This is a genomic window from Pedobacter sp. Bi27 (assembly GCF_918698255.1).
Classification (GTDB): domain Bacteria; phylum Bacteroidota; class Bacteroidia; order Sphingobacteriales; family Sphingobacteriaceae; genus Pedobacter.
Window position 1 is genome coordinate 980,415 of record NZ_CAKKMW010000002.1, and the last position, 57,671, is coordinate 1,038,085.

General features: G+C 38.6%; 57 protein-coding genes (2 of these 57 cut by a window edge). 29 read left to right on the forward strand and 28 right to left on the reverse strand.

All coding sequences use genetic code 11. The annotated features are described in order from the left end of the window. Together LQ227_RS09590 and pfkA are read left to right on the forward strand one after the other, a co-directional pair. Positions 1–1,677, forward strand: partial view of a protein-disulfide reductase DsbD gene (locus tag LQ227_RS09590; RefSeq protein ID WP_230143025.1) — the 3' portion only. It extends 18 nt beyond the left edge of the window; the window shows 1,677 of its 1,695 coding nt (coding positions 19–1,695); its start codon lies beyond the left edge, outside the window; it ends in the stop codon at positions 1,675–1,677. Further along, positions 1,670–2,653, forward strand: coding sequence for a 6-phosphofructokinase (gene pfkA, locus LQ227_RS09595; RefSeq protein WP_230149169.1), 984 nt, complete (start codon positions 1,670–1,672; stop codon positions 2,651–2,653). Before LQ227_RS09590 ends, pfkA begins: the two co-directional genes overlap by 8 nt. Positions 2,654–2,738: 85 nt before the next feature. Here pfkA and LQ227_RS09600 read toward each other — a convergent pair whose 3' ends face one another. After that, positions 2,739–3,062, reverse strand: coding sequence for a heavy metal-binding domain-containing protein (locus LQ227_RS09600; protein ID WP_029274899.1), 324 nt, complete (start codon positions 3,060–3,062; stop codon positions 2,739–2,741). Between the two features lie 174 nt (positions 3,063–3,236). Between LQ227_RS09600 and LQ227_RS09605 the strand changes: the two genes are divergently transcribed. Further along, positions 3,237–6,326 (forward strand): VIT domain-containing protein, encoded by a 3,090-nt coding sequence (locus LQ227_RS09605; protein ID WP_230149171.1) that lies wholly within the window; start codon positions 3,237–3,239, stop codon positions 6,324–6,326. Positions 6,327–6,494: 168 nt separating this feature from the next. On the opposite strand, the gene LQ227_RS09610 is transcribed toward LQ227_RS09605, so the two are convergent. Continuing rightward, positions 6,495–7,016 carry a 5'(3')-deoxyribonucleotidase gene (locus LQ227_RS09610; protein WP_230143029.1) on the reverse strand — a complete coding sequence of 174 codons (522 nt, stop codon included), beginning with the start codon at positions 7,014–7,016 and terminating at the stop codon, positions 6,495–6,497. Between the two features lie 144 nt (positions 7,017–7,160). On the opposite strand from LQ227_RS09610, the gene LQ227_RS09615 reads away from it, so the two are divergent. From LQ227_RS09615 to LQ227_RS09675, 13 genes are all read left to right on the forward strand, one after another. After that, on the forward strand, positions 7,161–7,733 hold the full coding sequence (locus LQ227_RS09615) for a 30S ribosomal protein S16 (RefSeq protein ID WP_029274896.1): 573 nt from the start codon (positions 7,161–7,163) through the stop codon (positions 7,731–7,733). 140 nt (positions 7,734–7,873) lie between these two features. Continuing rightward, the gene (rimM, locus tag LQ227_RS09620) at positions 7,874–8,401 is read left to right on the forward strand and encodes a ribosome maturation factor RimM (RefSeq protein WP_121285403.1); all 528 of its coding nucleotides are present in this window, start codon (positions 7,874–7,876) and stop codon (positions 8,399–8,401) included. Between the two features lie 130 nt (positions 8,402–8,531). Continuing rightward, positions 8,532–8,996, forward strand: coding sequence for a hypothetical protein (locus LQ227_RS09625; RefSeq protein WP_230143030.1), 465 nt, complete (start codon positions 8,532–8,534; stop codon positions 8,994–8,996). Continuing rightward, positions 8,986–9,186, forward strand: coding sequence for a helix-turn-helix transcriptional regulator (locus LQ227_RS09630; RefSeq protein ID WP_305800047.1), 201 nt, complete (start codon positions 8,986–8,988; stop codon positions 9,184–9,186). The genes LQ227_RS09625 and LQ227_RS09630 overlap by 11 nt, the downstream gene beginning before the upstream one ends. Positions 9,187–9,245: 59 nt before the next feature. Further along, the gene (locus LQ227_RS09635; protein WP_230143031.1) at positions 9,246–9,680 is read left to right on the forward strand and encodes a DUF4488 domain-containing protein; all 435 of its coding nucleotides are present in this window, start codon (positions 9,246–9,248) and stop codon (positions 9,678–9,680) included. 102 nt (positions 9,681–9,782) lie between these two features. Beyond that, the gene (trmD, locus tag LQ227_RS09640; RefSeq protein ID WP_230143032.1) at positions 9,783–10,457 is read left to right on the forward strand and encodes a tRNA (guanosine(37)-N1)-methyltransferase TrmD; all 675 of its coding nucleotides are present in this window, start codon (positions 9,783–9,785) and stop codon (positions 10,455–10,457) included. Positions 10,458–10,521: 64 nt separating this feature from the next. Next, complete coding sequence (locus LQ227_RS09645) at positions 10,522–11,157, forward strand: response regulator transcription factor (RefSeq protein ID WP_230149173.1); 636 nt, start codon at positions 10,522–10,524, stop codon at positions 11,155–11,157. Continuing rightward, positions 11,135–12,916, forward strand: a complete 1,782-nt coding sequence (locus tag LQ227_RS09650; protein WP_230143035.1) for a 7TM diverse intracellular signaling domain-containing protein — start codon at positions 11,135–11,137, stop codon at positions 12,914–12,916. The genes LQ227_RS09645 and LQ227_RS09650 overlap by 23 nt, the downstream gene beginning before the upstream one ends. A 121-nt stretch (positions 12,917–13,037) precedes the next feature. Beyond that, on the forward strand, positions 13,038–13,886 hold the full coding sequence (locus tag LQ227_RS09655) for a WG repeat-containing protein (protein WP_230143037.1): 849 nt from the start codon (positions 13,038–13,040) through the stop codon (positions 13,884–13,886). 11 nt (positions 13,887–13,897) lie between these two features. Next, a complete protein-coding gene (locus tag LQ227_RS09660; RefSeq protein ID WP_230143038.1) occupies positions 13,898–14,371 on the forward strand; it encodes a hypothetical protein in 474 nt (157 codons plus the stop codon). A gap of 39 nt (positions 14,372–14,410) precedes the next feature. Continuing rightward, entirely contained in the window at positions 14,411–14,899 is a 489-nt protein-coding gene (locus tag LQ227_RS09665; protein ID WP_230143039.1) for a hypothetical protein, read from the forward strand. A 232-nt stretch (positions 14,900–15,131) separates the two neighbouring features. Beyond that, positions 15,132–15,479 carry a 50S ribosomal protein L19 gene (rplS, locus tag LQ227_RS09670; protein WP_029274890.1) on the forward strand — a complete coding sequence of 116 codons (348 nt, stop codon included), beginning with the start codon at positions 15,132–15,134 and terminating at the stop codon, positions 15,477–15,479. 70 nt (positions 15,480–15,549) lie between these two features. After that, complete coding sequence (locus tag LQ227_RS09675; protein WP_230143041.1) at positions 15,550–16,725, forward strand: mechanosensitive ion channel family protein; 1,176 nt, start codon at positions 15,550–15,552, stop codon at positions 16,723–16,725. A 101-nt stretch (positions 16,726–16,826) separates the two neighbouring features. Here the strand turns inward: LQ227_RS09675 and LQ227_RS09680 are convergent, their stop codons facing one another. The 3 genes from LQ227_RS09680 to LQ227_RS09690 form a co-directional block, all read right to left on the reverse strand. Further along, positions 16,827–17,486 carry a phosphatidylserine decarboxylase family protein gene (locus LQ227_RS09680; RefSeq protein WP_230143043.1) on the reverse strand — a complete coding sequence of 220 codons (660 nt, stop codon included), beginning with the start codon at positions 17,484–17,486 and terminating at the stop codon, positions 16,827–16,829. Positions 17,487–17,541: 55 nt separating this feature from the next. Next, positions 17,542–18,084 (reverse strand): hypoxanthine phosphoribosyltransferase, encoded by a 543-nt coding sequence (gene hpt / locus LQ227_RS09685; protein WP_230143045.1) that lies wholly within the window; start codon positions 18,082–18,084, stop codon positions 17,542–17,544. 216 nt (positions 18,085–18,300) lie between these two features. Continuing rightward, on the reverse strand, positions 18,301–20,457 hold the full coding sequence (locus LQ227_RS09690; protein WP_230143047.1) for a transglycosylase domain-containing protein: 2,157 nt from the start codon (positions 20,455–20,457) through the stop codon (positions 18,301–18,303). 131 nt (positions 20,458–20,588) lie between these two features. Here LQ227_RS09690 and LQ227_RS09695 point away from each other — a divergent pair, with 131 nt between their 5' ends. The 3 genes from LQ227_RS09695 to LQ227_RS09705 are packed head-to-tail and all read left to right on the forward strand — an operon-like array spanning position 20,589 to position 22,634. After that, positions 20,589–21,665 (forward strand): Mrp/NBP35 family ATP-binding protein, encoded by a 1,077-nt coding sequence (locus LQ227_RS09695; RefSeq protein ID WP_230143049.1) that lies wholly within the window; start codon positions 20,589–20,591, stop codon positions 21,663–21,665. Positions 21,666–21,699: 34 nt separating this feature from the next. Continuing rightward, a complete protein-coding gene (locus LQ227_RS09700; protein ID WP_029274884.1) occupies positions 21,700–21,945 on the forward strand; it encodes a NifU family protein in 246 nt (81 codons plus the stop codon). A gap of 53 nt (positions 21,946–21,998) precedes the next feature. Further along, the gene (locus LQ227_RS09705; RefSeq protein WP_230143051.1) at positions 21,999–22,634 is read left to right on the forward strand and encodes a hypothetical protein; all 636 of its coding nucleotides are present in this window, start codon (positions 21,999–22,001) and stop codon (positions 22,632–22,634) included. 103 nt (positions 22,635–22,737) lie between these two features. Here LQ227_RS09705 and LQ227_RS09710 read toward each other — a convergent pair whose 3' ends face one another. From LQ227_RS09710 to LQ227_RS09730, 5 genes are all read right to left on the reverse strand, one after another. Next, on the reverse strand, positions 22,738–23,250 hold the full coding sequence (locus LQ227_RS09710; RefSeq protein ID WP_230143053.1) for a hypothetical protein: 513 nt from the start codon (positions 23,248–23,250) through the stop codon (positions 22,738–22,740). A gap of 4 nt (positions 23,251–23,254) precedes the next feature. Continuing rightward, positions 23,255–23,815, reverse strand: coding sequence for a peptide deformylase (gene def / locus LQ227_RS09715; RefSeq protein ID WP_029274882.1), 561 nt, complete (start codon positions 23,813–23,815; stop codon positions 23,255–23,257). Positions 23,816–24,002: 187 nt separating this feature from the next. Beyond that, positions 24,003–25,235: a pitrilysin family protein gene (locus LQ227_RS09720; protein ID WP_230143056.1), complete on the reverse strand. Its 1,233-nt coding sequence runs from the start codon at positions 25,233–25,235 to the stop codon at positions 24,003–24,005. Positions 25,236–25,261: 26 nt separating this feature from the next. Beyond that, positions 25,262–25,615 carry a hypothetical protein gene (locus tag LQ227_RS09725; RefSeq protein WP_230149175.1) on the reverse strand — a complete coding sequence of 118 codons (354 nt, stop codon included), beginning with the start codon at positions 25,613–25,615 and terminating at the stop codon, positions 25,262–25,264. A gap of 295 nt (positions 25,616–25,910) precedes the next feature. Continuing rightward, positions 25,911–28,061, reverse strand: a complete 2,151-nt coding sequence (locus LQ227_RS09730) for a S9 family peptidase (protein WP_230149177.1) — start codon at positions 28,059–28,061, stop codon at positions 25,911–25,913. A gap of 353 nt (positions 28,062–28,414) precedes the next feature. Here LQ227_RS09730 and proB point away from each other — a divergent pair, with 353 nt between their 5' ends. Beyond that, complete coding sequence (gene proB / locus LQ227_RS09735; RefSeq protein WP_230143059.1) at positions 28,415–29,494, forward strand: glutamate 5-kinase; 1,080 nt, start codon at positions 28,415–28,417, stop codon at positions 29,492–29,494. A gap of 113 nt (positions 29,495–29,607) precedes the next feature. Then, entirely contained in the window at positions 29,608–30,855 is a 1,248-nt protein-coding gene (locus LQ227_RS09740) for a glutamate-5-semialdehyde dehydrogenase (RefSeq protein WP_230143060.1), read from the forward strand. A 142-nt stretch (positions 30,856–30,997) separates the two neighbouring features. Here LQ227_RS09740 and LQ227_RS09745 read toward each other — a convergent pair whose 3' ends face one another. Both LQ227_RS09745 and LQ227_RS09750 read right to left on the reverse strand, forming a co-directional pair. After that, positions 30,998–32,380: an MBL fold metallo-hydrolase RNA specificity domain-containing protein gene (locus tag LQ227_RS09745; RefSeq protein WP_230143061.1), complete on the reverse strand. Its 1,383-nt coding sequence runs from the start codon at positions 32,378–32,380 to the stop codon at positions 30,998–31,000. A gap of 85 nt (positions 32,381–32,465) precedes the next feature. Next, the gene (locus tag LQ227_RS09750) at positions 32,466–32,813 is read right to left on the reverse strand and encodes a hypothetical protein (protein ID WP_230143062.1); all 348 of its coding nucleotides are present in this window, start codon (positions 32,811–32,813) and stop codon (positions 32,466–32,468) included. A 93-nt stretch (positions 32,814–32,906) separates the two neighbouring features. On the opposite strand from LQ227_RS09750, the gene LQ227_RS09755 reads away from it, so the two are divergent. Further along, a complete protein-coding gene (locus tag LQ227_RS09755; protein ID WP_230143063.1) occupies positions 32,907–33,158 on the forward strand; it encodes a hypothetical protein in 252 nt (83 codons plus the stop codon). Between the two features lie 53 nt (positions 33,159–33,211). Here LQ227_RS09755 and LQ227_RS09760 read toward each other — a convergent pair whose 3' ends face one another. The 6 genes from LQ227_RS09760 to LQ227_RS09785 form a co-directional block, all read right to left on the reverse strand. Next, complete coding sequence (locus LQ227_RS09760; protein ID WP_230143065.1) at positions 33,212–33,892, reverse strand: type 1 glutamine amidotransferase domain-containing protein; 681 nt, start codon at positions 33,890–33,892, stop codon at positions 33,212–33,214. 85 nt (positions 33,893–33,977) lie between these two features. Further along, positions 33,978–34,547, reverse strand: coding sequence for a Crp/Fnr family transcriptional regulator (locus LQ227_RS09765; protein ID WP_230143067.1), 570 nt, complete (start codon positions 34,545–34,547; stop codon positions 33,978–33,980). A gap of 115 nt (positions 34,548–34,662) precedes the next feature. Continuing rightward, complete coding sequence (locus LQ227_RS09770; protein ID WP_230143069.1) at positions 34,663–35,037, reverse strand: hypothetical protein; 375 nt, start codon at positions 35,035–35,037, stop codon at positions 34,663–34,665. 344 nt (positions 35,038–35,381) lie between these two features. Continuing rightward, positions 35,382–36,038: a vancomycin high temperature exclusion protein gene (locus tag LQ227_RS09775; RefSeq protein ID WP_230143070.1), complete on the reverse strand. Its 657-nt coding sequence runs from the start codon at positions 36,036–36,038 to the stop codon at positions 35,382–35,384. Beyond that, entirely contained in the window at positions 36,039–36,680 is a 642-nt protein-coding gene (locus LQ227_RS09780; protein WP_230143071.1) for a hypothetical protein, read from the reverse strand. 118 nt (positions 36,681–36,798) lie between these two features. Then, positions 36,799–38,337 (reverse strand): YifB family Mg chelatase-like AAA ATPase, encoded by a 1,539-nt coding sequence (locus LQ227_RS09785; protein WP_230143072.1) that lies wholly within the window; start codon positions 38,335–38,337, stop codon positions 36,799–36,801. Positions 38,338–38,441: 104 nt separating this feature from the next. Between LQ227_RS09785 and LQ227_RS09790 the strand changes: the two genes are divergently transcribed. Then, complete coding sequence (locus LQ227_RS09790) at positions 38,442–38,870, forward strand: energy transducer TonB (RefSeq protein ID WP_230143073.1); 429 nt, start codon at positions 38,442–38,444, stop codon at positions 38,868–38,870. Positions 38,871–39,110: 240 nt separating this feature from the next. Here the strand turns inward: LQ227_RS09790 and ffh are convergent, their stop codons facing one another. Then, positions 39,111–40,448 (reverse strand): signal recognition particle protein, encoded by a 1,338-nt coding sequence (ffh, locus tag LQ227_RS09795; protein WP_230143074.1) that lies wholly within the window; start codon positions 40,446–40,448, stop codon positions 39,111–39,113. A gap of 192 nt (positions 40,449–40,640) precedes the next feature. On the opposite strand from ffh, the gene LQ227_RS09800 reads away from it, so the two are divergent. After that, positions 40,641–43,064, forward strand: a complete 2,424-nt coding sequence (locus LQ227_RS09800; RefSeq protein ID WP_230149179.1) for a DUF5916 domain-containing protein — start codon at positions 40,641–40,643, stop codon at positions 43,062–43,064. Positions 43,065–43,128: 64 nt separating this feature from the next. On the opposite strand, the gene LQ227_RS09805 is transcribed toward LQ227_RS09800, so the two are convergent. After that, on the reverse strand, positions 43,129–44,118 hold the full coding sequence (locus LQ227_RS09805) for a helix-turn-helix transcriptional regulator (RefSeq protein ID WP_230143076.1): 990 nt from the start codon (positions 44,116–44,118) through the stop codon (positions 43,129–43,131). 96 nt (positions 44,119–44,214) lie between these two features. Between LQ227_RS09805 and LQ227_RS09810 the strand changes: the two genes are divergently transcribed. Beyond that, positions 44,215–44,946 (forward strand): hypothetical protein, encoded by a 732-nt coding sequence (locus tag LQ227_RS09810; RefSeq protein ID WP_230143078.1) that lies wholly within the window; start codon positions 44,215–44,217, stop codon positions 44,944–44,946. A 2-nt stretch (positions 44,947–44,948) separates the two neighbouring features. On the opposite strand, the gene LQ227_RS09815 is transcribed toward LQ227_RS09810, so the two are convergent. The 7 genes from LQ227_RS09815 to ruvX form a co-directional block, all read right to left on the reverse strand. Continuing rightward, entirely contained in the window at positions 44,949–45,953 is a 1,005-nt protein-coding gene (locus tag LQ227_RS09815) for a DUF3078 domain-containing protein (protein ID WP_230149181.1), read from the reverse strand. A 94-nt stretch (positions 45,954–46,047) separates the two neighbouring features. Further along, on the reverse strand, positions 46,048–46,326 hold the full coding sequence (locus LQ227_RS09820; protein ID WP_230149184.1) for a hypothetical protein: 279 nt from the start codon (positions 46,324–46,326) through the stop codon (positions 46,048–46,050). A gap of 41 nt (positions 46,327–46,367) precedes the next feature. Further along, positions 46,368–47,120: a hypothetical protein gene (locus LQ227_RS09825; protein ID WP_230143084.1), complete on the reverse strand. Its 753-nt coding sequence runs from the start codon at positions 47,118–47,120 to the stop codon at positions 46,368–46,370. Positions 47,121–47,168: 48 nt separating this feature from the next. Further along, entirely contained in the window at positions 47,169–48,011 is an 843-nt protein-coding gene (locus LQ227_RS09830) for a glucosaminidase domain-containing protein (protein ID WP_230149186.1), read from the reverse strand. An 84-nt stretch (positions 48,012–48,095) separates the two neighbouring features. After that, positions 48,096–48,770, reverse strand: a complete 675-nt coding sequence (locus LQ227_RS09835; protein WP_230149188.1) for a glucosaminidase domain-containing protein — start codon at positions 48,768–48,770, stop codon at positions 48,096–48,098. Between the two features lie 82 nt (positions 48,771–48,852). After that, positions 48,853–49,488, reverse strand: a complete 636-nt coding sequence (locus LQ227_RS09840; RefSeq protein WP_230149190.1) for an O-methyltransferase — start codon at positions 49,486–49,488, stop codon at positions 48,853–48,855. Positions 49,489–49,495: 7 nt separating this feature from the next. Beyond that, a complete protein-coding gene (gene ruvX / locus LQ227_RS09845; RefSeq protein ID WP_025141594.1) occupies positions 49,496–49,912 on the reverse strand; it encodes a Holliday junction resolvase RuvX in 417 nt (138 codons plus the stop codon). 591 nt (positions 49,913–50,503) lie between these two features. Between ruvX and LQ227_RS09850 the strand changes: the two genes are divergently transcribed. From LQ227_RS09850 to LQ227_RS09865, 4 genes are all read left to right on the forward strand, one after another. Further along, positions 50,504–51,652, forward strand: coding sequence for an ATP-binding protein (locus tag LQ227_RS09850; RefSeq protein WP_230143091.1), 1,149 nt, complete (start codon positions 50,504–50,506; stop codon positions 51,650–51,652). A 1-nt stretch (position 51,653) separates the two neighbouring features. Further along, on the forward strand, positions 51,654–53,174 hold the full coding sequence (gene ricT / locus LQ227_RS09855) for a regulatory iron-sulfur-containing complex subunit RicT (RefSeq protein WP_230149192.1): 1,521 nt from the start codon (positions 51,654–51,656) through the stop codon (positions 53,172–53,174). After that, entirely contained in the window at positions 53,143–53,634 is a 492-nt protein-coding gene (locus LQ227_RS09860; RefSeq protein WP_230149195.1) for a gliding motility lipoprotein GldH, read from the forward strand. Before ricT ends, LQ227_RS09860 begins: the two co-directional genes overlap by 32 nt. 155 nt (positions 53,635–53,789) lie before the next feature. After that, positions 53,790–56,648 (forward strand): TonB-dependent receptor, encoded by a 2,859-nt coding sequence (locus LQ227_RS09865; RefSeq protein WP_230149196.1) that lies wholly within the window; start codon positions 53,790–53,792, stop codon positions 56,646–56,648. Between the two features lie 227 nt (positions 56,649–56,875). Here LQ227_RS09865 and murF read toward each other — a convergent pair whose 3' ends face one another. Continuing rightward, a protein-coding gene (murF, locus tag LQ227_RS09870; protein ID WP_230149198.1) for a UDP-N-acetylmuramoyl-tripeptide--D-alanyl-D-alanine ligase crosses the window boundary here: on the reverse strand, positions 56,876–57,671 show its 3' portion. It continues 506 nt past the right edge of the window; the window shows 796 of its 1,302 coding nt (coding positions 507–1,302); its start codon lies off the right edge, out of view; its stop codon occupies positions 56,876–56,878.

A 57,671-nucleotide genomic window follows, 5' to 3' on the forward strand; every position in this document is an offset into this window, starting at 1 on the left:
TTGTTGTTAATGGCTACAATGTTTATTGCATTGCCTGCCGTTAAGAGTTATGCCCTGGTAACACAGGATACCGCAGCAACTGTTCCTCCCGATGATATTGTTTTTACCGAAGTAGGTTCTGCACAGGATAGTGCAGCCAATAGCCAAGTAAAAACGGAAAAAGATACCCTAAAAAAGGATACAGCCAAAGTAGAAAAAGCTGTCGTAGCTGGTAAGGATGCCCCGAAACAATCGCTTTGGGTAACCTTTGGTTTAGGCCTTTTGGCTGGGATAGCCGCTTTTTTTCTTCCATGTATTTTTCCCATGGTTCCGCTTACTGTAGGTTTTTTTACCAAAAGAGCCGAAAGCAGGGCAAAAGGAATCAGAAGTGCCATTATTTACGGCTTATCGATCATTGTAATTTATGTTGGTTTAGGAGTAATTATTACTTTGATCTGGGGCGCCAGTGCATTAAATGAAATATCTACCGATGGATTTTTTAATATTTTCATCTTTCTAATACTCATCGTTTTCGGCGTATCGTTTTTAGGTGCATTCGAAATCACCTTGCCAAGTTCCTTTGTAAATAAACTTGATGCTAAATCGGACGCTAAAGGTTTAAGCGGGATCTTTTTCATGGCAGCAACTTTAGCGGTTGTATCCTTCTCTTGCACGGGCCCACTGATCGGAACCTCGTTAGTTGCCATTAATACCGATTTATTAACACCGGTTGTGGTAATGTTTGGTTTCTCCTTATCGCTAGCGATAATTTTTACCATGTTTGCTATTTTCCCGAGTTTAATGACGGGATTGCCAAAATCTGGCGGATGGTTAAACTCTATTAAAGTTTTTCTTGGCTTTTTAGAACTGGGCTTATCTTTAAAATTCCTTTCAACAGCCGATTTGGCTTATCACTGGGGCATATTGGATAGAGAGATTTTCTTGGCCATTTGGATTGTACTCGCGTTAATCTTAGGCGTTTATTTATTGGGAAAAATCAAATTTTCTCACGATAGTGATCTTCCTTATGTTTCAGTGCCAAGGTTATTTATTGCAACCGCCACTTTCGTGTTTGCAATATATTTAATTCCGGGCTTATGGGGAGCTCCTTTAAAAGCCGTAAGTGCATTGGTACCTCCGCTTTCTACTCAGGATTTTGTGATCGGACAAGATAGCGGTGGTGGATCAAACCAAACCACAACAACCGGTCACACTAAACGTAAATATGCTGAATTCCTGCACATTCCGCATAATATTGATGGATTTTTTGATTACCAGGAAGCATTGGCTTATGCAAAGGAGGTAAAAAAACCGTTATTCCTTGATTTTACGGGCCATGGCTGTGTAAATTGCCGCGAAATGGAAGCAAGAGTTTGGTCTGACCCGAGCGTGCTTAAAAAATTGAAAGAAGACTATATTGTTGTGTCGCTTTATACTGATGATAAAACTGATCTGCCAGCTGCTGAACAATTTGATTCTAAAATTTTAGGTACAAGAGTGAATACGGTTGGTAAAAAATTTAAACATTTACAGGCCGAAAGATTTAATACCATTTCGCAACCATATTATGTACTTTTGGGTACTGATGAAAAAGAATTAGTTTCGCCTCCTATCGGAGTAGAATTTAATATAGATAAATATTTGCAATATCTGGACAATGGATTATCAGAATTTGCTAAGAAACAAACAAATGAATAAGATTAAGAATATTGGTGTTTTAACCTCTGGCGGAGATTCGCCAGGCATGAATGCCGCAATCAGGGCCGTAGTAAGGGCCTCAATTTATTATGATATTGAAGTAACCGGGTTTATCCGTGGGTACGAAGGGTTGATCAACAATGATTTTATCCCTATGGACCGCAAATCTGTAGCAAATATTATCCAGCGCGGAGGAACCATTTTAAAAACCGCACGCAGCGAAGCTTTTAAAACCGTTGAGGGCAGAAAAATAGCTTATAAAAGCCTAAAAGCCAACGGAATTGATGCCTTGGTTGTAATTGGTGGTGACGGAACATTTACAGGTGCAAATATTTTTTCAAAAGAGTTCGATTTCCCAATTGTTGGTTTGCCTGGCACTATTGATAACGATTTAGCCGGAACAGATTTTACCATTGGTTACGACTCTGCCATTAATACCGTTATCGATGCGGTGGATAGGATCAGAGATACAGCCGAATCGCACGACAGGCTTTTTATAGTGGAGGTAATGGGCCGCGACTCGGGCCTAATTGCTTTAAGAAGTGGAATTGGTGTGGGCGCCGAAGCCATTATGATTCCGGAAGCAAACATGAATGCAAACGACATTTTGCATAAACTGGAGCATAGCCGTAAAGATAAGGCCTCGAAAATTATTATCGTTGCTGAAGGTGATGATACCGGTGGCGCATTTAAGGTTGGCGAAATTCTGCAGGAAAAATACCCGCATTACGATACTAAAGTTTCTGTTTTAGGGCACATTCAGCGTGGTGGAAAACCAACCTGTATGGATCGTGTATTGGCCAGTAGATTAGGTGTTGCCGCTGTAGAGGGTTTAATTAATGGCGAAAGCGGGGTTATGGCTGGCCAGATTAACCGTGAAATTGTTTTTACGCCCTTTGATCATGCCATTAAACACATTAATGCAGAAAAAGTGAGCTCTAAATGGCTTAAATTAATCGATATACTTTCGTTTTAATCGAAAACAGGATATAAAAAGAAAAGTCTTTCCCGCACCGGAAAGACTTTCTTGTTTTTGCTTAGTTTTCGCAATAAGCAATTTCTTAATCTTCTAAAATTACAGCAGTACCATTGGCGCTCACCATTAACATGCTGCCGCCGCTGCCTACCGTTTCATAATCTAAATCTACACCAACAATTGCGTTTGCACCCAATGCGGCTGCGTACTGTTGCATTTCGTTAACTGCTGTATCTTTTCCCTCTCTTAAAACGCGTTCATAAGAACTCGATCTGCCCCCTACTATATCTGTTATGCCAGCAAATAAATCTTTAAAAATATTTGCGCCAATAATGGTTTCTCCGGTAACAAGACCTATATATTTTACAATTTTCCTGCCCTCAACTGAAGGCGTGGTGGTTACTAACATGGTTTCAGTTTTAATAATTAGAACAAATTTTTTTAGAAATGTTACATTTTTTTAGAAAAGCCCATTTTAGATTTTCCAAAAGGTATTTTACTTCTAAAACCAAAAAAGATGAGGCTCCGAAAATAAATTTATGTAATCGCTAATGCTTTTGCATCACTATTTAAAATTACAGTTATGAGACCATCTAAAACCTTACTCATCCTTCCCCTATTATTCACTATGTTTTTTGTTCAGGCACAAATGCCTGTTTTAAAGGTACAGCAAGCCGAAACCAGCGGGCAAAAAGATGCTGTTAAACTTAAAAAGTTAAATATTGATGTGCAGATTACCGGAAATATTGCTAAAACGGTAATGACAATGACCTTCCACAATAACAGTAACCGAATTTTAGAGGGCGAATTAACATTCCCCATGCCCGAAGGGGTAAGCATTAGCCGTTATGCTTTAGATATAAACGGAAAGATGCGTGAGGCTGTTCCGGTAGAAAAAGCGAAAGCAACTGAGGTTTTCGAAAGCATTGAGCGCCGTAGGATAGATCCGGGCTTGCTGGAGAAAGTTGAAGGAAATAATTTCCGTACCAGGATTTATCCCCTACCGGCAAATGGCAGCAGAACCATAATTGTAGGTTATGAAGAAGAGTTAAGTTTTAATAATAAGAATGTTTTACAATACCATTTGCCATTAGATTATAACCAGGCCATTGAAAAATTTTCGTTAAAAACTACCGTTTTCGAAAGTATCATCAAACCAGAACTGGGTGAACAGCCAGACGGCAGTTTTGATTTAAAAGCCAACGGAAATACCTATGTTGGCGAAATCAATAAAACCAACTATCAGCCTAAAAATGGTCTTACTATCAATCTTCCAAAAAGAAATGACCTGACTGAAGTGCAAATGCAAAAGGCATCAACAGGTTATTATTTTCTGGTTAATGTTTTTCCTAAAACTGAAAGCCGTCAAAAGCAGTGGGCTAACCAAATTGGTTTAATCTGGGATACATCTTTAAGTGGTCTTCAGCGTAACGCAGAGAAGGAAATAGAATTGCTGGATTTGATTATCAAACAAAAACAAAATTTAACCATACAGTTGGGTTTGGTTAATAATGGATTTAAGAAAGCAGGCACTTTTGTCATCTCGAACGGTAACTGGACACAGTTAAAAGATAAACTGAAGAATCTGGTGTATGATGGAGGAACAAATTTCAGCGCCATAAATTCTAAAAGCCTGCAGGCCGACGAATATATCTTATTTACTGATGGACTTTCGACATTCGGAAAAAATACAGTGAGCTTAAATAAACCGGTTCATTGTATCAACACAGCTTTTAAAGCTGATTATAGCACCTTGAAATTTATCAGCATGAAAACGGGTGGACAATTTGTTAACCTGAACTCCATTTCGGTAGGCGACGCTTTTAAACAATTAAATCAGCAGAGCCTTCAGTTTTTAGGGGTTAAAAATGGAGCAGATGTAAGGCAGACTTATCCTTCAATGAAAGTAAATGTAAACGGACATTTCTCTTTAGCCGGTATTATGAATGCGTTTAATACGGAATTTACGTTGCAGTTTGGTTTTGGAAATACTGTTGTTTCAGAACAGGTTGTTCGGTTAAATGCTACGGAGCATACTTTAAGCAGCATTGATGTTAGCCGTGTTTGGGCACAGAAGAAAATTGCTGAAATGGACATTCTGTATGAAGATAATAAGGATGATATTAGTGTTTTGAGCAAACAGTTTGGCATTGTTACCCGTAATACCAGCCTCATCGTGTTAGAAAATCTTGATGATTACCTGCGTTATGATATTGTGCCCCCTATTGAACTACAGCAGGCCTATAATGCGGTTTTGAAGCAACGCAGAACAGCTATTTTGGAACGTAAGCAAGATCTGATCAATGCTGCGGTAGCCATGACCAAAGAACTGAAAACCTGGTGGAATACAGACTTTTACTATAAAGAGCCAGAAAAGAAGAAAGAAAGATACCCTGATCCAGGCCAAAGAGATGTAAATGGAGATCCGACGGCTAATATTGTAATGGCTGAGCCTGTTGGGGAGGGACCTAGAAGAGAAGCCGCTGCACAACAGTTACGTGCAAGAAACAGAGCTGAGTCTGCAAGTCAGGTAAGAATGCCCGCGGCTGTTGCAAAACAAGATCAGGCAACAATTGCGAGTGAAGATAAAGCCCTCAATGAAGTTGTAGTTGTGGGATATGCTGCTCAACGAAAAACTTCTGTAACGGGATCAGTCACGACCATTAGAGGCAATGCTTCAAGCGCTCTCGCGGGTAGGGTTGCAGGTGTTCAAGTACAAAATGTAGATGCAATAAGGATGCCGCCACCAGTACAACAACCCGCAATTGTTATCCCCGAATTTAAAAGCGATAAGGATTATATGAAAAACCTGGTTGGAAAGCCGGACAGTGCTTATCAGGCTTATTTAAAAATGCGTTCAAGCTACATCAGCACGCCTATGTTTTATTTTGATGTGGCCAATTGGTTTTACCAGCAGAAAGATAGTGTTAGGGCGCTGACCATTTTAAGTAATATTGCAGATCTGGATTTGGAGAATGCCGATTTATATAAAACTTTAGCCTATAAATTAAAGCAGACCGGAAATTATAAAGATGAACTTTTTATAACCCAAAAAGTTTTGCAGTGGCGACCAATGGATGCGCAGAGTTACCGCGATTACGCTTTAGCACTGGCAGATAACGGGCAATACCAGGCTGCATTAGATCATTTATATAAGGTACTTACCCAAAGTTATAACAGTCAGATTGCTGATAGAGATCAAGGAATTGAGGAGATTGTGATATCGGAAATCAATAACCTGATTGCAAAACATGGCAATAGCTTAAGTGTCAAAGGGGTTGATAAAAGGTTAATCCAGCCTTTGCCAGTAGATGTGCGCGTGGTGCTCAACTGGAATAAGAACGATACCGATATCGACCTATGGTTAACCGATCCAACTGGTGAAAAAGGGTTTTATGGAAATTCGAGAACAAAAATAGGCGGCAGGATCAGCAACGATTTCACTTCGGGTTATGGCCCTGAACAATTTATGATCAAAAAAGCAATCAAGGGAAAATATAAAATCGAAGTTAACTATTACGGCGATAGTCAGATTAACATTAGCGGACCAACAACAGTAACAGCTGAGATTTATACCCGATACGCAACAGGTAAACAGCAGAGAAAAGTGATTGTATTGCCTATGGCGGCTGGAAGTAGTGGCGGAAACCTGGTAGGCGAATTTAATTTTTAGGAGAAGATGATTACACAGATTGAGGGATTACACAGATTGAGGGGCCTTACGAGTTAAGATCGTCATTTCGACTGTAGCACAGCGGAATGGAGAAATCTATAATTTATGTTTAAATAATTAGCTATTAGATTTCTCCACTGCGGTCGAAATGACGGACTTTGCTAGGGCCTATAGCAACAAACCCGCTACTTCCTCCCAGGTATTTACACGTTCATATTCTGTTACAAGCAAATTGTGGGGCGAAGAAAATAATAACGGACGGCCGGCAAAGTTCACGAAGTTTTTAATACGGTCGTCGATTATAATATCAACATTCACAATTTTATTTCCGCAGAACATCATGTGCTGCCAATCAATGAACGGAAAGTGTTCGATCATCCAATCGTACTTGTCAACCAATGAATTTCGGAACTCCATTGCCGCCGAAACAATATAAACATCATATTTCTCTTGTAAGGCCTTAATCACCCGTTGGCTATCTGCAATAACCTCAAGATCTCGGAAAAAACCGGGTTCATTTATATATTCGAACCATTTCTGGTTAACATCTTGCGGAACATGGTGGTAGATTTCGTTTCCGGCATCAATTTTTAAATCTAAAGGAACGTTAAAATCCCGGTTATATAGTTTAATAAATTTTCCAAGGGCATCGGCAATTACCTCGTCCATATCAATCGCAATTCTTTCCATTTGTATCTGCAGAATATTTCGGCGCAAATATCCTGAAAACAAAGAAATTAAACTATGTTTTTAATTTACAGTATTTTAGTTATCTTTGCAGCCCCGCAGCATGAAGCTCCGGGAACTATGTTGAATACATAAATACAAAAAGAAATGGCAACTAAAATCAGATTGCAAAGATTCGGTAAAAAAGGAAAACCTTTTTTCCACGTTGTGGTAGCAGATTCTCGCTCTCCACGTGATGGTAAATTTATTGAGCGTTTAGGTTCTTACAACCCAAACACCAATCCTGCAACCATCGAAATTAACTTCGAAAAAACTTTAGCTTGGGTTAACAGTGGTGCACAACCAACTGATACTGCTCGTGCTATCCTTTCTTACAAAGGTGTTTTGTACAAAAAACACTTAGAAGGTGGTGTTAAAAAAGGAGCTTTAACTCAAGAACAGGCAGATGAAAAATTTGCAGCTTGGTTAGATGCTAAAGCAGGTAAAATTTCTGGTAAATCAGAAGGTTTAGCTACTTCTAAAGCAGATGCGCGTAAAGCGGCATTAGCAGCAGAAGCTAAGAAAAAAGAAGATAAAGCAGCAGCTATCGCAGCTAAAAATGCACCAGTTGCAGAAGAAGTTGTTGAAGAAGAGGTTACTGAAGAAGCACCAGCTGTTGAAGCTGAAGCAACTGAAGAGGCTCCTGCAGCAGAAGCTACTAAAGAAGAAGGAGCAGAATAATTTTAATTATTTTGTCTCATAAAATAGCGTTCCGAATTTCGGAACGCTATTTTTTTAACTAAAAATGTCATCCTGAGGCACGAAGGATCTGTCCCATCATTAGTAGATCCTTCGTGCCTTAGGATGACAACTACAATTATATGAAACACGAAGAAGCATTTTATATTGGTTACGTTACTAAAACGAGGGGTTTAAAGGGAGAAGTTCAGGTATTTTTCGAATTTGATGAATACGAACAGCTCGAATTTGATGTGGTATTTGCCGATATGAACGGCAAGCTTGTTCCGTATTTTGTAGCTTCGGCAAAACTGCAGGCCAATAAAACAGGCTATTTTAATTTTGATGATGCTGATCATATTGATAAAGTGCAGCCGCTATTAAAAAAGAAATTATACCTGCCCCTATCGCAAATGCCCGAACGCGAAGAAGGAGAATTTTTCTATACCGATTTTAAAGGCTATTTAGCAATAGATGAAACCTTGGGCGAATTGGGCGAAATTTTGGAAGTAAACGAATATCCGCAACAATTTGTGGCTACTGTGATGTATAAAGAAACCGAAATCCTGTTTCCGCTAAATGAAGATTTTATTGTAGAATACGACGAAGATGAAAAAACATTAACCCTCGATTTACCTGAAGGGTTACTGGATATTTATCTGGAAAGCTAAAAAAATCAAAAATATTTTCTTGTTTTTTACCATTGTTAAGCCTGTTTTGTAAAATAAAACATTCTTTTAGTAAAAAATACTTGACATTAATATCAAGAATACTTTACATTTGGTAAAAAATATTTGATATATGAAAAATTCGCTTTTAATTCCAAGCAAGTACAAGGTAATTGGCTGGATAATTTTTTTAGGTTTTTGCATCTTGGGATTCTTCTGTTTAACTAAAGAATTTAGAATCCCTGGTTTTGAAATTTATTCATTAAAGAATATAAATGAAAACTCACCAATTACTTTCGCTGATTATAATTTAACCAATGAGTTTGCGATTTTAGGTATTACCATAGGATTACTAATGATAGTCTTTTCTAAAGAAAGAATTGATGACGAATATATTGCTGTACTTAGGCTAAAGAGTTTGCAGTGGGCCGTTTTGGTAAGTTATGTTATACTGTTAGCCATAAATTTTTGTTTTTACGGGCTTTCATTTTTGATGATTTTGGTGTATAATATATGGACAATACCCATAGTTTTTTTAGCAAAATTTAATTATAGTTTGCAGCGATTAAGAAAGGAAAGGTTTTCTGATGAAAAATAATATCCGTGTACAACGTGCCATTAAAAACATTACACAGGCAGAACTGGCAGACCTGATCCAGGTTTCGAGGCAAACGATAAATACCATCGAATCGGGGAAATATGTCCCATCAACCGTGTTGGCGCTAAAAATGGCCCGGGTTTTTGATAAGCCCGTTGAGGAAATATTTGAGCTGGAGGGCGGCGATTAACAGCTAATGTTTTTTAAGGAAAAATTGTTAATTTAGGTCTCATACTAACCAAAATTAACATGCTCAAAAGAATATCAAAAATTGCCGTAGTTTTCCTTACAGTGTTAACCACCTTTTCTTGTAAAACCGTACAACAGGCTAATTTAAAAGAAATCAAACCATTTGTTGGCATCTGGAACGACACTACCAACCCCGGGAGTAAGATCGTTTTTAAAGCGGATGGAAGTTTTTACAATATGACCAATGAAGGTGGTGTACAGATCATCACGCATAGTGGCACATTTAAAATTTTATCAAACAACATGTATGTGCTGAATATTTCGGATGCAAGGGCTGATGCTACTTACGATCTTAAAGGCAGGCAATATGCAAACTATTACACCTTAAGCAATGACAAAAAAACAATGAAAGTAAGCGGTGTTGTTGACGGACGGAACGGTAGAAAGCCCTTGCAATGGGCGAGCGATCTGATAAAGGTTAATACGCTGGATTAATATTTACCACAATGAGTTTCAATAATAGCCAAAATTGATACTGAGTATAGCAAAATTTGCCTTCAGACTAAAGACTTCAGACTAAAGGCTTACCTTTGCACCATGCGTTTCGATATTATAACAGTTTTGCCCGCTTTACTAGAAAGTCCGTTTGCCCATTCTATTTTGCAACGTGCACAAAAAAAAGGCATAGCCGAAATTGTTGTTCATAACCTGAGGGATTATGCAACCAACAAACAAAAAAGTGTAGACGATTACCAATATGGCGGAGGCAGCGGTATGGTAATGAGTATTGAGCCTTTTGCAGCCTGTATCGAAAAACTTCAGGCAGAAAGAGAATATGATGAAATTATTTTCATGAGTCCCGATGGTGTTACTTTAAACCAGAGCACGGCCAATGAATTATCCATTAAAAGGAATATCATTATTTTGTGTGGCCACTACAAAGGCATAGATCAGCGTATACGCGATATCTTTGTTACCAGGGAGATATCAGTTGGTGATTATGTTTTAAGCGGAGGAGAGCTGCCTGCTGCAATTGTAGTAGATGCTGTTGTGCGTTTAATCCCCGGTGTTTTAAACGATGAGACCTCTGCCCTATCTGATAGTTTTCAGGGAGAACTGCTTGATGCTCCTGTTTATACCCGCCCGGCAGACTGGCGTGGACATAAAGTGCCCGATGTTTTATTAAGCGGCCATGAAGCTAAGGTGAACGAATGGAGGCATGAGCAGGCATTGGAGCGGACTAAAACCCGCCGTCCTGACCTTTTGGAATAAAATTTCCTTGTAAATTATAAAGGTAAATTCTATTTTAGGAGAAACGCTTCTAGTTCCCGATAATATGCCCAAACAAATCGTTATTTGTGATGACCATCTACTTTTTTTAAACGGCATTTCCGAATTGCTTAAAAATACCGGGAACAACTATGGCATTTTTAAATTCAGCGATGCACATTCCTGCAGGAACCATTTCATGCATAACATTGCTGATGTTTTTATCTGTGATTTAAATATTAACCACTTTGATGGGTTCGTATTGATTGAAGAACTCAGATCCCAACTAAAAAACACCAAAATAATTGTTCTCACTGCTTATTACGAAGATTTTCTGATTCAAAAAGCAAAGAAACTAGGTGTGAATGCTTTCCTGAAAAAGGAAACACCTGCCGAAGAGCTTATCAGTATTATCGAATCAAATAAAGAAGCAACGTTTTATACCAATAAGAGTTATAAAAAAGGCGAGAGTGTGTATAGTGCCATTGATGGTTCAATTGTCAATAAATTCCGGATATCCAGACAGGAAAAAGAGATTATTAAATTAATCATTAAAGGATTAACCAGTAAGGAAATTGCTGAAGTCCTATTTATCAGCATAACAACCGTAACTACCCATCGGAAGAACATCCACCGGAAGTTGGAAATCAATAACAGCAGTTCGCTCATTAAATTTGCTCATGAGAATAATCTACTTGATTAGCTTTCTGCTATTCCCGCTACTCTCTTTTGCACAAATCGCAAACAAATCAATATCGGTAGTATCCAGTTACGCTGTAGACCAAAATTCATCGTGGACGAGCGGGATGCTCCAAAAACAAAAATTTCAGCCGTTTAAGCAGAATAGCAAGGTTAATATCGGCTACAACAAAGATGCGGCGGTATGGTGCAGATTTATTGTAAAAAATATAAACACTTCAGAAAGCACTAAAACATGGTTGTGTTTTAACAATAACCATATCGATAGCCTTAGCCTTTACGATGGTAGATTAATTAAAACCATTGGCGATAGAACGGTTGGCCAGAGTCCCTTTATTGAAACTCTGGCATTTGAGCTTAATCTGAAGCCAGGTGAAGAAAAATTACTTTGGGTACGGGTTAAAAAAGAGACTTCCTATTTAGATTTTTCTTATAGTTTGGAAGATCAGGCTTATTTAGAAAGCAAATCATCTCAAAAAACAGCACTGACATCTTTTTTTATCGGCATGGTGTTTTTGCTGCTCATGATCAATGGGATATTGTTTTTCATGACTAACAACAAGTTATATGGTTATTACATTGGCTATTCAATATTAACGGTGTTTTACACGGCAATCACAACCAATTTCGCCAAGCACGTTTTATTTCCCGGGTTTAGGTTTTTTAGCGAGGGCCGGGTTTACACTGGAGCACTTTGGTATATTGCCCTGAGTATTTTTCTTGGATATTTTTTAAAGTTAAAAGAAAACCAGCCCATTAAGCATAAGTTAATCATAGTGCTTGGCGGCATAAACTTTTTGTTGATTTTAATCTCTATTTCCTTATTGGTGTTTTACAAGGGCTTTGAATTTCGTTACTTTTTTGTGTTAGGCTACATCATATTCCTGGCTTCTATCGTCGTACTTTTTTGGGCGGCATTAACGCATCTAAAAATTGAAAAAACCCAGGCTATTTATGCGCTTCTTGCTTTTGCTCCACAGTTTGTATGGGGCGCTTGCTTAATTTTAAAGACCTTTGAAATTATTCCAAAATCGCTGGGAGATAATTGGATGTTGTTTATCGGTCTTTATGAAGTGTTTTTGTTCGGCTATGTTTTATCAAGAAATTACATCGATATTTTTTTGAAGAACAACGAGCTGATGCAACAGGTTATTTTCGAAAAAGAAAGTTCGTTGAGGGCTATTAATGAGGTTCAGCTACGTGAGCGGAGAAACATCGCTAACATTATTCACGATAATGTAGGGAGCAAGATTGCGCATATTATTCATCTCTTTGACATGAAGAATGCCGAGCTTGCCAAACAAACAATAAACGAACTGGCCGAAGATATCAGGGAAATATCTCATAAAATACTGCCGAAAGCACTTGATGAAGGTGCTTTGATATCTAGCTTACAAAGCCAGATCTCAAGCCTGAACGCCGGTTTAACTGATGCAAAAATTGAGCTTTTCTGTTATGATTTTCCTGATAAAATTGATGAAAAATGGATTTACGATTTATATCTTATCGCACTGGAAGTTATAAATAATGCCATTAAGCATGGTAACGCTGAGTTAATCACCATCGAACTTTATAAATATCCCAAAAATTACCATTTTCAATTTACGGATGATGGGCTCGGCTTTGATCTGCAGAAAACAAGCAGGGGCTTTGGGCTCGAAAATATCGAAAAGAGAGTAAATTACTACAAAGGTAATTTCGAAATCAGTAGTGTTAGAAACGAAGGCACTATTATTCAGATCAACATCCCGTCCAATCGCTAGTCTGTAACTTTTTTCCTGAATTCTGTATATGTAAATATACCCTTTATTGGGTATTTCTGCCCGGGTATCTTTAGCATACTTTAGCTTAATAAAAGCAATACACTCTTTAAATTAATGCAAAATGAAACAATTACTTACGGCAGTACTAAGTGTGCTGGCTATTGCGGGTTATGCGCAAGAATTAAGTCCAAAAAAGAACGAAAGTGGAAAATACGGATTTGTAGACAAGGCGGGAAAAGAAGTGATCCCTTTTAAATATGAAAAGGCCGGATACAGCTTCCACGAAGGATTAATTGCGGTTAAACTAGATGGGAAATATGGATTTATAGATGAAACAGGGAAGGTAGTTATCCCATTCAAATATGATGATGCCATTTACTTTAAAGATGGTTTTGCGCAGGTTGAGTTAAATGGGAAATCGGGTTATATCGATAAAAAAGGTAAGGAAATCACCGCCCTAAAATACGATGTTGCCTTTGATTTTTATGAAGGTATCGCCAAGGTGAGGCTAAATGAGCAGTATGGTTTTATTGACGCTACAGGTAGAGAAATTACGCCGTTAAAGTACGAAGATGGGAATAACTTTAAAAACGGTTATGCAAGTGTGAAACTAAAAAACAAATGGGGTTTTATCGATAAAACGGGCAAAGAATTTACAAAGTTTAAATACGACTATGCAAAAGATTTTAATGATGGGGTTGCTCCTGTTGAAAAGAATAAACTCTATGGCGCCATTGATAAAAACGGAAACGAAATCATCCCTTTCAAGTATAGGTTCATCGCTGATTTTGAGGGTGGTTTGGCTAAAGTTGGGCTTAATGGCAGAGAGGGTTTTATAAACACAACAGGTGAAGAAGTGATCCCGATTAAATACGATGCGGTTGGCAGTTTTGAAAATGGAGTAGCCAGGTTTAGATTAAACGGCAGATGGGGCGCAATGGATAAAACAGGTAAAGAAATTACACGATAAACAATATGGACATGAAAAAATTAACGGTATTATTTTTTTTGCTTTATGGATCTTTCGCCTTTGGCCAGGAGACTTACGAGAACAAGAAATTAGCGCTTATTAACGATGTTTTTTATAAAAGCACCAGGCAAAACATTAACTCCTTTATGAAGGATAAAGGTTTTGAAAAAGGGGATGTTGAAGAAGGAGAAGGCGATGTTAAAGAAATATTGGCCTTCGACTCCAAATTCGATATGATGGAGGTGTCTTACGCGAAAAATGATAAAATTTCGACTATAGTTTGCATTTTTTCAGGCGCAATTAATGTGGCATTTATCGACATGGAGCTAAAGAAGAAAGGATATACAGCTAAAATGGTTAAACAATCTATAGATGGACAGCCGGTTAATAAAAATATCTGGAGCAAATCTGGAACGAAGTACAATTTTGTTACTTATGCTGATGAGAAAGAAAAAATAGGCGTTTTAGGCTATGGTGTATATTAGAATGGTTGCTAAAACACTGGCCTGCTAACTGTAATAAAAATGAAACTTAAAGGCGCAGAAAAACAGTTCTGGTGGCATTTTGGACAGATTACCGAAGCTAAAAACATCCCTACAGAACTGCCTGGTTTTGCCAGCATTGATTCTTTGGTTGATGATGAGTATTTAGCCATGCTTTTGGCGAAAGTTTCGGTTATGGGCAGCATTTATTTAAAAGAAACGAGGGTGACAGATGAGGGGGTTAAATTGATCAGCAATGTTAAGCAGCTTAAAGATTTAACCCTGATGAAACATGAAAATATTACTAAAGCGTGTTTGCCTTATCTGAACAAACTGACCGATCTGGAATACCTCGATATCTGGAGGACGAAAATCCGCTTAGAAGATATAACGGTTTTAAAAGATTTAAAAAACCTTAAAGAACTGCATATATCGCCTCATGACGAAGGGGTGGAAGAAAGTTGGGACACCATTTTAGAAAAGATAATAAAAGCGGAAGAAACCTTGCCTAATTGTATTATTCACACTTGATATCTATCAATAGGTAAATATTTTACCTCAGAATATTTGAACTAAATTTCGCCATATATTCGCGAATAAGTGCCCTCTTGATCTTTTGGAACAGAAGCATTTAACACAATCGAATGTGGAATTCATAAAGAATGTGGAAAAAATTAAAATAGGTTTTTTTTTCTCAAAAAAAATCCCTAATATTGCAATCCGATTTTCACGGGATGAAATATCGATTTAATAGCTTAAAATCATGGATTTAGTAAAATTTGTTGAAGAGCAGGCCATCGCAAAAAAAGATTTTCCTGCGTTCAAGTCTGGCGATACAGTGAGCGTACACTATAAAATTCGCGAAGGTAATAAGGAACGTATCCAAATTTACCAAGGTGTTGTAATACAACGTAACAGTGCTGGTGCTAACGAAACTTTCACAGTTCGTAAAATGAGCAACGGTGTTGGTGTTGAGCGTATTTTCCCTTTTAGTTCTCCAAACATTGAGAAAGTAGAAGTGAATAGCTATGGTAAAGTTCGTAGAGCGAAATTGTTCTATTTACGTGCTTTAACTGGTAAAGCTGCTCGTATCAAATCTTTGAGAAAATAATACTCCTTATTATAAGATATAGCCTTCACGATTAATTTCGTGGAGGTTTTTTTGTTTGTACCTTTGTTAAATGTTAGATTCTGCTTTTTTCGACCAAGTGTTTTGGGGCAATACCGTAAAAGCCTATTTCCTTTTCGGAGGCATACTTTTTTTAGGCTTAGTTTTTAAAAACATTGTTTCTAAGCTGTTAAGCAGGTTGCTGTTTAAGCTTTTCAGAAACTTTTCAAATCAATCGCATAACGATGCTTTTGTTGCCTTATTGGTAAAACCCATTGAGGTTTTTATTCTGTTAACCACACTTTATCTATCCATCAACCAGTTAAAACACCCGCTGGAGGTAGCCGTATTCCATTACAGCAAATTAATTGGTAAGGTTAAAGAGTTAATACCTGTAACAATAGGTGATTGTATTGACCGGATATTTTTGTTTGGGATCATCCTGTCTGTTTTTTGGATTATTTTAAGGATAATCGACTTCATTAGCCATGTGCTTCTTTATAAAGCTTCGCTTACAGATAATAAGTCAGATGATCAATTGGTTCCTTTCTTGAAGGAGCTGTTTAAAACGATCGTAATCTTTATAGGTTTTTTCACCCTGCTGGGTTTTGTTTTCGAGGTTAATGTATTAACGCTGATTACCGGATTGGGTATTGGTGGTATCGCCATTGCTTTGGCGGCTAAAGAGAGCTTAGAGAACTTGATAGGCTCATTCACCATCTTTTTAGATAAGCCATTTACGGTTGGCGATCTGGTAAAGGTTGACGGTGTGGAAGGAACGGTTGAAAAAGTAGGTTTTAGGAGTACAAGGATCAGAACTTCTGAAAAAACGATGGCTACCATACCTAATAGGGGTATGATTGATGGTGTTTTAGAGAACCTTTCGCTCAGGAATTCGCGCAAGGTCTCTTTTATTATCGGGCTTACTTACGAAACCAATTCGGAGTCACTTAGAAAAATTATTACCGAGATAGAAAGTTACATCAATAATCATCAAGGTACCAGTGATGATGGAAATGCTTCCTTTAAGAGCTTTGGCGATTCGGGTTTAAATGTAGAGGTTAACTATTTCGTAACCGTATTAGATTATGCCGAATTCCTTAAAATCAGACAAGAGATCAATCTTGAAATTATGGATATCGTTATCCGTAATAAGTCGGATTTTGCCTACCCTACACAACGCTTAATCAGCGACAGGCCAGCTCCGGCAGGTAATAATGAAGAAGTAGGTAATGATGCTATGGATTAAATAATGGTTAGAAAAAAACTTGACTTCTTTTAAGACTCGTATAAAACAAAAAGCCCTCCCGATTTTATATCGGGAGGGCTTTTTTATATCTGCTATGTGGCTTAGCTTAAAGTAGCTAGTGTAGTAATGCCGCCTTTTACAACCTGGTTAAGTTCTACGTTCACTTTTGTGCCTATGGGTAAAAACACATCAACCCTTGAGCCGAATTTGATGAAACCAAATTGCTCAGCCTGTACTACCTGATCGCCTTCTTTAACATACCATACAATTCTGCGGGCTAAAGCACCAGCAATTTGACGGAACAATACAGGGGTGCCATTTTTATGCTCCACAACAGTTGTTGTACGTTCATTCTCTGTTGATGATTTTGGATTCCACGCAGCAAGGTATTTTCCTGGGTGATATTTGAAGAACTTTACCACTCCAGAAATTGGATTACGGTTAATGTGAACATTTACCGGCGACATAAAAATCGAAACCTGTAAACGTTTATCTTTAAAATATTCTCCTTCTTCTGTTTCTTCGATTACGACTACTTTGCCATCAGCTGGGCAGATAACCAGGTTTTCGCCCGAAGAAAAGCTGCGGCTCGGGTTACGGAAAAACTGTAGTACAATAATAAATAATGCAGCTGAAAAGATATAAATGAACCAGCGCAGCCAGGTTATATCGTGATATTTATAATCAACTACCGCATTGATTACGAAGATAAACAATATGCTTAAGGCAATGGTAGTGTAGCCTTCTTTATGTATGGTCATTGTTTTAGAAATTATTGGGCAAAGGTGCGAAAAATAAATTAATCCAATCTAAAAATTATGCCTCGGTTGCTCTGTAAATATCAGTCAGGTTTCTACCAAGGCCATTATAATCTAATCCGTAACCTACAACAAACTCGTTAGGTATTTCAAAACCAACGTATTCCAATTCTTCAATTTCATATTTTAAAGCACTTGGTTTAAGCAAAAGAGATGCTACTTTAATTGAAGCAGGTTTTTTTTCTTTTATTGTTTTTAAAATATGCGTTAAGGTTAAGCCTGTATCAACAATATCTTCCACAATGATAATATCTCTGCCTTCGATGTTATCAGGCAGTCCGATTAATTCTTTTACATTTCCCGAACTTGCTGTTCCTTCGTATGAGGCCACACGCATAAAAGCAACTTCGCAGGGTACGTTTATTTCTTTGATTAAATCGGCCATAAACAAAAAACTACCATTTAATACACCAATAAATAGCGGGCATTTACCCTCGTAATCAACATTGATCTGGATGCCCAGTAAACGGATCCGTTTGTTTAAGGTATCGTTCTCTAAAAATATCTCGAACGCTTTATCCTCTACTTTTATTTTGTGCATGCTATGTTGAAAGGTTATTGTTGTTTAATTGTATAAATCGGTTAACTGGTTAATCTAAGAACTGTAAACTACCAATTGCAAACTTGGTCATGGTTAATTGTTTAAATCTGCTAATCATCTCTAAACGCCCAACGCTAAACCCCAAACTAATTTTGGTTAATTGTTTAATCATTTGGCTCAACTGGTGACTGCCAATTGGCAACTGCAAACTGGCTACTACTGAGTTTTTTCCAATTCCTTTTGTCGTCTTCGTTCTTCCCTACGCTCCTGCCTCAATTGTTTTTTGGTTTTAGTGGTGTCGGCTGGCGTGGTTATCTGTTTGCTTGAGGTATCTTTTTTAGATCCTCCACCAAAAAGGCGTTCGAAGAAACTTTTATTTTTATCGTGTACAATTACAACCGGTAAGCCGTCTCCATCATCATCAAATGCTGTAGTATCAATAACAGCGGTATCAGGGGCTAAATACTGGCGGAGGCCCTCTCTTAAACGGACGTTATAGAAACCATACCCAGAAGTATCGCTCGGCACTAGCCCCCTTCTTGCCATAATATTTCCCATAAACCTAAAATAGTTGAACATGTAAGGTTTCAAGCTGCCATCAGCCATGAATTTATACATCGATGCCTTTGGTTTAGGAACAATACTCGCCAGAAACAATCCATCACCGATGGTTAAATCAGCAGGTTGTTTCCCAAAATAATAGCGCGAAGCCTCACCTATTCCATAAATATTCTGGCCTAGTTCCATAATGTTGAAATACACTTCGAGCATCCGTTGTTTGCTTACCAGGTGGTTATGCTCAATAAGCCAAACAATTAATATCTCCTCGGCTTTACGGGCCAAGGTTTTTTGACGGCTTAAATAAACATTTTTAACCAGCTGCATACTGATGGTACTGCCACCGCGTTTAAATTTCTTTTCTTTAAAGTTTACGGCGATTGATTTACGGATCGATTCTTCAACAAAGCCGTTGTGTGTAAAAAATGATGGATCTTCTGCAGTTAAAACCGCATTAATAAAGTTTTTCGATATTGATGATAAAGGCGTAAAATTTGGGTTTGATGGGCCTATGGTAATATCTCGCATCGGTTTGCCATACTCATAAGGCGTATAAACAAATGGGCTGTTGATTTTTTGCAGATTGGTTTTACCCCATTGTACAATTTTGAAATCAACAGGTGTTAAGGTGGAACTAAAGCGCACACTGTCCGGTACTTTGGTATCTAAATAAAAATTTAGGTTATACTTCACCTTACCCTGTACTTTTAATCCTTCCAGCGATTCGAACAGTCCTTGCGGAAAAGCATCTAAAACCCCTTGCGCATCCTGTTCTTCGGCATTTAGCTTTAACTCATATATTTTGTTCTTTCCTAAAGTATATTTAACAAAAGGATGGATCTGTGCATTTTTTAGGTATGCGGTTGAGGTGCTGTCTAAGGCAATGAAATTAGGCCCAACTAAAATATCGGCATCCAGTTTTGCACTTTGTACAATGATATCGTTTGAAGCAATGCGTGGCTGGTTAATCAGCATGTTTTTTACCGACCATGAGCCAGAAATTTTATAATCATCGCCACTGTATTTTGCATTTTTAAGTTCGGTTTGTAAGGTGTCAAAACTGATTTTTGCGTGTAGCTTATTGTTTAAATAAGGTAATTCCAGTTTTTTGCCATCGGCATAAGCGGTAAAGCTCAATTCTTTACTGCCTGGGTTTACATAACCGTTTACATGCCAGGTAGATTCGTTATTGTTTACATCAATGGTTGATTTTAAATCGCCGCCGTCAATTGTAGCCGTTGTTGCAAAAGTCAACTTGGCTGTATCGTGGTCGTTTAATTTAAATACCATGTTCTTCACATCCATATCGTCAGGGATTTTGTATAAAACCTGATTTAAGATGTTGCTGGCTATTTCTGGTAAGTTGGCTTTTCCATTGGTTTGGGTGCTGTCTTTTTTCTTACGTTTTAAGATGAAATCGATATTTGTGGTCGAATCTTTAAGTACAACACTTACAAAGCCATTGTTCAGCTTTACTTCTGAGAGTTTTACTTTGCCAAAAATGAGCGGGAAAAGTTTTACACCAACACTAAGTTCGCCAATATTAGAAAGCGTATCCCTATCTTTAGGAACAACAGAAATATTGGTCATTTTTACGGTGCTAAGTCCTGTAAAACCGGCCGATCCTATTTTTACCTCCAAACCATAATCCTTGTCGGCCTTGGCAATTGCTTTGGCCACCATTTTTTTAAGAAGCGCTTCCCTTTTGCTATAGGCTACCGCACCCAAAGCAATACAAACAACTAAAAAAACACCTAAAATCCAGGCTCCGATTTTTAAATATTTTTTGGGGATCTTAATTTTTGGTATTCGCATATAGTCGTTAAAATGGTTAATTGCTTAAACGTAACAATTAAATGTTTATTTCGTGTTAAAATTACAGTTAAAAAGCCTAAATAAAAGTATTTGTGGCTATGTTTTGTTAATTTTGAATTTAAATTAATACCATGCAGATTAGCCCGCAACAAGTTTTAGATGCGCTTAAAAATGTTGAAGATCCCGATCTTAAAAAAGATCTGGTTACTTTAAACATGATTAAAGATTTACAGATAACAGATAACCAGGTCAATTTTACATTAGAGCTTACAACACCGGCATGTCCGATGAAGGAAATGCTGAAAAATGCCTGTACAAATGCCATCAAGCATTTTGTATCACCAACAGCCGAGGTAGCAATCAATGTAACTTCGAGGGTAACTCAGCCAAGCAATTCCTCATCGTTAGATAACATCAAAAACATCATTTTGGTTTCATCAGGAAAAGGAGGCGTTGGCAAATCTACTGTTGCGAGTAATCTGGCAGTTGTATTGGCTAAAGATGGTGCAAAAGTTGGCCTTATTGATGCCGATATTTATGGGCCATCGGTACCCACCATGTTCGATCTGGTTGATGCCAAGCCGGGTGCAGAAGAAACGGCTGATGGTAAAACCAAAATTTTACCGATTGAGAAATATGGGATCAAGTTATTGTCTTTAGGCTTTTTTGCAGATCCGGGACAACCAGTGCCATGGCGCGGACCAATGGCATCGAATGCAGTAAAACAATTGTTTAACGATACCAACTGGGGGGAACTGGATTATTTGATCGTAGATCTTCCACCGGGAACCGGCGATATCCACATCACCATTACACAAAGCTTCCCGATTTCGGGGGCAGTGGTGGTTACGACACCTCAACAGGTTGCTTTGGCCGATACGCACAAAGGTTTGGCTATGTTCAGGATGCCGGGAATTAATATTCCGATTTTAGGCGTTATAGAAAACATGTCGTATTTTACACCAGCAGAATTGCCGGAGAATAAATATTATATCTTCGGAAAAGGTGGCGGTACCGAGCTTGCAGCACGTTTTGATGTGCCGTTTTTAGGCGAAATTCCAATTATCCAGAGCATTTCGGAAGCTGGAGATAAAGGGAAACCGGTAGCGCTAAACCAGAACCCTCAGCTTGATGTTATATTTGGAGATATTGCAAGTAAAATTGCTCAACAGATATCCATCAACAACGCGCAAATGGTGAATTGCTAAAAAATTACTATTTTTATAAATTAAAATATATATAATGAATTTAACAGAACAAGTAGAACAGGCATTGGAAACTATCAGGCCGTATTTAAAGGCTGATGGAGGTGATGTTTCTGTTGAAGAAATTACATCTGAAGGAACAGTAAAGCTTAAGCTTTTAGGCAACTGCGGTTCTTGCCCGATGAGTTTCATGACTATGAAATCTGGTATCGAACAAGCCATTATGAAAGCTGTTCCTCAGATCACTTCGGTAGTTGCCGTAAACATGGCAGAGCAAGATTAAGCTTTAACACTATTTAACAAGGAAGTTTTATTAATAAAATTACTTTTGTCTTAATGAGATATTGTGTTGCCCTAATTTGCCTTATTTTTTCTGTAACCGCTTTTGCGCAACAAAAGCCGGCACAGGATAAACTCATCCAATTTTCAGGGATTATTACCGATATCGATAGCTCAAACGTGATTCCTTACGTTACTATCACCAATCTTTCTGCGAAGAGTAAAAGGGTTGGTGCTGATTATAGAGGGTATTTTACCTTCATTGTTAATCCTGGCGATACCATCTTGTTTACGGCCATTGGTTATAAGAAGTTTTCGACTGTAATTCCTGAAGGCACACCCGATAGCAAATACACCATTATGGTTAAGTTGAAGGCCAATGTGATCGATTTACCATCGGTGCGTGTTTTTCCATGGGCAACAACAGAAGAATTTACCCGCGAGTTTTTGTCGATGAAACTGGCGGATGATGATATGGCCATAGCCAAAAAGAACCTTTCGCGTTCCTCAATTGATGGTTTAATCCAAACTTTACCGCGTGACGGACAGGAAATTGGAAGTCAGAATTACCGGTATAATTTCGATAGGATGGTCAATAAAAACATGGTGCAAACCAATCCCCTACTTAATCCTTTCGCCTGGGGTAAGCTGATGCAGCAGATTTTTGATGGGGATAAGAGTAGGACGAATTAGTCTCATGGGGTCGTCATCTCGACTGGAGCGAAGCGAAATGGAGAGATGTATAAGCGAAAGGGTAAATGTCACATATAAAATCCTTCGGACCACGATCCATCCACTAAGCCTCCCCATTAACGGAACTCTCGAAATCCTTTGTTTTAAGATTTACTTTTAACATAAAGTAGCATTTACCTCCATCTGCAACATCTATTCTTTCTTTTTTCCAGTCAACATTGAAAGTGTGGCACATGCAATAAATTACAACTTCCTTTTCTCCTTTGCTATTGGTTGTTGGTGTGTATTGGCGTTTGTAATCTTTAAGATTTATTAGATGGTTCTTTTTGTCGTCACTAGGAGAAAGTAGACTTAGGATATGCTTATTATAATCTTCAGCAAATTTTAATAGAATTTTATCTATTTCTTTTAGATCAGTTGAGGTCAACTGAGCCGGTTTTCTAAAAGCAGCGTTTTTTTCGAAGGGAATTATTGCAATGTACGAAGTGTCGATTTCTGGCCCATTATCATAGCTGTATTCGGGGTTGGGCGAATTTGTTTGCTGGCAGCTAATCAGGCTGACGATCGTAAAGATAACGAAGCAACCTTTGCTTAATAACTGCCAACAACTTTTCATGGCATTATCTTTTCTTACTCTTATTCGGAAACTTCATTTTGTAATCTGTTTTGATATTTCCTTTCGAAATCGCATCCAGTTTGCTTTTAAGCATGGTTTTGCGAAGAACACTTACTTTATCGGTAAATAATTTTCCTTCAATATGATCGTATTCATGTTGGATTACGCGTGCAGGCATTCCGTCTACATCTTCAGTATGTTCTACCCAGTTTTCATCAAAATAGGTGATTTTGACATTCGGCTTGCGCATAATGTTTTCACGGATATCAGGAATACTTAAGCAGCCTTCGTTAAAACTCCAGGCCTCTCCCGTTTCTTCCAAAATTTCGGCATTGATAAATACTTTTTTGTAGCCAGGTGTGCCATCTTCATCTTCGCCTGTATCAACAATAAACAAACGGATAGGCAAACCAATTTGAGGGGCAGCTAAGCCTACGCCATTTGCATAATACATGGTGTCGAACATGTCGCTGATTAATTGTTTTAATCCTGGATAATCTTTATCGATATCGGTTCCTACCTTTTTTAAAACAGGATCGCCGTAAGCTACTATTGGTAATTTCATTGTATTATATTTTTTCAGACCTCAATCTGAGCTTGTTAATCGCAAATTGTCATTCTGAATGCAATGAAGAATCTCTAACATCTTAATTGCTGTCCAAACAAGTTGCTACTATGTTTAATTGAACTGCTCATCGGTTTGAGATACTTCGTGCCTCAGTATGACAGCAAGTTCTGTACAAAAATAAGAATTATTCCTCTATTGGGCAGAAGGTAAAGATATTCAGTTGCTCAATATCTAAAATCTCGTTGGCAACATCTGCTATTTGCTTGGTGGTAACGGCATTTATTTTCTCAAAAACAGTTTCCAGAGAATCGATTTTGTTATGGTCGATCAGGCTTTTAGCCATTGAAATAATTAAACCGATCCTGTTTTCCTCCCCCAAAGCAATCTGTCCGATAAATTTGTTTTTGGCTTTTTGTAACTGCAATTCATTTAAAGGATGTTCTCTGAGCTTTTTGATCTCCTTAAAGATTAAAGAGAGTGCTTTGGCCTGTTTTTCCTTATCTGTTCCGAAATAAATAGAAAAAATACCGGTATCGCTTAATGGAGAAAAATTGGACTCAATGGTATAGGCAATCCCATATTTTTCTCTGATCTGTAGATTTAATACCGAACTCATTCCATTGCCACCAAAGTAATTATTCAACAGCATTAAAGGTACCTTTTGCGATTCATGAGTAGAATATGCCTGCCTGCCTAAAATACAGTGTGCCTGCATAATCGGCTTGTAGATCGTGGTATTGTTTTGTGCGATTATACCAGGTTTAACCCTTTCTTTGTTTGGATTATTCTCTTCAACATCAGCAAAATGTTTGCTCCCTTTATTTACAACACTATTTAAGGTATAATTGCCCAAAACGGCCACCACAATTTCGTTTGTGCGGTAATTAGCTTTTCTGAAATTGATTACATCCTCACGGGTAAAATGCTGAACGGATTCGGTTGTGCCCAAAATGTTGTTGCCCAATGCATGGCCAGCGAAAAGCATATCTTCAAAATCATCGTTTATGGCCTCTTCCGGTTGATCTAAATAAGAAGAGATTTCATCCAGGATTACACTTTTTTCTTTATCCATTTCCTCTTCAGGAAAGGTGGAGTGGAACAGAATATCGTTGAAAAGATCTAATGTTCTATCTAAATATGGATTTAAAAAAGAAGCGTGAACGCAGGTGTATTCTTTCGTGGTATAAGCATTTAAATCTGCCCCAACACTCTCCAAGCGGTTTAAAATCTGGTTGGTACTCCGTTTTTCGGTGCGCTTAAAAATCAGATGCTCAATAAAGTGTGCTAAACCCGCTTTGTTTTCAGGCTCATCGCGCGATCCTGTGTTAACGATGATGCATGCATGAGATATGGCAGAGGCCGAGGGCACATGCAGTAAGCGTATGCCGTTTGGCAAAGTGTGAACATTGTATTCCATTGGGGGGCAAAGATAAGGCTAATTGCTTACAAAGCCTCTGTATCTGGGTATTGCAATTGTAAAGCGGAAATCAATTTATTCCTAGTAGGCCTTTTGAGTATCAAAAAAATAAAATTAGCTGCACCGAAGATCAAAAAGAATGAATTATGTGTCATAAAAAAACCAACAATGTTGAAAAGAGCACCTCCTTCCAGCATTGCCGAGCTAATGATAAACGCACTTTGATACATGTTAATCTTTGTATCGGCAGGCGCATTTTTGTCGATTTTTGCCATTAAGTTTCTGTAAAAAAATATGCTCGCCGAGATGGTAATCAATCCCATAATTGGAAATATTGGGTTAAAAGGCGAAGTGGTTTTGGGGTTGGCATCAAAAAACATGATTTCGCGGTTAAGAAAGATGGTTACCAATGCAAAGAGGAAAACGCCAGTGCACAAAGCAAGGTGGATAATCTGAAGTGTTTTTAGTTTAGTGTTCATTGTGGGATGTAGCTTGATTTAAATTTTAAAAAGGATGGTCGTCATTCCCGCAGTGGGGAGATCTGTATATAGATTTAAATAAAAGTATCGTCATTGCGAGGTACGAAGCAATCTTACAACGATCGCTACTGGCGTGCGCATTAAGATTGCTTCGTCGGCTGAAAAAGCCTTCTCGCAATGACGAATTTGTTGAAAATTATTTCGTTATTCCCTCCAACGAGAATAAAAACGCCCAGCGTAACGAAACATCTTTTAAATAATCGAAACGGCCAGATGCGCCACCATGGCCAAATTCCATATTGGTTTTAAGCAATAATACATTCTTATCAGTTTTAGTTGCCCTTAATTTGGCTACCCATTTAGCAGGTTCGAAATACTGCACCTGGCTATCGTGCAGGCCTGTAGTAACCAACATGTTAGGATAGGCCTTTTTCTTTACATTTTCATAAGGTGAGTAGCTTTTCATATAATCGTATGCAGCTTTTTGTTTAGGATTTCCCCACTCGTCGAACTCATTGGTGGTTAATGGAATGCTTTCATCCAACATGGTGTTAATCACATCAACAAAAGGAACATCGGCAATAATACCGTTCCATAAATCGGGGGCCATATTAGCCACCGCGCCCATCAATAAACCACCTGCGCTACCTCCATGTGCATACAAATGGCCTTTTGAAGTGTATTTCTGATCAACCAGGTACTCGCCCGCTGCAATAAAATCGGTAAAAGTATTTTTCTTTTTCATCAATTTACCGTCTTCATACCATTGGCGTCCCATTTCCTGTCCACCACGAATGTTGGCAATGGCGAAAACAAAGCCGCGGTTTAACAGACTTAATCTTGGCGAAGAGAAGTTTGCGTCTGTACTCGATCCATAAGATCCATATGCATAAAGCAGCAATGGCGCATGTCCGTTCTTTTCAAAGCCTTTTTTGTAAACCAAAGCAATTGGAATTTTTGTGCCATCTTTTGCTGTTGCGAAAACTCGTTCCGTTGCGTAATCTTTAGGATCGTAACCACCAACAACTTCCTGCTGTTTCATTAGTTTTTTATCTTTTTTCTCGAGGTCGTAATCGTAAACTGAATTTGGTGTGGTTAAAGAGGTGTACGAATAACGTAATGTTTTGCTGTTATATTCTGGATTTGCACCAACACCGGCAGCGTAAACAGGTTCATCAAACTTGATATAATAATCGCTACCATCCTTCTTCAGTACGTGTAGCTCGGTTAAGCCATTTTTACGTTCTGATAATACCAGATGGTCTTTAAATTCTTCTCCATATTCGAGTAAAACATCTTTGCGGTTTGGAATAACCTCTTTCCAGTTCTCTTTTTCTGTTTTATCCAGCGGGCATTGCATCAAACGGAAATTTTTAGCATTCCAGTTGGTTATGATGTAAAACTTATCATCTACGGTTAAAATATCATATAAAACATCTTTTGAGCGTGGCGAAAATACTTTAAACGCTGCCTCTGGATGATCGGCATCAATCATTCTATATTCAGCAGTCAATGTCCCTTGCGAGCCAATAAAAATATAACGTCCGTTTTTCGATTTCATCACGCCAATATAGTTGCTGTTATCTTTTTCATTGTAAACAACTGCATCTGTCTTAGCATCGGAGCCTAGTGTGTGTCTTTTAATTTTTTCACTTAATAACGTTATGGGGTTTTTTGAGGTATAAAAAAACGTTTTGTTGTCATTTGCCCATGCCACTGCACCTTGAGTATTGGTAATAACATCTTTTAAAATTTCGCCGGTTTCTAAATTTTTAACATTGATGGTGTATTGGCGGCGCGAAACCTGATCTACGCCAAAAGCTAAAAGTTTATTGTCGGGACTAACACTAAATCCGGTTGCGCTGTAATAGGCATGGCCTTTTGCCAGTTGATCTACATCTAACAGTATTTCCTCAGTGGCCGATAAACTCCCTTTTTTACGACAATATTTAAAATATTGCTGCCCGTCTTCGGTTCTGGTGTAATAGAAATAGCCATTCTTGAAAACAGGAACAGATTCGTCTTTTTCTTTAATCCTGCCTTTCATTTCTTTAAACAGATCAGCCTGGAATTGATCTGTACTTTTCATCATCGTGTTGAGATAAGTATTTTCGGCTTTTAAATAATCGACAACTTTTGTACTATCAGGACCTTTTTTAAAGTAATCAATCATCCAATAGTAGTTATCTACCACGGTATCGCCATGTATTGTTCTTTTATGCGGAATAATCTCTGCTATAGGGGCCTTGGCATCGGGCCATTTAATTGCTTTCATTTCTTTCTTTTGAGGGTTGTTACAAGCCGTAATTGCACTGAGCAACATTATGCTTGGTAAGATACGTTTCATAGTGGTTTGGATTAGGTTGAATGCAATTTAATAATTTAGTTCAATAGTTCATTTGTCATTGGTTCATTAGTGACATGGAGATTAACTGGTTAATGGTTTAAATCGGTTAACTTGTAATAAGCAAGCGGTACTTCTGACCTCCGTTACCTGACTTCGGACGTATAAAATAGTTCATTTGTGATTGGTTAGTGGCATGGAGATTAATTGTTTAAATCGGTTAATCGACTCCAAACGCCAAACTCCCAACCCCAAACTAATTACCATTTTTGTAAAAATCCATTATGCCCATAGATAATCATCTGAATTAGAAAAATTGATGGTAAATTGCCACATCAAATTGCTTGAAAATAATAATGAAATTAGGGTACAAAAAAATAGTTGTTAAAGTTGGTTCGAATGTAATTACACAAGCGAATGGTTTGCCTGATGAAGCAAGGATTAAACATCTTGTGAATCAACTGGCCGATATAAAAAAACTTGGTATTGAGGTTATTTTGGTTTCTTCGGGTGCGGTAGCATCAGGCAGAAGTTTGATCAAGGTATCTGAAAAACAAGACGCCGTAACTACCCGCCAACTATTGGCTGCCATTGGTCAGGTTAAACTGATTAATACCTACGCTAATTTTTTTGCAGCACATGAAATTCAGTGTGCACAGGTTTTGGTTACCAAAGAAGATTTCCGCGACCGGGCACATTATTTAAACATGAAAAACTGCTTACAGATTTTGCTTCAAAATGAGGTAATCCCTGTGGTGAATGAAAACGATGTAGTTTCGGTTACTGAACTGATGTTTACCGACAATGATGAGTTGGCTGGGTTAATTGCTTCTATGTTAAATGCCGATGCCTTGATTATCCTGTCGAATGTAAACGGCATCTACAACGGCGATCCGAAAATTGAAGGATCGGCCGTTATTGAGGAAATTAATGGTTCGGTAGCTAACCTGGCTTCCTTTATACAAACGGGTAAATCGCAATTTGGCCGTGGCGGAATGATCACTAAATCGACCATGGCGCAAAAAGTAGCTAAATTGGGCATAACAGTTCATATTGCCAACGGAACGCAAGATGATGTGCTCTCTTCTTTGCTAAACAATGAACTGGTGCATACACGCTTTGTTCCCGAAAAAAGTAAATCAGGCAAGAAAAAATGGATTGCCCATTCTGAAACTGCTGCCACGGGCATTGTGAAATTAAACGATGGCGCAAAAACAGTATTGACTTCTGGGAAAGCCACCAGTTTATTGCCCATAGGGATTATCGAAATACAAACAGACTTTTTAAAAGGCGATATTATTAAAATTATTGACGAAAAAAACAACCTCATCGGGCTCGGAATAGCAGAATATGGATCGGACAAAGCCAGGGAAAGAATCGGACAGAAGAAACAGAAAGCGCTGGTACATTACGATTATTTTTACTCGGCTATTTAAAGGTTTAACCACAGCGCACACAGAGAAAATCACGGAGAGACTCAGCGTTAAGCAAATTTCCTATTTTTCCTCCGTGTGAAACTCGGTAACCTCTGTGGTAAAAAAAGAAAACAATGGATTATAAACAATACTTCGAAAAAGCAAGGCAGGCAAGCCGTACCTTGGTTATCCTTGGCAAAGAAACGACAGATGCTATTCTAACAGATCTGGCTGCTGCTTTAGTGGCAAATACGGACGAAATTCTTGTTGAAAACGCTAAGGATTTAGCAAAAATGCCCATCGAAGATCCCAAATACGACAGGTTAAAGTTAAGCGCAGCGCGTATTGCTGATATTGCGAATGACCTTAAAAATGTTGCTGGCTTAAGTAGCCCGTTGGGTAAAATTATTTCAGATAAAACGCTGGAAAACAAGCTTCATATACAAAAAGTTAGTGTGCCTTTAGGTGTTGTGGGTGTAATTTACGAGGCTCGTCCAAATGTTACTGCTGATGTATTTTCACTCTGTTTTAAAACAGGAAACGTTGCTGTGCTAAAAGGAGGTAGTGATGCTGAGTTTTCGAATCTGGCTATTGCAAAGGTGATACACGAGGTTTTGGATAAGCATAAAATCAATCGCGATGTTTTAACCTTATTGCCAGCCGAAAGAGCCGCAACCGAAGCTTTATTGAATGCAAGGGGGTTTGTAGATGTTTTGATCCCGAGGGGAAGTCAATCGTTAATTAATTACGTTCGCGAAAACAGTAAAATCCCTGTTATTGAAACTGGTGCTGGGATTGTACATACTTATTTTGACAAGACCGGTGATTTGGAGAAAGGCAAAGCGATCATTTTTAATGCAAAAACCAGAAGGGTAAGCGTTTGTAATTCGCTTGACTGTGTACTGATTAATCAAAATCGGCTTGATGATCTGGCTGCGCTTTTATCTCCCCTGGCTGATGGCGATGTTGAGTTATATGCTGATGAAAAAAGTTTTGAGCTATTAAAAGCTTCTTATCCTGCACAGTTGTTAAATCAGGCTAAGCCTGAACATTTTGGAACAGAGTTTTTATCTTTAAAGCTAGCGGTTAAAGTAGTGGCTGATTTAGCTGAAGCTTTGAATCATATTGCCGATTATAGCTCTAAACATAGTGAAGCCATTATTTCTGAAGATGCCGCTAATATTGCCCAATTTTTAAACGAAGTAGATGCTGCTGCGGTTTATGCCAATGCCTCTACCGGATTTACGGATGGTGCACAGTTTGGCCTTGGTGCCGAAATTGGTATCAGCACACAAAAACTCCATGCCCGCGGACCAATGGGGCTGGAAGAATTAACCAGTTATAAGTGGGTGGTAAGGGGTGACGGACAAGTAAGGGACTGATTGGTTTTATTGTCATTCTGAATGCAATGAAGAATCTGCATACGATGGAAAACAGTCATTAGATTTGTTGCCTTCAGTATAAATGTTAGCGCAATGCAACTAAATAAAGATTCTTCGCCGGGCTCAGAATGACAGCATAATATTATAATTCAAAAACCTCTCCTCTTTCAGGTACGGCTACGTTAAAACCATCTTCTTGCAAAGCTAAAGAAAGACTTTGCAGACTTTTATCTTCACCATGAACCAAGAAAACTTTTTTGGGTTGGCCAGTTTGTTTAATTGTCTTCACTAAATCGTTATGATCGCCGTGGCCACTGAGCAGATCGGTTTGGTGTATCGTGGCGTAAACCATCATTTCCCGGTCTTTAATGCGGACAATAGGTGCTCCGCTCAATAGCTTGTAACCGAGAGTTCCTTTTGCACAGTAGCCAATAAAAAGAATGGTGCAATAATAGTTCTGAATGTTGTAATACAGGTGATCCTGAATCCGCCCGCCTTCTAACATGCCTGCCGATGAAATGATAATACAAGGATCAAAATAATTGGAAACATCTTTACTTTCTTTCATCGTTTGAACGTAAGCAAGATGCTCAAATTCAAACTCATCACCCATGGTTTGGTAAAAATCTTTCGCTTCCTGATTTACCAGGTTATGGTGTTTGCGGTAAACCTCAGTAGCTTGGATAGCCATGGGACTATCTACAAAAATCTGAATAGGTGGCAATAGTTTTTTGGTGAAAATCTGGTTTAAGGCAAATACCAAGGATTGCGTACGGCCAATGCTAAACGCAGGAATAATCAATCGCCCAGGGCTTTTAATGCAGGCTTCGGTAATCTCCTGGACTAATCTTTCCTCTAAGGTCTGATCTTTGGTATGCACCCTCCCGCCATAGGTTGCTTCGCTTACCAGGTAGTCAACCTCTGGCAGCGGCTCAGGGTTAACCAATACCGGATAGTTCTCTCTGCCAATATCGCCTGTAAAAGCAATTTTCTTCTCTACGCCATTATCGTTTATGGTTAAAATAGCTGCAGCAGCGCCAAGCAAATGGCCAACTGGCACAAAGGTTAGACTAATATCTCCGTTTATTTTGAAAGGCTTGTTAAAAGCAATGGTTACAAAACGATCGATCGTATCCATTACATGTTTGTGCAGGTACAAAGGTTTTGGTCCGCTAAAATTGCCGCGTTTAGTTCTGGGCTTTCGGCCTGCTTTCCTTAAGAAAAGTTCTACAGAATCGAATAATAGTATCGATGTAAGATCGGCTGTTGGTGGTGTACAGAGTACCTGGCCGTCAAAACCCAATCGAACCAGTGTAGGTAAATTACCAGAGTGATCGATATGGGCGTGAGTTAGAATAACCAGATTGATGCTTGCCGGATCGAAAGGGAATTGCTGGTTTTCTTCTTGGTAGGTTTCCTTCTCATAATCTAATCCGCAATCTATCAGTATTTTATAGTGTCCAACTTCTAGCAGGTGCATACTTCCTGTTACTTGTTGTGCTGCGCCCCAAAACGTTAACTTCATCTTCTTGTCTATCGCGTAAAATCTTTAGCCGTAAAGTAATATAATTGAAGGGATTTTTAAACAATCAAGCGTAATATTTTAATTATTATTCGTCTTGTTGTCTAAATTTTAGTGCCCTTAATATTTCACTTTTTGCCTCTTCCGAAAAATCTTCTAAATCTGATAGTAAGATCGTTTTGTCTAATAGCATAGCGATGATCGTATCAAAAAACCACGAATTTCTCATACCATCGTATCTCCTGGCGATGTGTTTATCGAAATCTTTTACAGCGGTAAAAATTTTATAATAATCATCTCTATTATCTTCAGGCTGTTGTTTTTTCCATTGGTCTAAAATTTCGGAGAATACCTGCATTTCTTTTTTTAGTTCCCGTTGTAAAGCTACCTCGAATAACTTTCTGGCAACTTTGTTGTCTGCTTTAGAAAAATCCATTATGTAAATTTATGTCATAAAGATAAGAATGTCATTAGATAACCGGCTTAGTCCAAAGAAAAGATTTTTATCTTTGAAGAAAAAATATTAGCCATGCAAGAACCTTTTGATATAGAAATAGGGCCAATTAATTATTCAGTTTTTCCGGAGGGAAATGATTCGTATACCATTTTTAAAGATGGAAGAGAATACATTCAGATTCAAAAGGATACTTCATCTATCTGGTTAAAAATGGACTACAAAACTGAACTTCCAATTTTTGAAGAGGACGAAGAAGTGAATGCAATTGGGCAGGCCATTGAAAAGTATGTGCCTGAAGAAGATGAGGAAGAAGACGAGCTATAATAAGTAATCCTCAACAAGGTTTGGCTTAGCCAAGCCTTGTTGAGGATTTAAATTTAAGCAAGAAGCTTTAATAATTCTTCTGCAACTTTTTCTGATGAAGCGGGATTTTGTCCGGTAATCAATAAGCCATCAACTATGGCATAGGGATTCCAATCAGCTATCTTGCTGTAATGTCCACCATTTTTTATCAACATATCCTCTACTAAGAAAGGCACAACGTTTGTTAATTGTACAGCTTCTTCTTCGGTATTGGTAAACCCGGTTACATTTTTTCCGCTAACCAGATATTCACCATTTATCTTTACATCCTTAAGCACTCCCGGAGCATGACATACAAAAGCAACAGGCTTGTTGGCGTTATAGAATTCGGCAATGAGCTGTTGTGAAGTTGCGCTTTCTGCTAAATCCCAAAGTGGTCCGTGGCCACCAGGATAAAAAACGGCATCATAATCAGCCATCATTATATCGGCCAATGGAATGGTGTTTTTTAATTTGGTCAAAAGAACAGTGTCTTTGTCCATTCTTTTCGTCGTTTCGGTTTGAAAAGAAGGGTCTTCACTTTTAGGGTCAATTGGTGGTTGACCACCCTTTGGTGAGGCCAATACAATATCGATACCTCTGTCGGCTAAGGCATAATATGGCGCTGCCAATTCTTCTGACCAAAAACCTGTTTTTAAACCTGTATTTCCTAATTCGTCGTGGCTTGTAAGCACGAATAAAACTTTCTTATTCATATTTTTAATGCTAAGTGTATCACAAAATTAGTGCTCTTGAATAGGGCAGCAAAGGACTTCAATCACAAATTTAATGTGCGCAAAATCACACTTTTGCGGAAAGCCTGCTTAAGGTTTCTCTAGAAATGCCCAAGTATGCTGCGATTATTGTTTTAGAAACCCGTTGCATCAATTGCGGATACTGTTGAGCGACTTGTTCAAAACGCTCTTTCGGGCTTGTGGTCAAAAGTGATAAAACTCTTTGCTGTAACGCTACGTAGCCTAAACTGTTCTTTATCCTGAAAAAATGCTCCATTTTATGGCTTTCGCTGCATAGCTGATCTAAACTATCCTTGCTAATGGAGAGTAGTTCGGAGTTTTCTAAGCAACTGATGTTGGTAATCGATTTAACATGCCCATAAAAAGCCCTAAAATCGGAAAGCCACCAGTTTTCCATTGCAAACTGAATGATATACTCTTTACCATTGGCATCTGTAAACGTAGCCTTTAACAAACCTTTAACTACAAAATAAATGTGATTAACAAATTCGTCTTCCTGGATGAGGTACTGGTGTTTTTTAAGCGTTTTAGGTTTGAAATGTGCTGCTATATGCTCAAACTCCTGATCGGTGAGGGAAATGATTTCTTCGAGGTGTGTTTTTAATTCAAAACTCATGCTATAAATTTAACTAAATTAAGCATGAAACTCATTTTTTGATTTGGGAATGAGGTAAGGTGAAAATAATAAGGCCCGATTTTTTACTGATCGGGCCTTCTGTCTTTTAAATGGTTTACCTTGTGCAATTTGCAGTCCAGGTTTGCCCATCTTTTGAAACCAAAATTTTAAGGGTACTGGCATCAATACTAATACCTGTTAAACCTGAGCCAATACTTACATAACTGTTGTCGCCGGTTTTTTCAAACTTTACACCTGTAATATCAGGAATTCCGTTGCCAAAGTAAAAATTATACGTTTCGCCAACTTTGCTTACTGTTACTTTACCATCGGTACTGTTAATGGTAGTCTCACCACTACGATAAGAAACGGTTCCTTTGTAAGTACCCACGAAGAAATCCCTATCTGCAGGATCGGTATCTTTTTTACATGATACCATTACGGTTAATGCTATTAAAAGCATGCTGAAAATTTGAACTGTCTTTTTCATCTCTTTCACTTTTTAATTTTAAATAGGTAATAAATGTAACATGGCTATGACAATGACTATGCCAAACGAGTCATTCATGCCTTAAAAATAGTGAGAGAATAAAATAAAAATTATAAAAAAATGAGTGTTAAAAAGCTGTTTAATAGGTTTTTATGAGTGTTTGTGGTCGCGGTTTTCATTCACGCTGCCTATAGCAGATTTTTTACGGCTGCTAGCGTTCACCAACAAATAAAACTGTTCAGTTTAGAAGAACGCGGGCCAGTTTATTGAAATTCATGTAGACCGATACCTGAAGAAAAAAAATTTTCGCCGCTTAGAGTAATCAAAAAATGATATACTTCACGTTATTCTTTGGTATAATTTGAAGGTCCGTTAATGTCTACTGTTTTGCCTAAAAAATGTGGTTTTCTGCCAATTAAAATATCAATTGTAGATTTTACAACGGCAAAATATTCTCTAAAAGAAGCATATTTGTAACCCTGATAAGTTCCTTGATCGGCAGCAAAGCCATATGATTTAACGCCTAATTTATTCCCGATATTGATACATCGGTTTAAATGATATTTTTGTGAAACCAGAATGGCGGTATCAACCTTAAAGATATATTTAGATCTATATAAGGTAGAGTAGCTATCAAAGCCAGCATAATCAAGATAGATCTTATTGGTATCAACACCATGTTCGTAACAATAAAGTTTCATCACCGTTAATTCATCGTGTGCATCACTACCGTTATCTCCTGACAGCAAAATTTTATCAATTTTATTGTTTTTATAAAGTTCGATACCAGCATCGAGCCTATCTTTTAAGTATTTGCTAGGTTTATTATTGTTAATGCCTGCTCCGAAAATAATGGCCACTTTAGTTTTTGGTGCATCTTGTTCGTTCGGGTAAATCGCCGGATCAGTCTGGTGCTTTACGAGCAAGTTGATACTCAATACCACAATAACCCCTAAAATGAAGGCATAGAATAGTAGTTTAATAATTTTTTTGATGATCATTTATTGATGCGTTAATTGTTTGTTTTTTTGCTCTGTGGTTTTGGTTATCTTTAAGATCGCGGCAATCTTTTTATCCAGATCTAAATTGTCAGTATCATCGAAAGGCTTGCCAATTTCATATGGCTTGTATTTCTTACCAAACCTATACAACTGATAATAATTGGTACCCGTTAAACCATAACTAACAATTACCTTATGTTTTTTATTGTAGCTGGGGTTAACAATTTTATCGAAATCTTTCACCTTGGTTAAGGTATGGTTTTTGGGATTAACAAGGTAAAGATTGTAGAAAGAATTTCCTCCCCTGGCACCTGTATCTTCGAAAATTAGCAGATCTTTTATTCCATCATTGTTATAATCTTCGTAAGTGATATTGTGTGTGATTTGACGCATGTCAATGTTTTCTTTCCAAAAAATCTTATTGGCTTTTGGCTCACTTTTACCAAAGTAAATGTTGGCGTTGTATATTTCTGCAAATGGTTTTCTTTCAATTATTAAGTGTTGTATAGCCAGTATATAACTTTTATCTACAAACGGGTAAATATATTGCCATTTACCTTTTGCTTTTTGTTGGTGAAATATTTTTTGGGCAAATGAATAATTGGTAATACTTATAAAGCATAAAAGGAGGATTAGTTTCATGGAGAATGTAAGGAGCCGCATTAATGTTAGCAATAAATTTTTTAATAGAAAGCATTGGTGCCAAAAAAATCAAACTTTGTCAAGATAGCAAATAAGTAAATAGGTTCTTCCCAAATGTTTACCCTGCCCAGCCATCCCTATCCAAACTCCTGTAATTAATCGATTCGGCCAAATGCTCGAGCTCTACATTTTCACTTCCGGCTAAATCTGCAATGGTTCGGGCGACTTTTAAAATCCTATCGTAAGCGCGGGCTGATAAGCCTAACCTTTCCATTGCTGTTTTTAATAAAATAGTGCCAGCCTCGCTGATCTGACATACCTTGCGAACCATTTTCGGGCTCATTTGGGCGTTACAGTGCAGCTCCTCTTTATCAAGAAAACGTTTGTCCTGAACTTCCCGGGCTTTAATTACACGTTCCCTAATGTGGTTGCTTCTTTCTGTGTCGGCGGTGGAGGCTAATTCTGTAAAATTAACCGGCGTTACTTCTACATGAAGATCAATCCTGTCTAGAAGCGGTCCAGATATTTTACTCAGGTACTTTTGAACCACCCCCGGTGCGCAAACACAATCTTTCTCCGGATGGTTGTAAAAACCGCATGGGCAGGGATTCATTGAGGCCACCAGCATAAAGCTGGCCGGATACTCTACCGAAAATCTTGCCCTTGCTATGGCCACTTTACGGTCTTCTAACGGTTGGCGCATTACCTCTAAAACGGTACGCTTAAATTCGGGTAGCTCATCTAAAAACAAAACGCCGTTATGGGCCAGCGATATTTCTCCAGGCTGTGGGTTCATTCCCCCGCCTACTAAAGCAACATCACTAATGGTATGGTGCGGGGAGCGGTACGGACGGATGGTCATTAAAGCATCGGCAGCAGAAAGTTTTCCAGCAACGGAGTGGATTTTTGTAGTTTCTAAAGCTTCGTTTAAATTTAGTGGGGGTAAGATAGTTGGCAAGCGTTTGGCTAACATGGTTTTGCCTGCCCCAGGCGGACCGATTAAAATAACATTGTGACCACCTGCTGCAGCAATTTCCAATGCTCTTTTAATATTTTCCTGGCCTTTAACATCGGCAAAATCGTGCTCGTAATTATTGATGTTTTTTAAGAATTCTTCTTTCGTATTGATTTTAACCTGTTCCAATGTTTCACTCTTATTAAAGAAAGCAATTACCTGAGCCAGGTTTTCTACGCCATAGGCAATTAAATCGTTTACAATGCCAGCCTCGCGAACATTTTGTTTCGGTAAAATGAAACCTTTAAAGCCATCTTGCTGTGCTTGGATTGCGATGGGTAAAGCGCCTTTAATGGGTTGAATGGTACCGTCTAAAGAGAGTTCGCCCATGATGAAATAGTCGTCCAGTTCGTCGGCGGGAATTTGCCCTGATGCTGCTAAAATACCTATGGCTATTGGAAGATCGTAGGATGAACCTTCTTTTTTGATATCTGCAGGTGCTAAATTGACTACAATTTTCTGCTTCGGCATACGGAACCCCGAAATATTAATGGCGCTGGCCACACGTTGAAGACTTTCTTTTACCGCATTATCTGGCAGGCCTACCATATAGTATTTTGTACCTGCGCTAATATTCACTTCGATGGTTATGGTTAGTGCATTTACGCCATAAACAGCACTCCCGTATGTTTTTACAAGCATTGATTTTAATTAAAATAAATTCGGATGTAAATTATTCGGGATGAATATTATAGGCTAATATAATTAATAATCTTTAATTTTAGTTAAATGTTAAAATACTAACAATGCTGAAAATTTTATTGATTATATTTTTTCTAATTCCGAGCCAACAACTTTATTCACAAGGGAGGGGTGATACCGTTAAAATAGATCTGAAAAAAGCAAAGGAAAACTATGTTTACTCCTCAAATGAAGTAGATGCACCCGCTCACTTTCCTAATGGAGAAACCGCATGGAGAAGATATCTTTTAACTAATTCAAAATATGCTGAAATGCCTAAAACGGATAGGGCTATTGGAAAGGTGTATTTGTTATTTGTAATTGAAAAGGATGGTAGAATAACGGATGCAGTAGTTACACTAGGGTTAAATTTAAAGTGCGATCAAGAAGCATTGCGGTTACTGAGAACTTCTGAAAAGTGGATTCCAGCAACTTTAAAATCTAGAAAAGTGCGTTCAAAGGGAAGTCTCAGTATCAGTTTTGGTTTGAATTAGGTTGATTAAACTGTCTTTGTTAAATAAACCTGATTGGACGATCCCGACTTTATGTAGGGACAGGAAAAGCAAGGCTATAACCTCTATGGAATACTGAACCCCCATTTCCAAAACCAATAAACAAAAAATCCCAACCATTACTGATCGGGATTTGTATTATTTTGAAAGATGCTGAAACAAGTTTAGCATGACGCGCCTACTAAGGCTTACGCCCTAAACCCTCTGCCCTAAACCTTTAAACTATCTGCCAAATGGCATTTTAGGCATACCCTTCATCATTGCTGCTGCGGCTGCCGGGTTAGAAAACTGCTTCATCATTTTACGCATATCTTCAAACTGCTTAATCAGCTTAGTAACTTCTTCTACCTTGCTGCCCGAACCTTTTGCAATACGTAAACGGCGGCTTTGCTGGATAGCATCAGGGTTTTCTTTTTCAAATGGAGTCATTGAATTGATAATGGCTTCGATTGATTTAAAGGCATCGTCCTGAATATCTACATTCTTCATCATTTTGCCTACACCCGGTATCATACCCATCAAATCTTTCATGTTACCCATTTTCTTAATCTGCTGAATCTGGTTGTAGAAATCGTTGAAATCGAATTTATTCTTGCGGATTTTTTTCTGAAGTTCTGCTGCCTCTTTCTCATCGAACTGCATCTGTGCACGTTCAACAAGCGAAACCACATCACCCATACCCAAAATACGCGATGCCATACGGTCTGGATAGAAAACATCAAGTGCTTCCATTTTCTCGCCGGTACCGATAAATTTAATTGGCTTGTTTACCACCGATTTAATTGAAAGCGCTGCCCCACCGCGGGTATCGCCATCTAATTTGGTTAAAACAACACCCGTAAAATCAAGTCTGTCATTAAATACTTTGGCTGTATTTACGGCATCCTGACCAGTCATCGAATCTACCACGAATAAAATCTCGTGCGGTTGAGTTTTGGCCTTAACTTCAGATATTTCGTTCATTAAAGATTCGTCGATCGCTAAACGACCTGCGGTATCAATAATGATTACATTATTTCCATTTTCTTTACCATGTGCAATACCTTCTAAAGCAATGCCAACAGGATCGTTTGAGGCACGGTTAGCGTAAACTGAAACACCAACCGAGGTTCCTAAAACCTCCAATTGATCTACAGCCGCCGGGCGGTACATATCGCCAGCAACCAATAAAGGTTTTTTACCTTTGCCTTTTAAATGCAAAGCCAGTTTACCCGCGAAAGTAGTTTTACCCGCACCGTTTAAACCAGCAATTAAGATAATGGTAGGATTTGCTTTAGTATCTAACTCTGTAACTTCGCCACCCATTAAGGCTGCAAGTTCATCGTTCATTATTTTGGTAAGCAATTGACCTGGAGAAACGGCGGTAAGCACATTTTGCCCCAAAGCTTTTTGCCTTACATCATCGGTAAATGCTTTTGCTGTTTTATAGTTAACATCGGCATCTAATAATGCTTTACGAATTTCTTTCATGGTTTCTGCCACGTTGATTTCCGTAATGCTGCCTTGTCCTTTTAGTACTTTAAATGCTCTGTCTAGCTTGTCCTGTAAATTATCAAACATCTTTTTTTAAGCTAAAAGCTTTATGCCGAAAGGCAAAAAGCTGGTTGTTTTTAATAAAAGGCAAATGTATCAAATTTTGCTTGTAAATCTTAGCAACTCAAAGTCAAAACTTTAGGAAGATGAATATTAAATTTTTCTTTTGGTGCAACATTTTGTTTAAGGCATGGTCTTATACCTAACTAACCTAAACGAATGAAACGCTGCATCCTCCTTTTTTTTATATTTATTTGTGCTTTTTCCCAAGCGCAGGATATTTCGAAACAGCGCCAACTGGAAGCAAAAAGAACGCTGAAAATCCCCAAAATAGATGGTATTTTAGATGATGAGTGTTGGAATAATGTTCCAATAGCTACTGATTTTATTCAGATCAGGCCAAATCCGGGAAAGATAGAAACTCACGATCGGCGTACAGAAATGAAGGTGCTTTATGATGATGTTGCGATTTATGTTTATGCCCGGATGTACGATCACCCCGACAGTGTTTCGCACGAGTTGGTTTCGAGGGATAATATTGGCAATGCCGATTTCATTTCAATTATTGTCGATCCCTTTTATGATAAGATGAATGGAAATGGCTTTTTCGTTACCGCTGCCGGTGTTCAGTTTGATGCCAAATACTCGCAGGTGGGTGATGAAGATGCAAACTGGAACGCTGTGTGGGAAAGTGCTGTTAAAATTGATGATAAAGGCTGGACCTGCGAAATGAAGATCCCTTATTCGGCCTTGCGTTTCTCTGGTAAGGATGTCCAAAACTGGGGTTTGAATTTTAGCCGCAGGATACAACGGAGCAATACGCAGACATTTTGGAATTTTGTAGATCCTAAAGTTAACGGTTTTATCAATCAGGAAGGGTTGTGGATGGGCATAAAAGATGTTAAACCTCCGTTAAGATTATCTTTTTCGCCATATATTTCAGCTTATGTAAATCATTATCCGGTTAATTTGCCTGGGGTAAAAAACACAACCTCACGGTTTAATGGGGGGATGGATGTTAAATACGGAATCAACAATAGCTTTACGCTGGACATGACTTTAGTGCCTGATTTTGGGCAAGTGCAATCTGATAACCGGATACTGAACCTCACTCCTTTTGAAGTGAAATTTAATGAAAACCGACAGTTTTTTACCGAAGGAACTGAATTGTTTAACAAAGGTGATCTGTTTTATTCGAAGCGAATCGGTTCTATTCCATCCTATTATAATTACAGTGGGGTAGGCAGCAGTGATAAAATTGTGAAAGATCAAACTGAAGCTAAGGTATTAAACGCCACAAAAATTTCAGGACGGACAGCAAAAGGCCTGGGGATTGGGATATTTAATGCCATTACCAATAGCATGGAAACTGAGGTAGAGGATGTTCAGGGTAACCTTCGTATGGTAGAAACACAGCCGCTCACCAATTATAATATTCTGGTTTTCGATCAGTCGTTAAAAAACAACAGTTCGGCTACGTTAATCAACACAAATGTACTTAGGCAAGGTTCTGCTTACGATGCCAATGTAAGTGCGCTGCTTTTCAATTTAAACAATAAAGGCAATAAATATTTTGTAAATGGCGGGGGCAAAATGAGCTATTTACGGGGTGAGGAATCGAGCACGGGTTATAGCTACACCTTAAGGTTTGGAAAACAGAGCGGCAATTTTACCTGGAGCTACAATCAGGTATATGCAGATGATAAATTTGATCCATCAGATATGGGTTTCTTTACCAATAACAACTTTTTAGATCAGCGGATAGGCGTTGGTTATAATGTATACAAGCCAAGCAAATGGTATAATCAATTTGAAAGTTGGCTTAATTTAACCTATTCTCGCAGGGCAATACCGAGCGCTTACCAAAAAATTGGTACAAATGCGGGGTATTGGGTTCAATTTAAAAATCAATGGTCGGCAGAGTTTGATTTAAGTGTAGATAGAAAGGGGAACGACTTTTACGAAGCCCGAAATGGACAAATGTATCAGGCGCCGGGAAATTTTGGTGTTGCTTTGTATATAAATCCAAACCGCGCTAAAGCTTATAATTTCGGTGGAAATGTACGCTATTTTGAACAGCATCTTTTTTGCGGTAAACAGTATAACTTTTACTTTTTCCAGAACCTGAGGTTAAATGATAAGATTGCTTTTGGTTTAGACCTGAACTTTAACCCGAACTACGATTATGTAAACTGGGTAACCGCACAAGGTGATCAAGCTATTTTCTCTAAATATGACCGCAGAACGGTAGAAAACTCATTTGATGCTAAATATACCTTTACCAACTTAATGGGGCTAACCGTTGTACTAAGACATTACTGGAGTGATAGAAGAAATAAAGAATTTTACCTGCTACAGCCTGATGGCCATTTAACCGATTATCAGGGGCCAACATTAACCGCGGTGGATAGAAACTATAATGTGTTTAATATTGATTTGATTTATACCTGGCAGTTTGCACCCGGTAGCACCCTTTCTGTTTCGTACAAGGATGCGGCCGAAACTTATGATACTTTTTATACGCAACGTTATAATAAAAATCTGAGCGGAATTTTAAATGCCCCTCAGAATAACAGCCTCTCTGTAAAGGTTTTATATTATGTTGATTATCTCGATCTGAAGAAAAAAAGAAAAAAGGTTTAAGTTTTGGGTCGTTTTAAACTTGGGTCTAAACTCAAGGCTAGGAAATGTGCACTAAGGACTAACCTTACCTTGCTTTACCAGGGCTTACGCCGAATTTTTTACTAAAAGCACTGCTGAAATGCTGTACCGAAGAATAGCCCAGTTCGTCGGAAATATTCTTGATATTTTTGCTGCTATCGGCCAGAAGTTCTTTGGCCCGCATCAATTTATAATCGCTTAAATAGCCAAAAACGGTATTCTGGAAAACCTCTTTAAAGCCTTGTTTCAGTTTAAATTCATTTATGCCTGCAACCTTTGCCAATTCGGTTAAACATGGCGGATGATTGGCATTGGCTAACAAATATTCGCGTGCATAATAAATGCGGTCTTTATCGTAGGTGGATTTAATAGTAGAAGTGTTGGTTTTTTTTGCTGCAAGTTCAAAAGCCTGGGCTTGTAATGCCAAAAGTTCGAGGCATTTAGACTGCAGAAACAAGAGCTTTAATCCACCGGTAAACTGGCAGTTCATAATATCATTTATACAACTGTGCATGGCTAAGCTGATGGGCAGGTTTTCTGATGAAAGCTCTACCGAACGGTTGTTCATGATTTTGTCGGCAAAGTTTTTTAGCAAAGTGCTGCTTTCGCCAGTTAAATCAACAAAACGTGATCTTTCGAAATTTACCTCGAAAAATTTATGCGGACCCCCGACCGAAAATTCTGCCATCCCATCAAAATCAGGGCTGTAAATAATATTGTGCTGATTGGCTTTAATATCCAGGCGTTTGTTGGTGAGGTAATTTTCCATAATGCCACCGCCTGTAATTGAAAAATGAAGCTCAACCATATCGGGCTCATCAAAAGATTTAATGCGCAGGCGGCTCTTTTTCACAAGCATATCGCCGTAAACAATGTAAATACCCGAAAAAGCGATCTCCACAATCTCTGCATCGCCAAAGGGAAAGCTGTATTTGTCTCTTCTTTCGGTTACCAGTGCCTGATTAAATTCGTTATTGTCGAACTTGTTACCAACAATATAGTATTTATCGTCACCATCGTAAATGTTTAAAGCCATAAAATCCTTTTGATATAAACTTTAATCCTTTTGGTATAAAAAGATGCGTTTGTTAGACAACTACTTTTGTTCAAAGTTACTAAACAAAAGAATACGATGCCAAAATTACCATCATGGCTGGCCAACACAATGGAAAAAGTGATCAGCAATAAAATATATCAGGTAGAAGTTGTAGAAACTAAAATGTTAAGCAGCAACTTAAAGTGCGTTACCTTTAAAGGCGATTTTTTCGATGCTAAATTTATTCCTGGAATGGAAGTGCTGTTTAGGGTTAATGCCAATGAATATAGGCATTATACTTTATCTAGCTTTGATGAAGCGCACGAAACCTGCGAAGTTATTTTTTACTTAAACAGACAAGGGCCGGGCCATAGCTTGGCTGTGAACATCCAAAAAGGAGACCATTTGAAACTTATTGTAGATCGCGCGAAGGTAAAATACAATGAAGAATCCAATCAGCATTTCTTTTTTGGCGACGAAACCAGCCTGGGCCTGTACGAATCTCTTGGAAAAAAAGTGATCGACGAAGATGTTGAATACTTTGGAGTTTTGGAGCTTCAGGAAGAAAACCTGAGTTCTGTTGATCACCTTAAGTTATTGATCGATACCGTGCCTTCTGATGTAAATGCCCCAGCAATAAATGCCATTAACTGGATGGAAAATATGCATCCATTATGCTGGGAAATGTGGCAAAATGCTACTTTTTATTTAACTGGCAGGGCCAAATCGGTACAACAGTTTAAAAAATACCTAAAGCAAAGAGGCGTAAGTTTCAGGCAGATTATAACAATGCCGTATTGGGAAATAGGTAAGGTTGGTGGCGCCTAAACCTATCTGGGGAAGGTAAAGCCAAAACCCAGCGCTAAAGTTTGGTTCGCCTGTATTTTGTTTGTTCCCGTATCATCATCAAATAAAAGTACCCCTGTTAAACTGGTGTTCATAAAACGGTTAATTTTTGCTGTTAAAGCAATGTCTAACCTGTGGTCGATTTTACTTGCCTTAAAATCTTTATATGGAATGAACATGGCATATCGCGCTTTTAGATTTGTATTGGTAAAAATATCCTTATCGAAAGCACTTACAATTTGAAAAGCCAGTTCGTTTTTAAAGTTTTTTCCTTTTTCAACTGCATAAACTTCCTTTTTATTATCATAAACCGCTGTGTCGAGTACAAAAGTCTGTCTGGCTGTACCTGTACCAATCCGGGTTGAGAAATATTTAACGGGTTTATACTCAAAACCGATTGATTCGGTTAAATAACCTGGTGCCATAAATTTAGAAATCAAAACCTGTTGTTCATCTCCATTCCCATCCCTAAAGTATCTGAATCCTTTATCAAACTGAGATTCAAAACTTATCGATCCAAAAAAGAACCAGCTTTTAGATAGTTGGAAAGACGCTTTATTGTCCCAAAAAATACGGTCGTTGGTTTTCTTTTGCAGCTGATCTTTATTTTTGATTTTACCATATTGCAAAACGAGCTCGCTGATATAGCTATAGCTGTTTTTATTGTATTCTGCTTTCCAGTTTAGCAAGCCACCAACAGCCACAGAGTTGGTACCTCCACCTTTCCAGTTGTTACTGAACTGGGCCTGGTTAACATTGATACCGATGTTGGTTCTTGTTTTCCAATAATTAATCTTGGCGTTTACCACCAAAGGCTTAATTTTTACCGGTTCAAAGTTTAATGGTCCTTGTCTGCTCGGCAAAGGACTACGCTTTAACTTTATATTCAGGTCTTTTGTATTGATCGGAATAGTATCAATTTCCTGTGCATATAATTTTGTAGAGCAGAAACTTAGAATCAGGATTATGGCAGCTAAACAGTTCTTCATTACCTACAAAGAAAACGAAAAATTTTAGAGATAAAAAGCATTTAACAAAATGATTGTCAGATTGACAATTGAATTGGAGGTGAAAACTATTGTTTCAGATCTTTTTAAACCAGCCGTACCAATTACCCTTTTTTAGGTAATTTAAATTATCTTCATTTTCATAGGCTTCCTGCTCAAAAACGATGTTACGGTAGGCTAAATCATGGTTTCGGCATTTAATAAGATTAACCAGGTAGTTAACCAGATATAAAATATAAAAAGGGAAAATAAGCAATTCTAATTGCTGGCGTAAGTGGATTTTTTCGTGGTTAATAATGATCGGATCACTTTTAAACCGCGGCGATTTTAACAAGATAAATGGAAAGATTGCCATGCCCGCTGCCGGAAGTTTTTTAACGATTATAATTGGCACCCTCACAGCTTATCGATGGTTATTTTAGGCAATGGAGGCAATTGCAATGCTTTCGGGTTTAACCTGTAGCTTTTGTAGGCATTTCTGATAAACTGGTTAAAAGAATAATCAGTAGCATCGAGCACAAACTGATAAGTTGGGCGGTATTGCTGCATAAAATCAATGAGTTCAGCATCTTTTATGCCTAATACCTGGCTAACCAGACTGGCACTGAAACGATAATCGATCAAGTCTTCACGATAGTCTTTTTCAAGAATTTTTTGAAGGTGGCGGGCATTTCTTCCTTGTCTGCTTAACAGATTATAGATCGCATCGATACCTAAACCTACACCGCCGTTACCTAAATTCAATAAATCTTTACTACTTCCTTTCATGGTTTGGTAACGATATTCCTGAACATTTTTTTCGTATTGCTGCTGCGGACTTAATCTTTTTTGTTGAATAAGTACATCGCGCAGTCTTATGCCCAACGATCTGAGTTGAAAGTATGCGGCAGTTTGCCCCTTAAAAACAATAGTATCTACTCCATAGCCCGATAAAGCCGCAACTAAGGTATCACCCGGCAGCGCAAAGGTGCTAAACTCGCCCTTCGTATTGTTGTATAAACCATCACCTGTGCGGATGTTATAAATATAAACCTTGGCCAAACGCTGCTTGGTTTCTTTATCAATAACAATCCCCTGCACAGGTTTATTCTGTGCATGAAGCAACATAGAGAAGCCGAAAACAAGTATAAAGGGAAGAAAAAATTTCATTAAGCTACAAAACTACAAATATCTGGCAGGCTATGCTTGTACTTAACATTATTTAACCTTCAGTATCTGACCCAGTTTAATGGCGTCGGTACTCATTTCGTTCAGCATTTTTAACTGATCAACCGTTAAATTAAAACGTTTTGCAATATTATAGAGTGTATCTCCTTTAACAACGGTATAAGTACCATCGGCAAGAATGGGTTTAGCTCCGGCAGGTGGGGTTTCCACTGGCGTAAATTTAGCCTTTTCCTGCGAAATATTCTGGTTGATTTCTGAAAAGACACGATCCTCCCTGGCAATCTTTTGCTTTTCGCTTTCTGGTTGATCGTATTGGTAAAGCTGGTATTTTTCGATGGTATTGATCAATAAATCCGGATATTTTGGATTGGTGGCATATCCGGCTGTTTTTAATCCCTGCGCCCAACTTTTGTAGTCATTTTTGTCCAACTGGAAGAGAAAGCTGTAGCGTTTGCGCTTTAAAAACTCAGAGTGATCCCTGAAAGATTCGCGGGCATCTTTATATACCCTGAAACAGTCGTTTTTTTGATCATCGTCCCGGAAGTAGTTTTTTCCCTTCCAATCTGATGTACATTTAATGCCAAAATGATTGTTTGCGTATTTGGCCAGGTCGCTATTTCCACTGCCCGATTCTAAAATTCCCTGCGCCAATGTAATACTTGCAGGGATCCCGTTTGCATTCATTTCTTCAACTGCCACTCCTTTAAACTCATCAATGTAACTTAAAGTATTGTAACTTTTGTACGAATTGTTGTTGGCTTTGTTGGCTGCTTTTTCTATCTGTTTGTTGTTTTTAGAAAATTTCCGTGTACCGCAAGAACTAAAAAATAGGAGGATTGCTGCTATGAGGATGTAATGGCTGTATGAACGCATTGATGTTATGATTTGTTTAATCGGTTAATTGTTGGAATTGGTTAACTGTATGGCTTTATCGACTTTGGATTAATGACCCTGGACTCAAAACTTCAACTTCTGTCCTGGTTTTAAGTTCACTTTTTTTATGCCGTTTTTCTGCAAGAGGGCTTTAACGGTGGTGCCTTTCTTTTTTGCAATTATACTTAGGTTGTCTCCAGGTTTTACGGTATAAGTTTTAGCTGTTCTTCTGCTTTTGCTGCGGCGGTGAACCGGTGCTGCATAAACAGGTTCTTCATATCCCTCTGGCCTTTCATCATATTGGTAGAGTTCGTATTTTTTAATTAAGCCAATTACCTGGCTGGCCCAGCTTCTACTGCTGGCATAACCGCAACGGCGGATTCCGTAAGCCCAGCCTTTGTAATCGTATTGATCGTATTTTTCGAAAAGATTATTAAAAGGCTTGCGGGTTTCCATAATTTCTACAAAATGGCTGTAAGATTCATCCGCATTTAAATAATCGCGATAGGATGAACGGATTTCGGCATTGTTATTCGGGCCTTTTACTCCAAAATGATTATTAAGGTGTTGTGCGATTTTACTGTTTCCTGCAGCCGATTCGTGTATGGCAACAGCTAAAATAACGCTGGCCGGAATTTTATGATCGTGCATTAAACCCTGTGCATATTCTACATGCTCTGCAATATATTCTTCCGTATCTTGCGCGCTTGCAACAATCCCTGTTAAAAGGAGCAGACAAAAAGTAAAGATTTTCTTCATTTCTTTTTTGGTTAATAGACCATGGTTTAAATGGTTGATAGCCTTGGCTTATAAGCCATGAGCCATTAACTATATGCCATTATCAGTTCTTCCTAATCACAAACAAACCATCGCGAACAGGTAATATCAGTTTCTCAACCCGTTCATCTGCAGCTATTTTATCATTAAAACTAGTAATATTTCTGGTGTCTTTATCCTGTTTCTCCTGCAGTACTTTTCCACTCCATAATACATTATCCACAATGATAACCCCGCCCGGACGAACGCGATCAAAAATCATATCGTAATAGGGGCCATTATTTTTCTTGTCGGCATCGATAAAAACAATGTCGAAAACTTCGTCTAAACCAGCTATTGTGGTGGTGGCATCGCCCAAGATATAGTTGATCTGATCATTAAATGCAGATTGCGCAAAGTTGCGGCGCACCATATCTTCCAATTCCTCATTAATATCCAGCGTATACAACCTGCCATCTTTGGTTAAACCTTCAGCAAGGCATAAAGTAGCATAACCGGTAAAAGTGCCGATTTCTAAAATTCTTTTTGGGGAAATCATTTTGCTCAGCATGCTTAAAACCCGGCCCTGATAGTGGCCAGATAACATGCGGGGCATTAAAACTTTAAGATTGGTTTCGCGGTCTATCTGTTGAAGCAATTCGCTCTCAGGTTCGCAATAGGCAATTAGTAAATCCTGTAAATCGTCGTTTATTAGGCTCATTTGTTGGTTATAAACGGTTACTTTCCATAAAATATTGTAAAATGATGGTTGCGGCAATGGTATCAACGCGATCTTTATCTCTTCTGTCCATTTTTTTTAGTCCACTTTGCATAATGGCCTGATGGGCAAGTTTAGAGGTAAAGCGCTCATCAACCCAATGTCTTGGGATATCGGGGAATGATTTTTTTAGCAGTGTAGCAAAACCCTTTACATGTTGTGCCGAATCAGAGGGAGAACCGTCCATCTGTTTAGGATCGCCCAATACAAAAGCCTCCACCTGCTCGGTGAGCATATATTTTTTAACATATTCGATCACATCTTTCGGGTGCACTGTATCCAGTCCTGTCGCGATAATCTGCAAGGGATCGGTTACCGCGATACCGATGCGTTTTGTTCCGTAATCAAATGCGAGGATCCGTGCCATAAAAATAGTTAAGCGTTGGGTGTTCGGCGTAAAGCGTTTAGCCCCGTTTAAAAAATAAAAGTCAAAGGTAAGGTTTTTGGAATAATAGGTAAACCTAAGCGGTAATGCTTTGGTAACTGTATGTTATTGGTGTTTGTGGCTAAAAAAATGATTTGTTCCATTTTTTGGAAATCAAAACCTGTAGTACTTGGGAATGTTGGGTCCTGCTGTATGCTTTAGCCCTCATGCTTCGGGCTGCCGCTCCCATCAGGTTTTTTGATTCAGGCTTGTACGGTTTGGGTGAAGTTGGAGGGCGTATTATAACAGGATATAAATATCGTTTAAAAATAAAAATCAATGATAAGGTTTTAGGAAATGGGTTTTTTAGCAAAAAGGCTTCTTCAGCACCCATCTAAACCCTATTGCAGCGGCATCCCCAAATTAGTTCAATTTGGGATATAGCGGAAAGAGGGGCTGAACTGAACAAAAGCACTACCGAAACCTGCTTTTCTAAAAAATAAAATGTCTTTTTAATCTAAAAAACACAGATTCTGAAACAAGTTCAGAATGACGAGGCTGTGAATCTCATATCTATTTCTTATTTTGCACCAAATGCAGTTTAAAGAAATCATCGGACAGGAAAGAGTGAAGCAACAATTGGTGCAAACGGTTAAGGAAAACCGCATTAGCCATGCGCAACTGTTTTTGTCGCCTGCTGGTTCTGGCGCTGTACCGCTGGCTATTGCCTACGCACAATACATTAATTGCCTTAACAAAGGCGAAAATGATAGTTGTGGCGAATGCTCGAGCTGTAGAAAATACGAACGTTTAATTCATCCCGATCTCCATTTCTCTTATCCTTTTTTTGCTTCTGCGAGTGTAAAAACAGCTGTAGATGTGTTGGAAGAATGGCGGGGCATGTTAATGCATGACCCTTATTTTGATATGGATATCTGGCGTTCTAAACTCGATGCAGCTAATAAACAGGCTAATATTAATATTGCCGAATGCCACGATATTATTAAAAAACTAAGCTATAAAGCCTTCGAAGCCGAAACCAAGGTTTTAATTATGTGGCTGCCCGAATATTTGGATAAAGCCGGAAATGCGCTACTTAAATTAATTGAAGAGCCACCCGCAAATACTTTATTTATTTTAATTGCACAAAGCCAGGATCAGATTTTAACCACCATTTTATCCAGAACGCAAATTGTGAAAATCCCAAAACTTTCGTCGGAAGAAGTAACCGGGTATTTATTGAATTCGAGGGGATTAAGCGAGCGCCAGGCCATGGATTACTCATTTTTGGCCGATGGAAATTTAATTGAAGCAAAAGCACTGGCTGCCGATACGCAAAGTGATAGTTCTGGTACATTTACGGCCTGGTTGAGAATGGGTTTTGGCAACAAAGTGCCCGATCTGATCGAGTTTACTGACGAGGCCGCCAAGTGGGGAAGAGAAAACCAGAAGAATTTTTTAAAATATGGCGTAAATTATTTACGCGAGTGCTGTTTAATTTTAAGTGGTGCTGAAGAATTGGTGAAATTACCTCCCCTAACCTTCGAAACGGCTAAAAAACTCAGTACACACGTACTTACCTTGCCTATGGCAGAGGCTATAATCGGCGAACTGGAAAAGGCACATTACCACATTGAAAGAAACGCAAACCCGAAAATTCTGTTTTTAGATGTATCTTTACAATTGGTAAAAATTATCAAGTTTAAAACGCTCCCTGCGGGGACTCAATATATATACAATTAATATGGGATGTGGAAGTTGTTCAACAGGTGGTGGTTGCACCCCTAATGGATGCAAAAGTAATGGCTCATGTGGCACCGGTGGTTGCCAAACAATGGAAGTTCACGATTGGCTATCTAATTTGGATATGCCTTCTAATTATAAACCTTTTCAGGTTACAGAAATCAAATTTAAAGGCTCACGCAAAGAGTTTTTCCTTAATAACGATAACATTTACCTCGAAATTGGGGAACTGGTTGCCGTTGAAGGGCCAACTGGTGGTTTTGACGTGGGGCACGTTTCGCTTACGGGCGAACTGGTAAGGATCCAGATGAAACGCCGTAAAACGTCGCTTGATCAGGTAACCAAAAAAATCTACCGTAAGGCTACAGAAGCTGATGTAGAAAAATGGAATGCCGCTAAAGGGATGGAGTGGGAAACGATGCACAAAGCCCGTAAACTAGCCTTAGATCTTCGTTTACAGATGAAAATCAGTGATGTAGATTATCAGGCCGACAAAACCAAAGCCACTTTCTTTTATACAGCAGATGGACGTGTGGATTTTCGTGAGCTCATTAAAAAAATGGCGGAGAGTTTCCGTATCAGGATTGAAATGCGCCAGATCGGGATGCGTCAGGAAGCTGGCCGGCTAGGTGGAATTGGCTCCTGCGGTAGAGAACTGTGCTGCTCCACCTGGTTAACCAACTTCAAAACCGTATCTACGGCTGCAGCGCGTTATCAAAACTTATCACTAAATACTTTAAAGCTTGCAGGGCAATGCGGTAAATTAAAATGCTGCTTAAACTATGAGCTGGATACCTATCTGGATGCTTTAAAAGATATTCCCGATAGAATTGAAAACCTTGATACTGAGGCTGGTTATGCCCGTCATCAAAAAACAGACATTTTCAAAAAAATCATGTGGTTCAGTTACCAGGGTGATGAAAACTGGATTCCTGTTAAAGCTGCGCGTGTAAAAGAGATCATGGCAATGAACAAGGCGGGCAAAAAAGCGCCTAACTTAAAAGAAGAGGCCGTTCAGATTGCTGCGCCAGTTGTAGTAGAAAAACCTTTCGATTATGAAAATGTAGTTGGTCAGGATAGTTTAACCCGTTTAGATGAACGCTCGAGGGGTAAAAACAACCAGAACAAAAACAATAATCAGAAAAACAGCCGCAATAACAACCAAAATAAAAGAGAAAGAATTCCTGTCGGAGAGAAAAATGCAGGCCCTAATAATAGAACTCAGCAACCTCAACAGGGTGCGCAGAAAACTCAACAAGGCAGCAAACAACAGCCTAATGGACCAAAGCCACAACAGGCAGTACCTAAACCACAGCATGTTAATGGGCCAAAACCTCAAAACAATAAGCCAAAACAACAGCAGCCACAAGCACAAAAGCCTGTAGTAAAAGCTGAAGGAAATGTAGCGGCCGAGGGTGTTAAGCCAGAACAGAGCAAAAATAAAAACAGAAATAACCGTAGGAAAAACAATAACCGCCGAAACAATAATAATGGCTCAGAAAATAAACCTGCTGCTGAATAAAAAGCAAATAATTTTGCTTGGCTTTTTATTCATTACTTCGCTATTTGTTAGCTGTACACCCAGCGTAATTGATAGTAATGTAGAAATTGCCAACCGCAGGTGGACCTACCGTAACCATATTTCGACACCCTTTGAGGTTAAGGATAATACTAAGGCCTACAACATTTATTTTAAGCTTAGACATACTGCCGATTATAAATATGCCAATATTTTTATCCTTGCCCATTTTAAAGATGGCAAAAAGATGATAACCCGGCGTTATCAATACAAACTCGCCAAAAATGATGGCGAATGGTTGGGCAGTGGTTCCGGGAATGTATTTAGTTATAGCCTGCCGATGTTAACCAACCATCATTTTCCCCGAAATGGTAAGTTTGAGATCGAAATCGAGCAGAATATGCGCGATAATCCACTTTTAGAGGTAAGTGATGTTGGTTTATTGATTGAAGAGGCAAGATAAGTTTTGTTTTCACTTAGCATCTTATTAATTATTTAACCTATTGTCCTTATTTATTTGTCTTTGACAGGGTTTTTCGAAATTTTATTTGGAAAAATTAGATCTCGCACTAAATCTTTGTAATAAAATTGTTATTATTGTTTATAAACCTATGAACTATGATACGAATTTTACTCAAAAACATCCTACCCCTTCTCCTCTTTCTAATTTCTACTCAATTATTTGCCCAAGGCTTAAAGGGTAAGGTAACAGACTCTGCAGGCTTAGCTATTCCAGGTGCTACAGTTCAGGTAGTTGGCTCAAAAATTGGAACATCATCTGATGGAAATGGACTTTATGCCTTAAAATTTCCTTCACCCGGGGCTTATAAAGTGAGGATTTCTTTTACCGGCTACCAAACGGCCGAAGTAGCAGTTCAGATCGATAATGCCGTAAAAACGATGGATTTTGCATTGCACGATGCAAAAGAACTGTTAAGTGATGTAGTTGTGGTTGGATCAAGGTCAACGCCAAGAACGAACATCGAAAGTGTGGTTCCTGTTGATCTGATTTCTACAAAAGACGTTAAAGTATTTGCGCAAACAGATTTAACGCAGATCTTAAACTTTGTAGCGCCATCTTTTAGCTCTAACCGGCAAACCGTTGCTGATGGAACCGATCACATTGATCCTGCATCTTTACGCGGTTTGGGCCCAGATCAGGTTTTGGTGCTGGTAAACGGAAAACGTAGGCATACTACAGCACTGGTAAACATTAATGGTACTTTCGGGCGGGGTTCTGTCGGAACCGATTTAAACTCCATCCCGGTTTCGGCAATTGAGCGTATTGAAGTGCTACGTGATGGTGCTGCGGCGCAGTACGGTTCGGATGCCATTGCAGGGGTAATCAACATTGTGTTAAAAAAGGTAACACCGTATAGTTTTTCTACCTCTTTCGGTCAGTCTTCATCAAGTGCTTTAGGGCGCGACTTTAGCGATGGCAGAACCTTTCAGGTTGATTTTAGCAAAGGATGGCCATTTAAAAATGATAAAGGTTTCATCAATTTTGCGGCACAATACCTCCAAAGAGGCTATACCAACAGGGGCGGCTTAGACACCCGGCCATTATTATATTCTGCGAGCCCAACTAAAGGTTCAACAGAAACGGAAGCTGATTTTCAAGCCCGTTTTGCAAGCTTAAAGGCCGCTGATGATGCAAGGGCAAGAGCAAACGGCTTGGATAGAAACAACATGCGCGTAGGTAACTCCGATTCGAAAAATGGAGGTGGTTTTTTAAACGGACAGTTTAATTTTGGTAAAACCACTCAATTGTACTATGCAGCTGGCTTTACCCATAAAACCGGAAGTGCCGCGGGGTTTTATCGCCTACCGACACAAACAACACAGATTGATTTATCCATCTATCCTAATGGATTTTTACCTTTCATCGATACCAAGATTAATGATTATTCATTCTCAGCCGGGTTGAGGGGTAAGATAGGCGCTTGGGATTATGACCTAAGTAATACAAGTGGAGAAAATACCATCGAGTTTAATATTGACAACACGGTAAATGCCTCATTACCAACAGGCACTAGTCCTACTTCGTTTTATGCAGGAGAATTGCTGTTCAGACAAAACACCAGTAATCTTGATTTAAGCAAAAAGCACACTTTTGACGGTGGATTTTTAACTTCATTAAATACTGCATTTGGTGCTGAATTCAGGATAGATAATTACCAGATCAAAGAAGGTGAGCTTTTGTCCTATTCAAATGGTGGAAGATTGATCGGAACATCCCCTACGGCATCAGGCGCGCAGGTATTCCCAGGCTTTAAACCGAGCAACGCATTAGATAAATCGAGGCACAATGTTGGTGCTTATGCCGATCTTGAAGCTGAATTTGGTCCCCGGGTAACTTTAGGGGCTGCGGGCCGCTACGAAAATTATAGTGATTTCGGTTCTAACTTCTCGTATAAATTTACGGGTAAGGTTAAGCTTTTTAGTGATGTTTCGCTGCGTGGAGCTTATTCCACAGGATTTAGGGCACCATCTTTACACCAACAATATTTTAATAATGAAAGTACACAGTTTGTAGGCACCAATGCAACGCAAGTTTTAACTGTAAATAATGCAAATCCTATTGTGGCCCAATTTGGTGTAGGCGCATTAAAACCTGAAATTTCTAAATCGGGAAGTTTAGGTTTAGCAGGCAAAATCGCGAAAACCTTCACTTTTACCATCGATGCTTATAACATTGATATCAGCGACCGTATTGTTTTCTCCAGCCAGTATGCCCGCGAACGTTCTGGTGGTGTTTTAGTTCCAACCGGCGTGGTGAATCAGATTTTAAATACGGTAGATCCAGCGGCACAAATTAACAGTGTACAGTTTTTTACCAACGCCATTACCACCAATACCGCAGGTATCGATGTGGTTTTAACCAATAAGTTCAATTTGGGTGCAAAAAGCAGCTTAATTTTAAGTGTTGCCGGAAATGTAAACAAAACCGTGGTGAGAAGTATCCAGGGTTCTGATAAAATTGAAAGTGATCCTACATTAAAGGCTAAACTTTTCGATCGTTTGGAGCGCTCCCGTTTCGAAAGTTCAGTGCCTAAAAACAAACTAAATATTACCGCAACTTATAATGTAAATAAACTATCGTTTGTTGCCAGAACAGTTCGTTTTGGCGAGGTTACCTATTTAAATGCTATCGATCCCAATGTTGCTGCCAATGGTTTGCCTACACAATTGGATCAGACTTTTGCGCCAAAATGGATAACTGATTTCTCGGTAAGTTATACAGCAAATAAAACCTGGTCGGTTACTGTTGGGGCCAATAATATTTTTGATGTTTACCCTGATAAATTATATATCGATCCGCGTAATAATGAAAATAATTTGAGCGGAAACGCTGCGGGCAATTATTCAGGGGGATTAGACAATACCTCGAATGGTAGGTTTTTGTACTCAAGAGCTGTTAGCCAGTTTGGTTTTAGTGGTAGGTATGTGTATGGCAAAATTGCTTGTACATTTTAAAGAAATTTAAGAAAGAAAAGCGTCCGGATTTTAAATCGGGGCGCTTTTTTGGTTTTACGCCCCTAAGGTAATGCCATTCCCTTAGGGAGAAATAATAAAACGTTGTCATCCTGAAGCCTGTCGAAGGACAAATGTTTTCTTTATTTTGACTATTAAGAGGTCTTCGACAAGCTCAGACTGACAGCAGAATGTTTAAGTTACCGATATTGCTCTTCGTGGATTTGAAACTACAGATACTGTAACAAACTCTCCAGTTTCATTCCTCTTGATCCTTTTAACAATACCAAATGATCCTGAACCGGGTTTTCCTGTAAATATGCTGCTGCTTCGGCCGGACTTTCGAAAAATATGCCCTTAAAATTGTCTTTAAATGAATAGAAATCCTTCCCAATAAAAATTAGCTGATCTAACCCACTTTCATTTGCCTGTTTTGCAATGAGTTCATGCTGTTCATGAGATTCTGGTCCAAGCTCAAACATACCACCCAAAATAGCAGTCTTTTTATCGGCCGATAATACTGCAATATTTTTCAGTGCAGCGGTCATGCTGCTTGGGTTTGCATTATAAAAATCGCAGATTACCGTATTCTTTTCTGTTTTGGTTAACTGAGAACGGTTATTTTTTGGCTGATAATTAGATAAACCGGAATTGATTTCATCCGGAGTCATATCAAAGAAATCGCCAATACAGATTGCAGCAAGAATGTTTTCGAAATTATAACTACCTGTTAAATTGGTTTTAACAGAAGAAGAAACCTCATGGTTGGTCCAATCTACCTCAATAAAAGGGTCGCTGCTTTTTAATTTACCTTTAATGGTATTGCCATTTTCTGTTCCATAATAAATCAGTTTGTTTAAACCTGCGGCAGTGCTCATTTCAAGCAAGTATGGATTGTCTCTATTGATAAAAGTATAACCATGGGTTTCTTTTAAATAGGCATAAAGTTCTGCTTTGCCCTTTTTTACCCCTTCAAATCCGCCGAATCCATCTAAATGTGCCATGCCAACATTGGTAATAATGCCA

What these genes read in the sequence shown, in the direction of transcription:
- pfkA (WP_230149169.1), top strand. Translation starts at nt 1,670, where the DNA reads ATGAATAAGATTAAGAATATTGGTGTTTTAACCTCTGGCGGAGATTCG.
- LQ227_RS09600 (WP_029274899.1), bottom strand. Translation starts at nt 3,062, where the DNA reads ATGTTAGTAACCACCACGCCTTCAGTTGAGGGCAGGAAAATTGTAAAA.
- LQ227_RS09605 (WP_230149171.1), top strand. Translation starts at nt 3,237, where the DNA reads ATGAGACCATCTAAAACCTTACTCATCCTTCCCCTATTATTCACTATG.
- LQ227_RS09610 (WP_230143029.1), bottom strand. Translation starts at nt 7,016, where the DNA reads ATGGAAAGAATTGCGATTGATATGGACGAGGTAATTGCCGATGCCCTT.
- LQ227_RS09615 (WP_029274896.1), top strand. Translation starts at nt 7,161, where the DNA reads ATGGCAACTAAAATCAGATTGCAAAGATTCGGTAAAAAAGGAAAACCT.
- rimM (WP_121285403.1), top strand. Translation starts at nt 7,874, where the DNA reads ATGAAACACGAAGAAGCATTTTATATTGGTTACGTTACTAAAACGAGG.
- LQ227_RS09625 (WP_230143030.1), top strand. Translation starts at nt 8,532, where the DNA reads ATGAAAAATTCGCTTTTAATTCCAAGCAAGTACAAGGTAATTGGCTGG.
- LQ227_RS09630 (WP_305800047.1), top strand. Translation starts at nt 8,986, where the DNA reads ATGAAAAATAATATCCGTGTACAACGTGCCATTAAAAACATTACACAG.
- LQ227_RS09635 (WP_230143031.1), top strand. Translation starts at nt 9,246, where the DNA reads ATGCTCAAAAGAATATCAAAAATTGCCGTAGTTTTCCTTACAGTGTTA.
- trmD (WP_230143032.1), top strand. Translation starts at nt 9,783, where the DNA reads ATGCGTTTCGATATTATAACAGTTTTGCCCGCTTTACTAGAAAGTCCG.
- LQ227_RS09645 (WP_230149173.1), top strand. Translation starts at nt 10,522, where the DNA reads ATGCCCAAACAAATCGTTATTTGTGATGACCATCTACTTTTTTTAAAC.
- LQ227_RS09650 (WP_230143035.1), top strand. Translation starts at nt 11,135, where the DNA reads ATGAGAATAATCTACTTGATTAGCTTTCTGCTATTCCCGCTACTCTCT.
- LQ227_RS09655 (WP_230143037.1), top strand. Translation starts at nt 13,038, where the DNA reads ATGAAACAATTACTTACGGCAGTACTAAGTGTGCTGGCTATTGCGGGT.
- LQ227_RS09660 (WP_230143038.1), top strand. Translation starts at nt 13,898, where the DNA reads ATGAAAAAATTAACGGTATTATTTTTTTTGCTTTATGGATCTTTCGCC.
- LQ227_RS09665 (WP_230143039.1), top strand. Translation starts at nt 14,411, where the DNA reads ATGAAACTTAAAGGCGCAGAAAAACAGTTCTGGTGGCATTTTGGACAG.
- rplS (WP_029274890.1), top strand. Translation starts at nt 15,132, where the DNA reads ATGGATTTAGTAAAATTTGTTGAAGAGCAGGCCATCGCAAAAAAAGAT.
- LQ227_RS09675 (WP_230143041.1), top strand. Translation starts at nt 15,550, where the DNA reads ATGTTAGATTCTGCTTTTTTCGACCAAGTGTTTTGGGGCAATACCGTA.
- LQ227_RS09680 (WP_230143043.1), bottom strand. Translation starts at nt 17,486, where the DNA reads ATGACCATACATAAAGAAGGCTACACTACCATTGCCTTAAGCATATTG.
- hpt (WP_230143045.1), bottom strand. Translation starts at nt 18,084, where the DNA reads ATGCACAAAATAAAAGTAGAGGATAAAGCGTTCGAGATATTTTTAGAG.
- LQ227_RS09690 (WP_230143047.1), bottom strand. Translation starts at nt 20,457, where the DNA reads ATGCGAATACCAAAAATTAAGATCCCCAAAAAATATTTAAAAATCGGA.
- LQ227_RS09695 (WP_230143049.1), top strand. Translation starts at nt 20,589, where the DNA reads ATGCAGATTAGCCCGCAACAAGTTTTAGATGCGCTTAAAAATGTTGAA.
- LQ227_RS09700 (WP_029274884.1), top strand. Translation starts at nt 21,700, where the DNA reads ATGAATTTAACAGAACAAGTAGAACAGGCATTGGAAACTATCAGGCCG.
- LQ227_RS09705 (WP_230143051.1), top strand. Translation starts at nt 21,999, where the DNA reads ATGAGATATTGTGTTGCCCTAATTTGCCTTATTTTTTCTGTAACCGCT.
- LQ227_RS09710 (WP_230143053.1), bottom strand. Translation starts at nt 23,250, where the DNA reads ATGAAAAGTTGTTGGCAGTTATTAAGCAAAGGTTGCTTCGTTATCTTT.
- def (WP_029274882.1), bottom strand. Translation starts at nt 23,815, where the DNA reads ATGAAATTACCAATAGTAGCTTACGGCGATCCTGTTTTAAAAAAGGTA.
- LQ227_RS09720 (WP_230143056.1), bottom strand. Translation starts at nt 25,235, where the DNA reads ATGGAATACAATGTTCACACTTTGCCAAACGGCATACGCTTACTGCAT.
- LQ227_RS09725 (WP_230149175.1), bottom strand. Translation starts at nt 25,615, where the DNA reads ATGTTTTTTGATGCCAACCCCAAAACCACTTCGCCTTTTAACCCAATA.
- LQ227_RS09730 (WP_230149177.1), bottom strand. Translation starts at nt 28,061, where the DNA reads ATGAAACGTATCTTACCAAGCATAATGTTGCTCAGTGCAATTACGGCT.
- proB (WP_230143059.1), top strand. Translation starts at nt 28,415, where the DNA reads ATGAAATTAGGGTACAAAAAAATAGTTGTTAAAGTTGGTTCGAATGTA.
- LQ227_RS09740 (WP_230143060.1), top strand. Translation starts at nt 29,608, where the DNA reads ATGGATTATAAACAATACTTCGAAAAAGCAAGGCAGGCAAGCCGTACC.
- LQ227_RS09745 (WP_230143061.1), bottom strand. Translation starts at nt 32,380, where the DNA reads ATGAAGTTAACGTTTTGGGGCGCAGCACAACAAGTAACAGGAAGTATG.
- LQ227_RS09750 (WP_230143062.1), bottom strand. Translation starts at nt 32,813, where the DNA reads ATGGATTTTTCTAAAGCAGACAACAAAGTTGCCAGAAAGTTATTCGAG.
- LQ227_RS09755 (WP_230143063.1), top strand. Translation starts at nt 32,907, where the DNA reads ATGCAAGAACCTTTTGATATAGAAATAGGGCCAATTAATTATTCAGTT.
- LQ227_RS09760 (WP_230143065.1), bottom strand. Translation starts at nt 33,892, where the DNA reads ATGAATAAGAAAGTTTTATTCGTGCTTACAAGCCACGACGAATTAGGA.
- LQ227_RS09765 (WP_230143067.1), bottom strand. Translation starts at nt 34,547, where the DNA reads ATGAGTTTTGAATTAAAAACACACCTCGAAGAAATCATTTCCCTCACC.
- LQ227_RS09770 (WP_230143069.1), bottom strand. Translation starts at nt 35,037, where the DNA reads ATGAAAAAGACAGTTCAAATTTTCAGCATGCTTTTAATAGCATTAACC.
- LQ227_RS09775 (WP_230143070.1), bottom strand. Translation starts at nt 36,038, where the DNA reads ATGATCATCAAAAAAATTATTAAACTACTATTCTATGCCTTCATTTTA.
- LQ227_RS09780 (WP_230143071.1), bottom strand. Translation starts at nt 36,680, where the DNA reads ATGAAACTAATCCTCCTTTTATGCTTTATAAGTATTACCAATTATTCA.
- LQ227_RS09785 (WP_230143072.1), bottom strand. Translation starts at nt 38,337, where the DNA reads ATGCTTGTAAAAACATACGGGAGTGCTGTTTATGGCGTAAATGCACTA.
- LQ227_RS09790 (WP_230143073.1), top strand. Translation starts at nt 38,442, where the DNA reads ATGCTGAAAATTTTATTGATTATATTTTTTCTAATTCCGAGCCAACAA.
- ffh (WP_230143074.1), bottom strand. Translation starts at nt 40,448, where the DNA reads ATGTTTGATAATTTACAGGACAAGCTAGACAGAGCATTTAAAGTACTA.
- LQ227_RS09800 (WP_230149179.1), top strand. Translation starts at nt 40,641, where the DNA reads ATGAAACGCTGCATCCTCCTTTTTTTTATATTTATTTGTGCTTTTTCC.
- LQ227_RS09805 (WP_230143076.1), bottom strand. Translation starts at nt 44,118, where the DNA reads ATGGCTTTAAACATTTACGATGGTGACGATAAATACTATATTGTTGGT.
- LQ227_RS09810 (WP_230143078.1), top strand. Translation starts at nt 44,215, where the DNA reads ATGCCAAAATTACCATCATGGCTGGCCAACACAATGGAAAAAGTGATC.
- LQ227_RS09815 (WP_230149181.1), bottom strand. Translation starts at nt 45,953, where the DNA reads ATGAAGAACTGTTTAGCTGCCATAATCCTGATTCTAAGTTTCTGCTCT.
- LQ227_RS09820 (WP_230149184.1), bottom strand. Translation starts at nt 46,326, where the DNA reads ATGGCAATCTTTCCATTTATCTTGTTAAAATCGCCGCGGTTTAAAAGT.
- LQ227_RS09825 (WP_230143084.1), bottom strand. Translation starts at nt 47,120, where the DNA reads ATGAAATTTTTTCTTCCCTTTATACTTGTTTTCGGCTTCTCTATGTTG.
- LQ227_RS09830 (WP_230149186.1), bottom strand. Translation starts at nt 48,011, where the DNA reads ATGCGTTCATACAGCCATTACATCCTCATAGCAGCAATCCTCCTATTT.
- LQ227_RS09835 (WP_230149188.1), bottom strand. Translation starts at nt 48,770, where the DNA reads ATGAAGAAAATCTTTACTTTTTGTCTGCTCCTTTTAACAGGGATTGTT.
- LQ227_RS09840 (WP_230149190.1), bottom strand. Translation starts at nt 49,488, where the DNA reads ATGAGCCTAATAAACGACGATTTACAGGATTTACTAATTGCCTATTGC.
- ruvX (WP_025141594.1), bottom strand. Translation starts at nt 49,912, where the DNA reads ATGGCACGGATCCTCGCATTTGATTACGGAACAAAACGCATCGGTATC.
- LQ227_RS09850 (WP_230143091.1), top strand. Translation starts at nt 50,504, where the DNA reads ATGCAGTTTAAAGAAATCATCGGACAGGAAAGAGTGAAGCAACAATTG.
- ricT (WP_230149192.1), top strand. Translation starts at nt 51,654, where the DNA reads ATGGGATGTGGAAGTTGTTCAACAGGTGGTGGTTGCACCCCTAATGGA.
- LQ227_RS09860 (WP_230149195.1), top strand. Translation starts at nt 53,143, where the DNA reads ATGGCTCAGAAAATAAACCTGCTGCTGAATAAAAAGCAAATAATTTTG.
- LQ227_RS09865 (WP_230149196.1), top strand. Translation starts at nt 53,790, where the DNA reads ATGATACGAATTTTACTCAAAAACATCCTACCCCTTCTCCTCTTTCTA.